This window comes from Mycolicibacterium fluoranthenivorans (genome assembly GCF_011758805.1).
GTDB lineage: Bacteria > Actinomycetota > Actinomycetes > Mycobacteriales > Mycobacteriaceae > Mycobacterium > Mycobacterium fluoranthenivorans.
In genome coordinates this window covers 1-56,869 of the sequence record NZ_JAANOW010000001.1, presented here as the reverse complement: position 1 = coordinate 56,869, position 56,869 = coordinate 1, and the positions used below count along the sequence as shown (strand labels likewise).

Below are 56,869 nucleotides of genomic sequence, written 5' to 3'. Positions count from 1 at the left end.
CCGTTCCAGCGCACTGTCGCGATCCGGTCGGTCCGCGAGCTGTTCGGCGACGCCGAACAGGAACGGATAGGCCACACCGGCGATGGCCGCGCCCACCAGCGGTGCCAGCCAGAACGCCCACAACTGGGCGGGTGCGCCGTCGCCGTTGAAGAACGCCACCGCCGTCGAACGGGCCGGGTTCACCGACGTGTTCGAGATCGGGATGGAGATCAGGTGGATCAGCGTCAGGGTGAGGCCGATGGAAAGGCCGGCAAAGCCTTTCGGCGCCCGATCATCGGTGGAGCCGAGGATCACCAACAGGAAGATCGCCGTCAGGACGACCTCGGTGACCAGCACGGCCACCAGCGAGAACCCGCCCGGTGAGTGCGCCCCGTAACCGTTGGCCGCCATGTTGCCGGTCGCGCGCCAGCCCTGCTGGCCGCTGGCCACGAAGTAGATGACACCGCCGGCCACCAGGCCGCCGAGCACCTGGGCCACCCAATAGAAGGGCAGCGCCGACCATTCCACCCGCCGGGCCAAGGCCGCGCCGAGCGTCACCGCCGGATTGAAATGACCGCCGGAGATGGTGCCGAAGGCGTAGACACCGGTGAGCACGGTGAGGCCGAATGCCAGTGCTACGCCGAGGAATCCGATGCCGAGCGAGGTGCCGTCGCCGGCCACGAACTTGGCGGCGAAGACAGCGCTACCGCAGCCGCCGAGAACGAGCCAGAATGTTCCGATGAATTCGGCGGCCAGCCGATGGCGCATGGTAGGTCTTGACATGACGAGCTCCTTTGCTGGACATGACGTCTGTCGTGAGGGTCGCACAGCAAGCGCCCAGCAAGGGGGAATGTGTCCGAATCTTGGCTGTTTAGAGACGGTTTCTCGATCGCGCTATCGCTGAGGCGGTCCAACCGCTGCACTCGATGGATGTCCACCCGGGGTGCGACCGATCAGAAGATAGGCGATGCCGACGGTGATCATCGTACGACGGAGCGAGGGGGCCGGCACTGATCGGATGCCAGCGACCAAACGCGGCGAGTGTCAGAGGTAAGCGGTGAGTCGCCCGACCAGGGCCAGCCGGCCGTCGGCGTCGAACGCCCGCGCGTCGGCCACGCCACTGCTGCGCCCGCTGTGCAACGCGGTTGCGGTGTAGTGGGATCGCGCACCGGAGATCAGCCGGCGCAGATAGTTCACCCGTAGCGAGGCGGTGTTCAGTGGCGCGTCACCCCGGTCGGCGTTGAGGGCTGCGGCACCCACCAGTTCCAGGCCCGCCGCGGCGACACCGCCGTGTACCGCGCCCAGGGTGTTGTTCACGGCGGGGTGGGAATGCTGCACGAGCACCGGCTCGGCGCCGCCGCCCTCGGCCACCTCGACGGCCATCAGGGCGTCGAGCGCGCCGGGTGCGGGCTCGGAATTGGCGACCGGTTCCTCGGCGGGCGCCGCCGGTGCGGAGACGGCGATGTAGAAGGTCCGGACGGTGCCCACCCCGATCTGGACCCCGCCGTGGCTGAGATCACAGACGGACAGCGACGTGGCGGTCGCGGTGCCCACCGGCCGGCTCTCCGCGAGCACCGGGATGGCCGGGTCGGAGGCGATCACGGCCAGTGCGTCCGGGGTGAACTCCATGGTCAGCTCGCTGGAGACCGTCCAGTGGCCGTCGGGGCGGCGCAGGTGGTTGGCGAAGCCGGCGATGTGATCGACGAGCACGGCCAGCGGAGCGAGGCTCGGCGTGCCGGTGAACGGGTTGCACAGGCCCGATACCGGCATGGTGGCGGCACAGCGTTCGGCATCGGCAGACAGGTTGGTGATCCCGAACCGGCCTGGTGGGGTGTTCAGCGGATACTCCGCCGTCGTTGAATTCGACATCGTGATGAGCTTGACACGGAGGGGCGGCCGCGGCGCGCGCGGTGATTCGCTGTGCGACCGAAGTGTCGGAAGTGACCGGTGGGATCGGTGAATCGACCGGGTGCGACGGTGCCTAAGAATCTGACCAGGCTTTGAGCAAATATGCTATTCAGTATCAGTGCAGTTGATCGAGATAGGTTGATATGGCTAGCAAACATCGATGAGATATTGCCCCCGGTGCGGAATTGTGCCGCGGGTGCGGGAGTGCTCATGAAAACTCAAGAACCGCAAGCGCTTTCATTGCTCGTGCGAATAGCGCACAGTGGCCGCGGGACCGCCTGGTCTCCGGGTTAGTTAGGTTTGACTAAGTTGGCATGTCAGGCGGTGTTTGTCATATCGTTTTTCCCAACTCAAGGCGAGCGGGACTGGCCGTCGTTCAATGCTGCACGAAAGGCACCGTGATCGCCTGGCCGGAAAGCCGGCGGATGCCGCTGGTCACAGCAGGCAGCAACACACCCGGCTTCACGCAAGCTCGGGCAAGATAGTGAAGGTCAGGTGGTATCCGGTGGGACCAGGGCCCAGTGGTCTGTACAACCCCGCATACGAGCACGATGCGTGCGGTGTGGCCATGGTCGCCGATATGCACGGCCGCCGTAGCCGCGACATCGTCGACAAGGCCATCACGGCCCTGCTGAACCTGGAGCACCGCGGTGCCGCCGGCGCCGAACCGAACACCGGCGATGGTGCGGGCATCCTGCTGCAGGTCCCCGACGAGTTCTTGCGTGCCGTGTGCGACTTCGACCTGCCCGAGGAGGGCAGCTACGTCACGGGCATCGCCTTCCTGCCGCAGTCGGCCCGCGACGCCAAGCTGGCCTGCGAGGCCGTGGAGAAGATCATCGAGGCCGAGGGCCTGACCCTGCTGGGCTGGCGGGATGTCCCGACCGACGATTCCTCGCTGGGCGCCTTGGCCCGCGACGCCATGCCGACGTTGCGCCAGGTGTTCATCGGCGGCGCCTCCGGCATGGACCTGGAACGGCGCGCCTTCGTGATCCGCAAGCGCGCCGAGCACGAACTGGGCACCAAGGGCCCCGGGCAGGACGGCCCCGGCCGTGAGACCGTGTACTTCCCAAGTCTTTCCGGCCAGACCCTGGTCTACAAGGGCATGCTCACCACGCCCCAGCTGCGGGCGTTCTACCTGGATCTTCAGGATGAGCGGCTGACCAGCGCGCTGGGTATCGTGCACTCGCGGTTCTCCACCAACACGTTCCCGTCGTGGCCGCTGGCGCATCCGTTCCGCCGCGTGGCGCACAACGGCGAGATCAACACCGTCACGGGCAACGAGAACTGGATGCGGGCGCGGGAAGCGCTGATCCACACCGACGTGTTCGGCTACCACAACGACCTGAACAAGATCTTCCCGGTCTGTACGCCCGGGGCCTCGGACACCGCGCGCTTCGACGAGGTTCTGGAACTGCTGCACCTGGGTGGGCGCAGCATCGCGCACGCCGTGCTGATGATGATCCCCGAGGCGTGGGAGCGCAACGAGGACATGGACCCGGCCCGGCGGGCCTTCTACCGCTACCACGGTTCGCTGATGGAGCCGTGGGACGGCCCGGCCTCGGTCTGCTTCACCGACGGCACCGTCGTCGGCGCTGTGCTGGACCGCAACGGCCTGCGCCCGTCGCGCATCTGGGTGACCGACAACGGTCTGGTGGTGATGGCCTCGGAGGCCGGCGTGCTCGACCTCGACCCGGCCACCGTGGTGCAGAAGCTCCGTCTGCAGCCCGGCCGGATGTTCCTGGTGGACACCGCCCAGGGCCGCATCGTCTCCGATGAGGAGATCAAGGCCGAGCTGGCCGCCGAGCATCCGTACCAGGAATGGCTGGATGCCGGCCAGTTCCACGTCGACGACCTGCCGCCCGGCGATTACGTCAAGATGCCGCACCATCGGGTTGTCCTGCGGCAGCAGGCGTTCGGCTACACCTACGAAGAGCTCAACCTGCTGGTGGCGCCGATGGCGCGCACCGGCGCCGAGGCGCTGGGCTCGATGGGCACCGACACCCCGATCGCGGTGCTCTCGCAACGCCCCCGGATGCTCTACGACTACTTCCAGCAGTTGTTCGCGCAGGTCACCAACCCGCCGCTGGACGCCATCCGCGAAGAGGTGGTCACCAGCCTGGCGGGTGTCATCGGTCCCGAGGGCGACCTGCTGAACCCGGACGAGAACTCGTGCCGCCAGATCGTGCTGTCGCAGCCGATCCTGCGTAACGCTGATCTGTCCAAGCTCATCCACGTCGATCCCGACCATGAGATCCGCGGCCGCAAGCACGGCATGCGGGCCGCCGTGGTGAGCTGCCTGTACCCCGTCGCCGACGGGGGTCCCGGGCTGCGCCGTGCGCTGGAGGAAGTCCGCGCCAAGGTGAGCCAGGCCATCCGCAACGGCGCGCGCATCATCGTGCTCTCCGACCGCGAATCCACCGAGTGGCTGGCACCGATCCCGTCGCTGTTGTCCGTCGCCGCAGTGCACCACCACCTGGTCCGGGAACGCACCCGCACCCAGGTCGGCCTGGTGGTCGAGACCGGTGACGCCCGCGAGGTGCACCACATGGCCATGCTGGTCGGCTTCGGCGCGGCCGCGATCAACCCGTACATGGCCTTCGAGTCCATCGAGGACATGGTCGACCGCGGCATCATCACCGGGCTGACCAGTGATGCGGCCAAGGCCAACTTCGTCAAGGCCGCCGGCAAGGGTGTGCTCAAGGTGATGTCCAAGATGGGCATCTCCACGCTGGCCTCCTACACCGGCGCGCAGCTGTTCCAGGCGGTCGGCATCAGCCAGCGGGTGCTCGACGAGTACTTCACCGGATTGCACTGCCCCACGGGCGGTATCGATCTGGACGATATCGCCGCCGACGTGTCCACCCGGCACCAGCTGGCCTACCTGGACCGGCCCGACGAATGGGCGCACCGGGAGCTCGAGGTCGGTGGCGAGTACCAGTGGCGGCGTGAGGGTGAGTACCACCTGTTCAACCCCGACACGGTGTTCAAGCTGCAGCACTCGACCCGCACCGGGCAGTACTCGGTGTTCAAGGAGTACACCAAGCTGGTCGACGACCAGAGCGAGCGGATGGCCTCGCTTCGTGGCCTATTCAAGTTCAAAGATGGTGTACGGCAGCCGGTTCCGCTCGATGAGGTGGAATCCGCCAGCGAGATCGTCAAGCGCTTCTCCACCGGCGCGATGAGCTACGGCTCGATCTCCGCCGAGGCGCACGAGACGCTGGCCATCGCGATGAACCGGCTCGGCGGCCGGTCGAACTCCGGCGAGGGCGGCGAGGCCGTCGAGCGATTCGAGCCGGACGCCAACGGTGACTGGCGTCGCAGCGCGATCAAGCAGGTCGCCTCGGGCCGCTTCGGTGTCACGAGCCACTACCTGACCAACTGCACCGATATCCAGATCAAGATGGCCCAGGGTGCCAAACCCGGTGAGGGCGGCCAACTTCCGGGGCACAAGGTGTACCCCTGGGTGGCCGAGGTGCGGCATTCGACGCCCGGCGTCGGGCTGATCTCGCCCCCGCCGCACCACGACATCTACTCGATCGAGGATCTGGCGCAGTTGATCCACGACTTGAAGAACGCCAACCCGGCGGCACGGGTGCACGTCAAGCTGGTGTCCGAGAACGGGGTCGGGACGGTGGCCGCGGGCGTGTCGAAGGCCCACGCCGACGTGGTGCTGATCTCCGGCCACGACGGCGGCACCGGTGCGACACCGCTGACCTCGCAGAAGCATGCCGGCGCCCCGTGGGAGCTGGGCCTGGCCGAGACGCAGCAGACCCTGCTGCTCAACGGGTTGCGTGACCGCATCGTCGTGCAGGTCGACGGTCAGCTCAAGACCGGTCGCGATGTCGTGATCGCCGCGCTGCTGGGGGCCGAGGAGTTCGGCTTCGCCACGGCGCCGCTGGTGGTGTCGGGTTGCATCATGATGCGCGTCTGTCATCTCGACACCTGCCCGGTGGGCGTGGCCACGCAGAATCCGGTGCTGCGGCAGCGCTTCAACGGCAAGCCCGAGTTCGTGGAGAACTTCTTCCTGTTCATCGCCGAGGAAGTCCGGGAGCTCATGGCGCAGCTCGGCTTCCGCACCGTGAACGAGATGGTCGGCCAGGTCGGGACGCTGGACACCCAGCGCGCTGCCGACTACTGGAAGGCGCACAAGCTCGACTTGTCGCCGGTGCTGCACGAGCCGGAGTCGGCGTTCATGAACCAGGACCTGTACTGCACGTCGGTTCAGGACCATGGGCTGGACAAGGCGCTGGATCAGCAGTTGATCGCGCAGAGCCGTGAGGCCATCGACAGCGGCACCGCCGTCAGCTTCACCACCAAGATCGCCAACGTGAACCGCACGGTCGGCACCATGCTGGGCCACGAGGTGACCAAAGTCTATGGCGCCGAAGGTCTTCCGGACGGAACCATCGACATCACGTTCGACGGATCGGCCGGTAACAGCTTCGGTGCGTTCGTGCCGCGCGGTATCAGTCTGACGGTCCGCGGGGACGCCAATGACTATGTGGGCAAGGGCCTTTCGGGTGGGCGCATCGTGGTGCGTCCGTCCGCCAGTGCCCCGGCGAACTACGTCGCCGAGGAGAACATCATCGGCGGAAACGTGATTTTGTTCGGCGCCACCAGCGGCCAGGCGTTCCTGCGCGGAGTGGTCGGCGAGCGTTTCGCCGTCCGCAACTCCGGTGCGCACGCCGTCGTCGAGGGTGTGGGCGACCACGGATGTGAGTACATGACCGGTGGCAAGGTCGTCATCCTCGGTCAGACCGGGCGGAACTTCGCCGCCGGTATGTCGGGTGGCGCCGCGTACGTCTACGACCCCGACAAGGTCTTGCCGGGCAACGTGAATGGGGAGATGGTCGATCTTGACGCTCTGGACGATGCCGACCTCGAATGGTTGCACGGCATGATCACCGCGCATGTGGATGCCACGGATTCGGCCGTGGGCCACCGGATCCTGGCCGACTGGCCGGCGCATCAGTCGAAGTTCGTGAAGGTGATGCCACGCGACTACAAGCGCGTGCTGTCGGCGATCGCCGCGGCTGAGGCTGCGGGCAGCGACGTCGACGAGGCGATCATGGCGGCGGCTCGTGGCTGATCCGTTCGGTTTTCTCAAGCACACGGTCCGGGAGACCCCGACCCGTCGCCCCGTGGACCTGCGTCTGAAGGACTGGAAAGAGGTCTACGAGGACTTCTCGAAGGACACCCTGCAGGTCCAGGCGTCACGCTGTATGGACTGCGGTATCCCGTTCTGCCACAACGGTTGCCCGTTGGGGAACCTGATCCCTGAGTGGAACGATCTGGTGTTCCGGGGCCGCTGGCGTGACGGTATCGAGCGACTGCACGCGACCAACAACTTCCCGGAGTTCACCGGTCGGCTGTGCCCGGCGCCGTGTGAGGCGTCTTGTGTGCTGGGCATCAACCAGGATCCGGTGACCATCAAGCAGGTCGAGGTCGAGATCATCGACAACGCCTGGGAGCAGGGCTGGGTCAAGCCGCTGCCGCCCGACGTGCTGACGGGCAAGAAGGTCGCCGTGGTCGGCTCCGGGCCGGCCGGGCTGGCTGCGGCCCAGCAGCTCACGCGTGCCGGTCACGAGGTGACGGTGTTCGAGCGCGCCGACCGCATCGGCGGGCTGCTGCGCTACGGCATCCCCGAGTTCAAGATGGAGAAGCGCCACATCGACCGCCGCCTGGAGCAGATGGCGGCCGAGGGCACCCAGTTCCGCACCGGCGTCAACGTCGGCGTCGACATCACCGTCGAGCAGCTGCAGGACGATTTCGACGCGGTGGTACTGGCCGGCGGTGCGACCGCGTGGCGCGACCTGCCGATCCCGGGCCGGGAGCTGGACGGGATCCACCAGGCCATGGAGTACCTGCCGTGGGCCAACCGCCTGCAGCAGGGCGATGACGTGGCCGGCCCTGACGGCCAGCCGCCGATCACGGCCAAGGGCAAGAAGGTCGTCATCATCGGCGGTGGCGACACCGGCGCGGACTGCCTGGGCACCGCACATCGCCAGGGCGCGGCCAGCGTGCACCAGTTCGAGATCATGCCGCGCCCGCCGGAGACGCGGGCGGATTCGACCCCGTGGCCAACCTACCCGCTGATGTTCCGGGTGGCCTCTGCGCACGAAGAGGGCGGCGAGCGGGTGTTCTCCGTCAACACCGAGCAGTTCGTCGGGACCGACGGCAAGGTGTCCTCGCTGAAGGTGCACGAGGTCAAGATGAATGCCGGGAAGTTCGAGAAGGTGGAGGGGTCGGACTTCGATCTGGACGCCGACATCGTCTTCCTGGCCATGGGCTTCGTGGGCCCGGAGCGCGAGGGTCTGCTGACCGATCTGGGCGTGGAGTTCACCGACCGCGGCAACGTGGCACGCTCCGATGACTTCCAGACGACCGTTCCGGGCGTGTTCGTGGCCGGTGACATGGGGCGTGGGCAGTCGCTGATCGTGTGGGCGATCGCCGAGGGCCGGGCGGCGGCCGCGGGCGTCGACCGGTTCCTGATGGGCGAGTCGGCCTTGCCGGCGCCGATCAAGCCCACCGCCGCGCCGCAGCGATGAGCGCTTGCGCGAAGAGCCGATAGGCGGCTGAGCGCTTGCGCGAAGAGCCGATAGAACAGCGGTAGATCGGGCGTTCACCGATTCGTCGCGAGATTGTTGTGGTTGCCCGCTGTCCTGGCAGAACGTGGCGATGACAACAATTTCGTGGCACGGGTTGGTCTCGGAGTGGTTGCACAACGCAACTCCAGCAACTCCAGTCACAGGAAAAACATCCGATTTTATGTCGGCGCGCCTCGCTGTGTTTGCTCTGTGAGCGTTATCTAATGATCTGGTAGGGGTCGTGCGGTAAAGTGACCCTCCGGTGCAGCTATACGCCCGACCGCAGGAGTTTTCACCGTGTACAACTTCCCGGATTCACGGTCACGAATGAGCCGAATTGCCTGGTCATGGTTCCGCCACCCAGTGAAGAGCCGCGAGTTTCCAGCTAAGCACGAGCGCCTGATCACCGCCGCGGAAATGCTCCGCTTCGGCGTCTGATCCAGTTTCATGACTCGCCCGTCACTGACGGGCGCGCTACTTTGCCGGTTGTGATCGCTTCGTAACCGTCAGCTCGGTAGCGCCGTTCGCCGACCAGATCGGCCGTCGGCACAAAAACTGATCACCACCGAACTGGCGTTTCACCGCGCAGATTCGTCGCGCAATGCACAGGATGTACCCAGAGAGCAGCGGCGCCGTCCCTGTTCTCGGCCGGACCGGCGGTTCCCGCAGGGTGACCTGCCCCCTGCGGGAACCGTCCCGAGCTCAGAGCTTGGCGTCCCGAATGGTCTCGGCCAGTGGCTCCAGCACCGCGGTGTCATAGGGCGGTGGCAGGTAGATGATGGCAAGATCCAGCCCCTCCTCGCCGAGCGCGGCAGCCTCGGCGACGACCCTGGCGTAGTCGCGGTCCTCGCCGAGCCGGACGTGCGCGGACAGCGTGATCTCCTTCGGGTCGCGCCCGATGTCGGCACAGTGCGACGCGAGCACCTCGCGTTTACGTGCGAACTCCTCCGGCGGGCCGCCGACGAAGTTCCAGTGATCGGCGTACTTGGCCGTGATGCGCAGGGTGCGCTTCTCACCGCTGCCGCCGATGCAGAACGGTGGATGCGGCTGTTGGGGACCCTTCGGCTCGTTGCGGGCGTCCTTGAGTTGATAGAACTTGCCGTCGAAGGTGGTGGTCTCCTGGCTGAGCAGGCCCTTGAGGACCTCGCAGGCCTCTTCGAAGCGGTCGAAGCGCTCTTTGATGCTGCCCAGTTCGATGCCGTAGGCGCCCGACTCCTCCTCGTTCCACCCTGCGCCGATGCCGAGTTCGAGCCGGCCGTTGGAAATGATGTCCAGCGCAGCCGCCATATTGGCGAGCACCGCGGGATGGCGGTAATGGATGCCGGTGACCAGCACACCCACCCGCAGCCGCTTGGTGGCCTGGGCCAGTGCGGTCAGCGTGGTCCAGCCCTCCAGGCAGGGGCCGGTGGAGTCGGAGAAGATCGGATAGAAGTGATCGAAGGTCCAGCCCGATTCGAAGACGTCGATGTCATCTGCGGCTTCCCAGATGGCCAGCATGTCGGCCCATGGCGTGTTCTGCGGGGATGTCTTGAATGCGAATCTCACACATCCCGAAACTAGTCCGCGCGAGCGGTTCATTCCGGAGACTTGTTGGCAATTCGGTGTGAATGCCGCGCCCGGAGTCAGCTGGGCGCCACGAGTGACATCAGTTCTCTTCCGTCGTCGGATAATTGGACGAGCGTGGTGTTGATGCGCCACAGTTTGCGAAACGAGCCGACCGGGGACTGCGTTGTCCACAGCGTGTCACAGGTGGTGAGGTCGACGGCCGCGAGCGTCCTGACGGTGTCGGCGTAACCGTGGTAGCCGAGGGCGACCCTGCCGTCACTTGCGAAGTATCCGCTCGGCAGGTCACAGGCTTTCATCTCCGCGCCAGACTTCAGGTCATACTGGTGCTTGTCCTCCCGCTGGTCACCACTGATCAGCAAGAAGTCTCCGATGACGGCCGGCTGCGCATCATCCGGAGCCGCCCGTTGGATGAGTACTTCGCCCCGGGTGTTGAACAGGGCCCATCCTCCGCCGGTCAGGTTCACCAGGGGCAAACCGCCCGATCCGACGAGCGTTCCTGGGGCGCTGTTGCGCCCCGCGCGTCGGCCGGTGTCGTCGAAGAATTGAACATCCGTGGTGCCGCGTGGAACAGCCACCTCGGCCGCGAATCCGCCGAGATAGGTGACGGCCCGCTCTTGCTGCTGGCCGGCAGCGATCTCGGGCCGGACGACAGTGCCGTCTTTCAGTGAGAAGGTGATGGTGCGGTCGGCTCCGCGTCCGGCAGATTGTGTGGCCAGGCTCGGCGGCGCGAACAGGAACGGGTTGCGAACGTCTGTGTCGAGGGTTCCATAGCCGGGTACGAACCAGCTGGTGTTCGCAGTCGGGCCGATGCCGTAGATGCCTTCGTACTGTTTCATCGCCACGGCGTAGATGCCGACCTGCTGCATGATGAATCTCGAGGAGTAGACCGTCAGCGGAGTCGGCCCGCTGTATTCGACTACTCCGCTGTGACTGTTGATAACCCACGCGGTGGTGTCGTTGGCGTCGTCCGTCAAGCACAGGACGGCGTCTGGGCCATTGAGGTAACACCTGGGGCGGGCGTGACTGGCGATGAGCGGAACCGGGCGGAACACTCGGCCGCCATTGCTCACGTCGACGGCAACCAACCACCACTGCGGGGCGGGCGCACCCACGTTGCCCACCATGAAGAAGGCCCGGTCGTCGACGTTACCCAGGTAAGAGTCCGATCTGAACGGAGCGGGATCGTTGGCGAACAGGGGTGGCGTCGAAGGCGCGGCATCCGTCACGCCGAGATCGGTTGTCGTAGTGCGCCATCCGGGCACCGGCCGCACCTGCATCGGTGACGAGAGAAGGGCTTGAGTCGGAGGCTGCCACTCGCCGCGTGTGAAGGTGACGTTGTCGGTCGTCTTCGTCAGGGCGCGCTGCCCGACGAGAGTGACGATCGTGATGACAAGTGCTGGGACGGCCAAGAGCACGACGAGGATGATCAGCCAGATTCGTCTGTAGGGCTGTGGAACCGACCTCATTGACGCCGCCACTCCTCTTTCGCCGCATATCGATGGGCGAAGAGCTGTGCGCGCTCGGCCACCACGACATCAGGGGGCGGCAGGCGTAGTTCGCGCTCCAGGAAGCTACGGGTGTTGACCGAGTCATGACCACGACGTTGCATGAGCGCGGCGATCACAAGGTGTTGTCCCGCAAGCGCTTGCCGGGTGGCGAGCCTGGCGATGGCGACGATTTCCTGTGCGAGTTCGATCTCGGTCATGGACGACACCTTGGGGTCCAGATCGACGCGTAGCACCCTGCCGTCCAGGAGCGCGGTCACCGAGACCGTGCCTTGCGGGTTGGTTGCGGTGAAGACGACGGTGAGGAGATCGTCGTCAGTGTTCGAGCCAAGCTCGTCGAGAATTCCTGCCGTGTCAGCGTCATCGGATACGTAGACCGCGAAGGCTTCAAACACCGATGTCTCGTCAGCGTGCCTCTGATCGTCGTCATCGTCGTCCCACGATCCCCCGGCCGAATCGCTCACATGCGCCCGGCTTGGCTGATGCGCTTTCCTGCTCGATAGTCGGCATTGTCGTAATGGTCCGCCGCGGTGGTGAGCTTCTCGGAGAGGTCATTCGACGCCGTGTGCAACGCCGAACCCGCGGCATTACGCGCCCCATCGGCGGCCGCCAGAGCGTTGGTCGTCAGAAAACAGACGAGCCCATGGGTACTCGATACGCGGTCGGCGACACCGGCGATGGCCCGGTTCGCCCCGGTGATTTGGTCTGCGGCAGAGCGCTGCTTACTCGACAGCTTCCTGACTTGTTCGGTCAAGACATGAAGGTTGTCGGCTTCTACCGTCACTGGTCACCCTCCTGCTGCCGTCGCGGAACCGTAGGGGATTCCGGGACTGTTCGGTGGTTCATCGGGACGCGGAACGTCGAACGAACGGTCGTTGTTGAGTCGCCCCGGCGCAGTGCCATCTGCGATGTCTGCAGCCTGGGACACGAACGGCTCGCCCTCGCCCGGCTGCTCTGTCTGCGGCAGATCCGGTCTTGCAGGAAGGTCCGCTGCGGCAACGTAACTGTCGATCTGGGCGCGAACACGGAGCGCATTCTGCGCGGCGTCGGCGACGAGAACTGCCATCGTGGTGTTCGTGGTCAGCAGTGCGGCCGAGGCCGCAGCGATGTCGGCCACCGCCTTCGCCTGTGCCAGGCCTGGAACGAAGTTCATCCATGCGGTGGCTGCCCCGTAGTCCGAAAGATATTGGTTCGTCTCGTCGAGTGTTCTACGGGTCCGACTCACCTGGGTTGCTTCGGCGCCGAGGATGTTCGCGATCTCCTGGTCGGCGCCTTGGACGGCGGAGGCGTGCTTGCGGTGAGCGCTGTTGGTGGCGGTGTAGGTCTCGGCCGCTCTGCCGTTCCACCGATCGTCTCGCGGATCCGCGTCCGACAGGGTCTGCACCACCTCCTGCATCCGGACCGCCGAATCGTGGTAGCCGTTGCCGTCCTCGGGATCACCGGAGCCAGTGGTGGCCTTCTCGGCCTCGATCGCCAACTGCGCGGCGGACAGAATCTTGGAATCGGCCAGCTTGCCCAGCGCGGACCCGGCGTACTTCTCCGCGATCTGCCTGGGCACCTCGGTCAGCCCCATGCCCAGCCCACCCAGGCCGTTCAGGACATCGCCCACATCGCCGATGACCTTGCGGCCGTCGGTCAACGCTCCGTGGGCGTCGAGGGTCACGACGTCCTGGAAGAGTTTCGGGACGTCCTGGATGCCGCTGCGGATTCCGTTACCGAGGTCGAACAGGTCCTTGAGAAGATCGCTACCGCCGTCACCCACGCACCATCACCCCCATCCGGCAGCTTAACAAGGCCCCACGGTGTGCCGGAGCACGTTTTCGCGGCACACTGAATCGATGGACCCGGTTGCCGCGCTGCGCGAGATCGCCTATTTCAAGGACCGGGCGCGCGAGGAATCCCGGCGAGTGATGGCCTACCGCAAGGCCGCCGACGTGGTCGAGGCGCTGACCGACGAGCAGCGGGCCAAGCTGGGGCGCACCAACGGCTGGCAGGCGCTGCCCGGCGTCGGGCCCAAGACCGCCAAGGTCATTGCACAGGCCTGGGCGGGCCGCGAGCCCGATACCCTCGCCGAATTGCGGAAGAACGCAACAGATCTCGGTGGCGGCGACATCCGCGGCGCGCTCAAGGGCGATCTGCATCTGCACTCGAACTGGTCGGACGGATCGGCGCCGATCGCCGAGATGATGGCGACCGCGCAGCGGCTCGGTCACGAATACTGCGCGCTGACCGATCATTCCCCGCGGCTCACCATCGCCAACGGGCTCTCGCCGGAGCGGCTACGACACCAGCTCGACGTGATCGACGAACTGCGCGAAGAGTTCTCGAGCACCAAGCCGATGCGCATCCTGACCGGTATCGAGGTGGACATCCTCGACGACGGAAGTCTCGACCAGGAACCCGCCCTGCTGGAGCGCTTGGACGTCGTCGTGGCCAGTGTGCACTCCAAACTCGCCATGGATGCCGATGCCATGACCAGGCGGATGGTCCGCGCGGTGGAGGGCGGCCACGCCGATGTGCTCGGCCACTGCACGGGCCGGCTGGTGGAGGGCAGCCGCGGTACCAGGCCCGAGTCGAAGTTCGATGCGGAGCGGGTGTTCACCGCCTGCCGCGACAACGGCGTTGCCGTCGAGATCAATTCGCGCCCGGAACGCTGCGATCCGCCGGACCGCCTGCTGAGCCTGGCGATCGAGATCGGTTGCGTGTTCAGTATCGACACCGACGCGCACGCACCCGGTCAGCTGGACTTCCTCGGCTACGGGGCGCAGCGGGCGCTGGACGCCGGGGTCCCGCAGGACCGCATCGTCAACACCTGGACGGCCGAGCGACTCCTGGCGTGGACGGCTTCCTAGACTCGGCGCGATGAGCACGCATCTTGGCATCGACACCGTCGTCACCCTGCTGGCGACCGGGCTGATCTTCCTGGTGGCGCTCATCCTCGGCGCCTGGAAGTACCGGCAGATGGCGACCAGCCCGGACCATCTGGCCCACCCCTACGTCGACATCGCGCACCGCGCGGCGCTGTTGTACTCCTTCGCCACCTTGCTGATCGCGGTGTTCGTCGAGCTCAGCGCCTGGCCGACGTGGCTGAACCTCACGGCCGCAATGGTTGTGGTGTTCTTCTTCGTGGCGGCCATCGGGGCTTATGTCCAGCACGGTCTGCGGCGCGACACCACCAATCAGTTCGAGCGGCCCGTCCCGGGGCTGCACGCCGCAATGGTGGCACTCATGGCCGGTGAGATCGGCGGGTTCCTGGTGCTGTTCAGCGGCTTTGTCGCCGCGCAATGCGGCTAGTCCGGCAGCATGGGCATCTCCAATCCCTGGTCGCGTCCGAGTAGCACGCCTCGGGTCAGCATCGCGTTCCCGAATCGCTGCCGGACCCGGTCCACGGCGGTGTCGATGGCCACGGGATCGGCGGCGCCGCCGAACGGCAGCTCCAGTTGAGTGGCTCCGTCCCGGTCGATATTGGATACCGCGAAGCCGACCAGGGTCAGGCCGCGTTCACCGATGATCGGTGCCGCACCGGCCATCAGCTCGCGGGCGGCGGCCAGCACCGCCTCGGTGGACGCGGTGGCCCGGGCGAGAGTATGCGACCGGGTGGCCCGGCCGAAATCGTCGAACCGCAGCCGGAGCACCACCGTGCGTCCGGTGCGCCCCGACGCCCGCATGCGTCTGGTGATCCGGTCGACGAGGTTGACGACCACCACATCGATCTCTTTGTCGGACATGGTGTTTCCGGCTCGCCCAAGTGCCCGCTGGGCACCCACCGAGCGCCGGCGCACGCCGGTGACCACTCGCCGGCGATCGATATTGCGGGACAGGCAGAACAGTTGGTGCCCCATGGCGCCGCCGACCATCGCGCCCAGCGAGCTCTCGCTCAGTTCGGCGACATCGGCGACGGTGCGGATGCCGTGCGCGTGCAGCTTCTCGGCGGTCTTGGCGCCCACACCCCACAGGCTGCGCACCGGCAGCGGGTGCAGGAACGCCAGCTCGCGATCGGGTGGCACCAGGAGGAGCCCGTCCGGTTTCGCCTGCTGGCTGGCGACCTTGGCGAGGAATTTGGTGCGGGCGATGCCCACCGTGATGGGCAGCCCGGCCCGGTCGCGGACGTGTTCGCGCAATGCCGCCCCGATCTGCACCGGGGTGCCCGACACCCGGGCCAGGCCGGAGACGTCGAGGAAGGCCTCGTCCACCGAGAGCGGTTCGACCAGCGGGGTGGTGTCATGGAAGACGTCGAAGACGACGCGGCTGGCCTGCGAGTAGGCCGACATGCGGGGCGGGACCACGATGGCGTGTGGGCACAGCCGCCGGGCTTGATGGCCGCCCATGGCGGTGCGCACGCCGTAGGCCTTCGCCTCGTAGCTGGCCGCCAGCACCACCCCGCCGCCCACGATCACCGGGCGGCCGCGCAGCGCCGGGTCATCCCGCTGCTCTACCGAGGCGTAGAACGAGTCGAGATCAGCGTGCAGGATGTGCGCTGAAGGCACGGGCCGAGACACGAACATATGTTCGCATCGGGTGCCGACAGGTCAGGGCGTGCTGCCGTAGATGCTGGTCAACCAGATGTGGGTGAGCGTGTCGACGACGCGGGCATGCTCCACTGCCAGCTGATCACCGGCCAGGGTGGCCATCATCATCCGCTCGTTCATCAGGTTCAGCGAGGTCGCTAGATCCGAGGCCGCGATGGTCTCGGCGGCGGCGCCGCGCTCACGTTCGACCTTGATGAGCGCCGCGGTCATGGCGATCCACTTCTGCATCAAGCCCTGCCAGACCGCCCGGAACTCCGGGCTGACCGACACCGCCTCGACGCCGGCCCGCGCGGTGGCGGGGTGGGAGCCGAACGAGCTGAAGAAGATCTCGATGCCCCGGCGGATCGCGCGCTTCGGATCGGCGGGCATGTCCTCCAGTGCACTGTCGAATCCGGTGTCGGCAAGTTTGATCAGCGGATCCAGAAGCGTCAGCAGGACCGCTTCCTTCGAGGCGAAGTAGAAGTAGAACGTCGGCCGGGAGATACCGGCTCCCTTGGCCAGGTCGTCGACGGAGATGTCGGCGAAGGCGCGCTCCTCGAGCAGGCGCTGCGCAGTCGCCAGGATGGCCGCTTCGCGATCGTCGCCGGAGGGGCGGGTCGCGCGGCGGCCGCGGGCGGTCTTCGCCGGGCTCTGCCTCACATCGGGCTGCGTCATCACCAGGCACTTTACGCCATGTCGAAAATTTCAACACACCGTTGACCGACTCGACACTGTGTTGATACCGTCGGTCCCATGAACGAACACTTCGATGTCGTCATCGTCGGTGCCGGCATCTCCGGTGTCAGCACCGCATGGCACCTGCAGGAACGCTGCCCGTCCAAGAGCTACGTCATCCTGGAGCGTCGCGAGAACATCGGCGGCACCTGGGACCTGTTCAAGTACCCGGGCATCCGCTCCGACTCGGACATGTTCACCCTCGGCTTCCGGTTCAAGCCGTGGACCTCGGCCCGCTCGATTGCCGACGGCCCCGCGATCTGGAACTACATCAACGAGGCCGCCCAGGAAAACGGTATCGACAAGCACATCCGCACCGGTCAGAAGGTGATTGCCGCCGACTGGTCCGATGCCGACAACAGGTGGACCGTCACCGTCGAGACCGACGGCGAAGAGAAGCAGATCACCGCGTCGTTCCTGTCGGTCTGCAGTGGCTACTACAACTACGACGAGGGCTACACCCCGACCTTCACCGGTTCGGAGGACTTCAAGGGCCAGATCATCCATCCGCAGCATTGGCCGGAGGATCTGGACTATGCCGGCAAGAAGATCGTCGTGATCGGCTCCGGGGCCACCGCCGTCACCCTGATCCCGTCGCTGGTCAACGGCGGCGCGGGCCATGTCACCATGCTGCAGCGCTCGCCCACCTACATCGGCTCACTGCCGCTGGAGGATCCGGTGGCCAAGCAGGCCAACAAGTATCTGCCGAAGAACGCGGCGCACTGGGTCAACCGGTGGAAGGCCATCGCCTACGCCACCGCGCAGTACCAGCTGGCCCGTAAGTTCCCGGCCGTGTTCAAGAAGGCACTACGCGAGATGGCGACCCGCCGACTGCCCGCGGACTTCGACTACGAGAAGCACTTCAGCCCGCGCTACAACCCCTGGGATGAGCGAGTCTGCTTGGCACCCAACGGCGATCTGTTCAAGGCCATCCGGTCCGGTAAGGCCGGCGTGGTCACCGACACCATCGACCGGTTCACCGAGACCGGTATCAAGCTGACCTCCGGTGAAGAGCTGGCGGCCGACATCATCATCACCGCAACAGGTTTGAACATGCAGCTGTTCGGCGGCGCGAAGGCGCTGCGCAACGGCCAGCCCATCGACCTCACCAAGTCGATGACCTACAAGGGCCTGATGCTCTCCGGTGTGCCGAACATGGCGATCACCTTCGGGTACACCAACGCGTCCTGGACGCTGAAGGCCGACCTGGTGTCGGAATTCATCTGCCGCGTACTGAACTTCATGGACGACAACGGATTCGACCGTGTCGAACCGCAGCATCCCGGTGCGGCCGTCGATGAGGAGCCGTTCATGGACTTCACCCCGGGCTACTTCCGGCGGGCCATGGACAGCCTGCCCAAGTCGGGTTCGGAAGCGCCGTGGCGGCTCAAGCAGAACTACTTCTTCGACCTTCGGACCATCCGGTACGGCAAGGTCGACGAGGAGTCGCTGCACTTCACCAAGCACCGTGCGGCCGTGACGGTGTAACCGCGACAAGACGCGAATACCCCCGGAATCCACGGATTCCGGGGGTATTCGCGTTCGGCCGTCCTAGGGGGCGACGACGACGATTCCGTCCTCGTCGCTGTAGGCGATCTCGCCGGGGAGGAAGTTGACGCCGCCGAAGGTGACCGCGACATCACGTTCCCCGGCACCGGTTTTGGTGCCCTTACGCGGATTGGTGCCCAGTGCCTTGATGCCGACATCGATGGTGCGCAGCGTCGCGGCGTCGCGCACCGCCCCGTGCACGATGACACCGGCCCACCCGTTGTCGCGCGCCAGGCCGGCGATGATGTCGCCGACCAGCGCGGTGTGCAGGGAACCGTCGCCGTCGACGACGAGTACCCCGCCTTCGCCGGGTGTGGACAGAATCGACTTCAGCAGCGCGTTGTCCTCGAAACACCGCACGGTGGTGATCCGGCCGGCGAAGCTGGTGCGCGCGCCGTAGTTCTGTAGCTGCAGATCGCAGCTGCGGACGTCGGGATAGATCTCATCGACCAGGTCGGCGGTGGCGCGGGGTTCGATACTCACGCCATCGATGCTAGCGAGGTGGCTCAGTCCTGTTCGTCGGACCCGCGGCGGGCCAGGTACACCACGAGCACCGCGAGCACGGCGGCCGCCAGGGCCGCGGCCAACGGCCAGCGGGATTGCTCCGGACCGGGCGACGGTACCGCGACGAGTTGCGCGGGCGCCGTGGCCACAGTCGACTTAGCCTGGGCGGCAACTTCTTTGGCCGGTGACAGCGGCTCGGCCGGGACGGGCTTCGGAGCCGCGGGCGGCGGGGGCACTTTCTTGGCCGGGGTGGCCTTCTTGGCGGGCGCGACCTTCTTGACCGGGGCTGCCTTCTTGGCCGGGGTGGCCTTCTTCACAGGAGCCTTCTTCGCCGGGGCTTTCTTGACCGGTGCCTTCTTCGCAGGCGGAACCGGTGGCTGCTCACTCGGTGTCTCGTCGGGCCGGTCCGGCTCGTCGGCCATGTGGGGCGCTCCTTCGCTGTGGCACAGACAGTGGTTCCATCATGCCAGTCGGGTAATCGCTAGCCGGTGACCGCCAGCGCGGCAGCAAGCGTCAGGGCCACGGTCATGAGAGCCAACTCGGTGTAGGACCGCCGGCTGGAGGTGGCCGCCGTCACCCGATGTCCCCGAGCCGACGGCAGCCAATCGGTCCGGTTGTGCCAGGCCAGGCCCAGGAGCGCGGCGGTGAACAGCACCTTGGCCAAGACCAGCCGCCCGTAGCCGGTGCTCCACAACTGAGTGGGCGCGTCGAGTGTCACCACGGCACTGCCGATCCCGCCCACCAGCAGCACCACCACACTCCACAGGGACAGCGCCGAGAACCGTGGCAGCACGCGAGCCCACTGGCCGCGATGACCGACGGTGAGCACCAGTGCCGCCAGCAGGCCGCACCAGACGGCCGCGGCAAGGGCGTGCAGGGTGACCGCGATCCCGCCGAACGCGTTCTCGGAGAGATGGCCGGCCAGCGTGCGCGAGGTGGTGCCGATCGCGGCGATTCCGGCGACCGCGACCCCGACGGTGGGTGTCCGCCACCAGATGGTCAGGGCGCCCACCAGCGCCGCGGCCAACACGCTGATCAGGTCGGCCCGGCCGGCCACCGTCGATATCGCGTATTCGACGGTGGTCCGGACCCCGAGGGTGCTCAGCGGCACGGCCGCGGTGGCTGCGGCGGCGGTGCACAGCCGGGCCACCTCCGCGACCAGCCACAACGCCGCGGCGACCGTCAACGCCGCGGCGCTGCGCGTGGCCAGTTCGTCGCGGTAGCGCGGGACGTCCAGCATCGGCACCAACGCCAAGCCGAGCACCACCACCGCGGCCACGTCGGCCGCGGCCCGGGTCACGGTGACGCCGACCGCCACCTGCGGGTAGGTCAACGCCCAGGCCAGGAGGAGTCCGACCACCAGCGCCGCCAGGCCCCCGAGCATTCGCCTCACGTCTGCCGGCGCCGGCTCCACCACACGCCCGCGCCCACGATCGCCACGGCGAGGACGGCGAAGGGCCAGACGGGGATCTCCCCATCCGCGGCTGCCGGTGCGGCGACGGGTGGGCCCGGGGTGCCGGCACCCGCCACGGAGAGCCGGAACGACCATGAGCCGTTCACCACGTGCCCGTCGGCGGAGGTCACCCGGTAGTTGGCGGTGTAGATGCCGGCCGGGCCGAGCGGTCGCAGATCGACCTGAACCGCCGGGCCCTGCACCCTGGCCTCGCCCGTCGACCACAGATTGCCGTCCGGTCCGACCAGCGTCATCGAGGCGAACGCCGTCTGGAGCTGCTCGTTGAACGTGGCGGTGATCCGGGCCGGTCCTTCGGTGAGCACGGCATCGGGGGCCGGGTCGCTGGATACCCGCACCGCGTGCGCCGAGGCCACGCCGGCTCCGGCCAGCGCGGCCATCGCGAGGACAGCGCCGAGCGCGGCCAGCAGGCGCAGTCTCATGCCCGTCGTCGCCCGATGAGCGCGGTGGCCACGGCGACCGCGGCCAAGGCCAAGGCGCCGCCGGCCAGCCAGCGTGCGCCGTTGTCGGCCCGGCTGACCGGTTGCGCGTCCACCGCGGGCGCCGCCGCCACCGTGGGGGGCGCCGGCGTGTGGGCGGGCTCGGGCTCGCCCGTCAGGAACAACTCCGGCGCGGGGTACTCGGGTTCCCCGCCGCCGGGCAGCGGGGCCTGATCCCAGTGCACGACGGTCCCGTCGGAATAGGTCTGGGTGGCGGGGAAGCTGACCGTGTCCTGTTTGGGCAGGGTCACCGAGATCTTGAACAATCCGAACTGATCGGGTGCGATGCCGACCGTGGGTGCGGCCGTCCAGGTGACCGACCGGACCGTGCCTGCCGCGGTGTCGCGGTCCAGGCGTGCGGTCCAGCCGGGCATCAATTCGGTGCGGGCCGAGGCGACGTTCGGCAGGGTCACGCTGAATTCCGTTGTCAGGGCGCCTTTTTCGGACTCGCCGGGCACCCGGAAAGTGAGTACGGCGGAGTCGCCCGGATGGGCGTCGTCGGCGTCGACGTGGACGTGCGCGGATGCCGGTGCGGCGGTGATGAGCGCTGCGCCGGCCGCGGCCAGCGTGAGGAGGGCGCGCGCGGGCGCCCGGTGGGTGAATCGCATTCTGTTGTCGGCTTTCTGGGGTGCGGGTCGGGGGTCGGCGGTCAAGCCGGGACCGGCGGACCTCGATGCGATATCGATGACCGCAACAACGAAACCGAGTGCAGCGGTTGGCCCTCGGCGCGATAGGTCAAGGTGGTAGGCGCCACGGGTAGCGATACCGGGCCTGCGATGGCCGCGACGGCGCGCGACAGTGCGGCGCACAGCCGTTCACCCGCCCCGATCAGAAGTGCCCCCGCCAGCACCGCGGCGAGGTGAGCGGCCAGCATCGTCAGGGGGTGCGCCCAGGCGTGCGGGTGATCCCCGACGCCGAGCAGGTGATGGCCGAGCGCCTGACCGGCCGCCAGCACCGTCAGCAGGGGCCAGAAGCCCCTGCGGGCGGTGGACGCCACCGCTCCCACCGCACCGGCCAGGACCAGGAGCTGGGCGGTTGCCGCGCCCGCGGGGAACATGCCGGACGCGGCTCCGTGCGCGGCCAGGGCCAAGGCCGCCGTCAGCGCCCCGACGGCACCACCGCGCAGAAGCGCAGGGCGACGGGGTGATGCGGCGGTCATGGGTGTCTCAGCCGAGTCCGAGGCGCGCCAGAAGGTCGGCGTCGACACCGTCGAGTTGGGCGGCGATGGCGGCGTGTGCCGCGCGGCGGCGCTCCGAAGGCATGTTCTCGGCGGCGGTGACCGCGGCGGACAGGTCGGTCAGCCGGTCGGTGATCGCCGTGACGAACTGTTTGGTCTCGGCGTCCTTGGGCTTCTTGGCGGCCACCTGCCGCAGCGTCTGCTCGGCACCGGCGATCCGCGCTGACAGGGCCGCACCGTGCCCGGAGAACTGGCCGAGCTGGCTCAGCGGAACGCCAAGGCGATCGGCGCGGCGCTGGTCGATCAAGCCCCGTGCGGTCACCGCGACGCGATAGGCCAGCGGCACGAGAATCGGCGCGAGCAGGCGTGACACCGTCAATGTCCGGCGAATCCTGCTGGGTGAGAGCAACTTGCCCTCACGGGCGGCCTTGAGCTGCGTTTCAGCAACTTTGAGTGCTGTGCGATCGCTGTCTCGTTGGGCCTTGATCTGGGACTTGAGCGCCCGGGACTGCTCCTTGCGATCGGCTTTGACGCGGCGGGCGTCGTTCTTGGCCGCGAGTTTGGCCTCCAGCTTGGCCTTTGTCTTGATGGAGCGCTTGATGGCGCGGGCCTCAGCCCGGCGGATCGCCCGGCTCTTGCGTCGCGTGAACAGGCCCATCGGCGTTGCCTCCCAATATCTCATCGACTACCGCGGTCGCAGGACGGCAGTGTGGCCAACACTATCGCCCGTAACATGCATCGGCCGCCGGTGTCCTCTGGTGGTAGCACATTTGGTCTCTCAGCAAACAATTTGACCCCGGTGTGCGACAATCGGGTAAATTTCTGCCGCCACACAGTGCGGTGCCGTGAGGGGTGGTGACGACGTGGTGTCGCGGGTGCGAGTCGCGGCGGCAGCCTGTCTGATGGTTTCCGGCCTGTTCGTCGGTGGTGCCGGCGGCGCACTGGCGTTTGCCAACCCGGACGAAACCGATGGTGCAGGCGGTGCGGGGACGACCGGCGGCACCATCGGCGACGCCCCCTCGGACGCGGCGGGGCCGACTGCCGTCGACGGCACGGGGAGCAGTCGTCCCGACCGGCCCGGGCGGCACCCGCAGCCCCCCCGGGTGGTCATCGGGAACGGCCGGGACGCGGCGCCCTCGGATGCTGGGGAAAGCACCAGAGGCGGCACTTCCAGCAAACAATCCGAGACCGTCGATCGCGGCCCGGGCGGCGCGTCTTCGGGAGCCGCCGGCGAACGAAACACCGGAGCGGGTGCGTCGCCTCCGGCGCTCCCGCCGGTCACCGCCCAGCCGCCCCTGGGCTCCACCTTGCCGTCGACGGTCGCGGATCCGCCGGACCCTGGGCTGGATCCCGAGAACCCGGACGATCCCGAGGACCCGGACGATCCGGACGATTGCGATGAGAACGGCCACCACTGCCTGCCCTGGTGGTGGCCCAAACCGGTCGTGGTCTCCCCGGGTAACGGGAACGGCGGGGTCGGCAGCGGGGCCCCGAAACCGCCGTCCGGACGTCCGTCGCGGCCCCCGGTGATGCGACTGCCCGCACCGGCCCCCCAGTGGACCCCCAACGGTGAAGTTCCGGTGGTGCCCGCCCTTCCCGATGTGGTCGATATCTTGCCTGGGTTGGCCGCCGGCGTGCCGCTGCCACCGGTGTCGGTGCCACAGATCGTCGTGCCACCGGCGGCGGGCGGTGGCGGCGGCGGAGCGGCGGCCGGGGGATCCGGAGCCCCGCCCCCTGCCGCGCCGCGGGCCCCGAGCGCTCCGCGCTCTCCCTCAGAACCACCGCGGTCACCGATTCAGGCCGTCGACAATCCTGTGGTGCCGGCCTCCTACCGGGTGGGATACGGCGAATACCTGCGCACAGCCGGCACCTCGCAGGTGGTTGCGGTTGCCGCTCCCGGTTTCGCGGGGATCATGTTGCTGACGGGAGCGGGTGGGATCATTGGGTACCGCCAGGCCCGGTCGGCGCTCGCCTCGCGATCGGCCCGGTCGGCGCGGTTCACGAGTTGACCGGAAGTGCTCGCCTACGCGGCGCTGCACCGCCATAGTGGAAAGTACCGGAAGGAGGTCGAAATGCCTGCTAGTCGCAGTGTGACCAGGGCTGTCAGTGCCGTACTGGATCTTGCCCCGCGGAAGGGAGAGGTGTCCCTGCCACGGTTGGTCGAGGCAGTCAGTGCCGACCGCGGCCGCCCGATCGAACTGAAGATGGCGGATCTGCCGGCCGGTGTCTGTGGACAATGGCGTCAGTACGCTGACCACGACGTGTTTCTGATCCAAAAAGGGTTGCCTGCCTGGGACCGCACCCTGGCCCACGAGCTCGGCCACCTCGTGCTGGGGCATGACGGCATCTCCGTGGTGGAGGCGGCCCGCGGAACCATGGAACTGGCCGGATCTGACCTCATCGGCTACATGCTCAACCAGCGGACCGGTTGCATGGGACCTGCCGGCGAGGACGCCGAGCAGGAGGCGGAGGATTTCGCCGCACTGCTGATCTACCGTCTCGGCCGGCTGCCGTCCGATCGATCGTCGATTGTGCAGGTGCGGCTCGGAGAGGCATTTGGTTGATCGTCTGGGTGATCGCCGGTCTCCTCGGACTGGCGACCGGCTTGCGTATCGGATGGGCTCTGGTCAACAAGCAATCCCTGGTCAGCAGCGCCATGATCCTGGCGCTGGGCAGTCTGGGCACCGTCGCGGCCCTGAACTGGCAGCCGCTGACCCTGCTGATCGACACGGCGTTGCACTGGCCCAATATCGCCGTCGCGCTCAGCCAGGTGGCGCTGATCTCCTGTGCGGCGGGCAGCTGCGTCATGATCACCACGGTGGCCTCGGACCGTAAGCCGGTGACGATCCGGCGGATTGCCATCGCGCAGTACCTGGTGGCGCTCGCCATCGCGGTGGGCACGATGGTCGGGTTCTTCGTCTCGGGGCAGGAGCCGGAGATGGCGCCGCAGGAGTACCTGCGCCGCAACCTGGGCTCGGCGGGCGGCTGGTCGGCGTGGCTGCTGCCGATGCTCTACGTGTTGTTGGCGCTGACGCTGGTGGCATGGGCGGGTGTACGGCACTCCAACCGCACCCGGCGCGGGCGCGCGCTGTTCGTGTTCAGCATCGGAATCGTGCTGATCATCCTGGCCAGTGCCTTCTTCCTGCTCCGGGCCCTCGGTAACACCGACCTGCTCGGGGTCGGATCTGCGGCGACGCTGCTCGGGTGCGCCATGCTGGTGGTCGCAGGCGGATCCCTGTTGCCGAGTATCGAGGACTGGTTCGGAGCCCGACGTGAACTGCGCACGGTTTCGCCACTGCTGGCCGAGCTCAGTGCCCGGCACCCGGATGTGGGTATCGGTGTGCGCCCGCGGGGGCCCCTGCTGTTCCGGGTGGCCGAACAGATGTCCCTGATCTCCGACTCGCTGTATCTGGAAGCCACCGCGGCCGAGACCGTCCGCCGGCGCGTCCAGGCCCACGGATCGGCGGCGCGGCAGCTGGCTGACGACCACGACGACGATCCCGACGAATTCGTGGACATCGCCGAGCTGGAGGGTCCGCCGGTGCCGGCCACCGAACAAGCCAGGGGCATCGCGCAGTGGATCTACGACGGGCGCGGTGCAGACCGTGACGCCGCCAACCGGGAGTTTCCCGGGCTCAACTGGCTGCGTCAGCCTCCGACGTTCTCGGATCGGGAGTGGATTCTGGCGATCGCCGAGCAGTACTGCGACCTCGAACGCACACACGGTGCCACCGCGCGTTAGACGCGCGATGACACCGTGTGGTGACGTTCTCGTGGACCGGGCCGCAGCCGGGTCAGCTGTCGAGGTTCTCCTTGCGGCGCAGCTCGTCGGCCTTGAGGGCGAGATCCTGCTGCGACTCGGGGGAGAGCCCGACGGTGCGGGCGGCGATGCGGCGCACACCTTCGTCGCGCATGTTGGCCAGCCAGCTCAGCTCTTTGTCGAGCTTCTCGTAGTACTCGTCATCGGTGAAGTACGCCGGCTTGATCCGGAAGAAGTTGGCCAGCGCGGCCATCGTCGTGACCGAGGGATTCGTGCGGTTGCCCGAACGAAGCTGCGACAGGTAAGGAGCCGACATCGTGACGCCTTCAGCCTTCAACGCGCCGATGACCTCAGCAGATGTGTGCGGACCGCGCCCTGGCGGGTAAACCGTCTCGAACAACCGGTTTAGCCGGGCGGCGAACGTCTTGCTCATCTACTTTCCTCCACATAACTCACGAGCGGTGCACGTTAGTCTCGTATTTGCTGATCATCGTAGCGAGACTTATCGCCACAACCAAGTGCAAACCACTGAAAAGTCTCAACCCACTCGCGCAGCATACTCCGCGGGGCCCCCCAGCAGCATCTCAGGGAGTTTTGAAAACCCAGGACCGCCGGTCCGGCGAACGAAAAAATGACGTATGCGTTGTTTTGCCCGTATCGGCACACCGGGACGGATTGTCACAGCTTGCCCATGGTGTGCGCCCAGCCGGGAGTGCTACCCGCAGCAAAGCGGGAACTCGGATTTGCTGTGCGCGCTGGCGAAATATGGTTAGCCCCCTGCGTAGGTCGGCTTATGGCCACGTGAATATGCGGGCGCCACGGCCGATCTCGGAGGCGATCGGGGCGAGGGGCAGTAGCCAGTAGTCGTTCAGTGGCGTTCGGGCGACGAATCCAGTGGCGCGGAGCCGCTTTCGGCAGCGGAAACCACGCGTGTGCGCCGGTAGCGCACCGCCGCGGTACCGATGGCCGTGACCGCCACGGTGCCGGTGACCGCGACCGCCAGCCAGCGCAGGCCGAGCGCGTTGTCGAACAGCAGCCAGAAGCCGAACAGGGCGAAGATCACCGCAGCCATGCCGTGCAGGAAGCGCTCGGGCAGCCGTCGGTGCAGCAGTGCGCCCGCCGCGATCGCGACACCGTCGGCGGCCACCATCCCGATGGTGGCCCCGATCCACACGCCGGCCCAGTTGTGGTCGCTGGCCAGCGCCACCGTCGCCAGCATCGTCTTGTCGCCGAGTTCGGCGAGCACGAAGGAGGAGACGACGGCGAACACGATGAACCGCGGCTCGGCGACCCGGACTTCCTGGGTGTCGTCGTCTTTGGCACGGCTGTCGCGCCAGGTCCACGCGGCGAACAGGAGGAAGGCGATGGCTGCCGCGAACGCGATAGGCCGTTGCGGCAGGGTCAGGCCCAGGAAGTGGCCGATGGTGACGGAGAGACCGTGCACCAGGAAGGCGGCGATGCCGACGCCGGAGAGCACCACCCACCAGCGGTGCCGCAACGCGTAGGTCATGGTGATCAATTGGGACTTGTCACCCAGTTCGGCGACGAACACCACCCCGAGACTGACGAGTGCGGCACTGAGCACGACGACGACCTTTCGACACGGCGCCGGCGGGCTGCGTGCAGCTGCACCGGACATTCGGTCGAAGGTCTCGCCCACCACCCCTGCAAGCTCAGGTGCGGTTCGCCGGCCGGGCTTTCGCCAGTATGTCGACACGGCGATTGGGGGCTACTCCCCTTCGCTGATGCCACCGACGATAACCGCCCGCGGGTGACCGCGCCAGCTCGGCAGCCGAGTTCGGGTGCCCGCACTTTATTCCGACGGCGTGCGAAAAGCCTTATGCGGCAAGCAGCATCGCCAGGATCGCAGTATCCGGATGGCTGATCGGGTCGACTCCCACGCGGCTGATCATCGACGTGATGGTCCCGTCGGACTCCGCTTCCACCCAGGCGGCCCGGTGCTCCAGGCCGAGGTGTGGCAGACCCGGCAGCAGCACGCAACCCGAAGCCGCACCGGTGCATTCGGGCAGTGATGGAGTGGTTTCCGACGGCGGGTGCAGCATCAACAGGGCCGGCGGCTGACGGGAGGCGAAAAAGCCAGGGGGAACGGCAGATTCACCGACCACTGGCCCCTCGGCGAGTACCAGGCCGACCGTACCCGGTGCGGGCTCGTCCGGAAGCTCCTCGCGGACACCGAAAATTGTTGTAGTGGAGAGTAATCCGGGCAACGATGCAACCCGGACGGCAACCATCAGCAGCTGCGCCCACTCTTTGGTCGAGTCGGGCCAACGGCCGGACACCACGAATCCTTTGAGGGAACCACCGGTGTGGAACGGGGCAATCTCCACCGCTTGTTGGGGTCCGGTATCCATCTGGCCTCCCGACAGTGCTGGAACGCTGGCGACACTGCTGTGGGTCGATCCGGACAGAATGAGGCAGGAAGTGGCTAGCACGCAAGAGGACACGAGTGCCAGAGGCGAACCGGTACGCAACGCAAGGGACCCCGCACGCTCGTCGCGTGCGGGGTCCCGTGGGGGGTGCGGGGCAGCTCAGCCGAAGATGAGGCCGCCGGTCTTGGTGGTCGCCTTGGCGAACCGGTCCTGCACGTCGGCCCAGTTGACGACGTTCCAGAACGCGGTCACATAGTCGGCCTTCACGTTCTTGTACTGCAGGTAGTACGCGTGCTCCCACATGTCGACCTGGAGCAGCGGGATGATGCCCAGCGGCACGTTGGCCTGCTGGTCGTACAGCTGGAAGGTCAGCAGGCGGTCGCCCAGGCTGTCGTAGCCCAGCACGGCCCAGCCCGAGCCCTGCAGGCCGTTGGCCGCCGCGGTGAACTGCGCGCGGAACTTGTCGAACGAACCGAACTGGTCGTCGATCGCCTGCGCGAGCTCGCCGGTGGGCTTGTCGCCACCGTTGGGGGAGAGGTTCTTCCACCAGATGCTGTGGTTGACGTGACCGCCGAGGTGGAACGCCAGGTTCTTCTCGTTCAGGAAGATGGCCGACTGATCGTCCTTGGCGCGGGCTTCCTCGAGCTTGGACAGCGCGTCGTTCAGACCTTTGACGTAGGTCGCATGGTGCTTGCTGTGGTGGATCTCGTTGATCTGTCCGGAAATGTGGGGTTCCAGGGCGCTGTAGTCGTAGTCAAGCTCTGGGAGGGTGTATTCAGCCACTGGCTTCCTTCCTAGTCATGTGATCCGTCTGGATCGGCGGTGGAGTTCGGCATCGGATATGGCAGGCGTATCGCGACAACAAGCTCAGAGTCCATCCTTGCCTCATGACGGCTGGCACCGCAAGGACGTGTGCCGTCAGCGCACACGGGGAATAAGAGCGGCCGCGGTCAGGTCAATACGATGAGTGCGAGGACTGCGAGAAGGACCAGCGCGATCACGCCGGCGCGCAGACAGGCCATGGCCTGGTTGCCGTACATCCGTGCCGGGCCCTGCCAGTCGGACGGGGGCACGGCTGCCCCGTGGCCCAGTGGGTGCGCTGCCATCACAAGCTCCTGACCTGCACGATCGAAATATCCCCCAGTGAGATCTGTCACACAGCTGTTGTGACCGTGATCATAAGCCTTGTTCCGCCACGGGCGAAATCGGCACCCGTGTTTGAGATTGTGCCCCGAGGGGAATGATCACGCTGATCTGAACCCGGCCTAATTGACCGGACGTGAAAGTTAGCTCAGCGATCTTTTTCGCTCAGCTCACGCCCGCCCTTGTTGATCGCGGCGTGTTTCGGGCTCAGGTTATCCACAGCCGATCGGCGGATTCGCACGCATTCGGGGGTTCTGTGGCACCCAGTGCCTGTGGATGAACCTGTGGAAACTGTGGATAGCCCGTTCATTGCTGGCTCGAGGCAGCCACATGTCGGCATGGAACCGTATGACCCACTGCCAGGCACGCCCCGACGGACCGGCGAGAATGTGTGCTCATGTCTGACATCGACGTGGCGCATGCCGACGTGACCGACGTTCCGCTGACGTTCGACGATTCTGTGGTCCTGCTCGATGTCCGCGAGGACGACGAGTGGCAGCGCGGACATGTCGCCGGCGCGCAGCACATCCCGATGGGCGACGTCCCGGCCCGGATCGACGAGATCGACCGGGACGCGACGCTCTACGTGATGTGCCATGCCGGCGGCCGCTCGCTGCGCGTTGCCCAGTATCTGGCCCGCAACGGATTCGAACCCATCAACGTGACCGGCGGGATGCTGGCGTGGGCACAGGCCGGCCGGCCGGTGACGGCGCCGGAGGGGCCGGACGGCGGTTCCGTCGGCACGGTCTGAGCACGCCGTAGGCTGGTCGGCGTGATTCAGGTCTGCGCTCAGTGCGGGACGCGGTGGAACGTCCGTGACCGCCAGCGGGTCTGGTGCCCGCGATGCCGAGGCACCCTGCTGGCGCCCGGTGCGCTGCCGTCGGCGCCGCCGCCGCAAGGTCCTCCGGATCGGCGGTGGGGCGCCCCGGCAGCTGCCTCAAACCGGCCGCAGCCCGGTCCACTCCCACAGGGTTTCAAATGGATCGCGGTGCGCCCCGGTGCGGCGCCGCCACCCCGGCAGCCCCGCCGGCCCCTGGGGCCCACTCCGCGTTACGCGAGCATTCCGCGCTGGAGCCTGTACGACCCGGCCGGCGAGCACACCGTCGACACCACGACCGGTGCCGGGGCCCGCAGTGGGCCGTCGGCCACGATGGTCCGCGCCACCCTCATCACCGCCATGGCCCTCCTGGGCTTCGCGGTGCTGATGCACATCGCGCGATACGCCCTGCTGTTGATCAACCGCACGGTGCTGCTGAACCCCCTACTCGCGGCGGTGGTGACCTGGGGCGGGGTGGTGGCCAGCGTGCTGGCGGCATTCGCGATGGTGGTGACGGCGGTGGTGCTCACCAATTGGCTCATCGCCCGCCGGGCCGCGGTGTTCGCGCACCACGGCCGCGACGATCCGCGGTCGAAGTGGCAGCTGTGGGCGGGATGTCTGATCCCGCTGGTCAACCTGATCTGGGCGCCGGTCTACCTCATCGAACTCGCCCGCGCCGAGGGCCGTACCGGCCTGCGGATCACCGCATGGTGGATTGCGTGGGTGCTCAGCACGGTGGTGTCGGTGTTCTCGATCGCCACCAGTTTCGCCAGCGACGCCCAGGGCATCGCGAACAACACGGTCACCACCACGATCGCCTATCTACTGGCGCTCGCGACGGTGGTGCTGGTGCTGGAGGTCTTCCAGGGCTTCGAGCGCAGGCCCGTCGATCGCCCGGTCAAGCGCTGGGTGATGGTCGCGACGGTGCCCGGCGCGGGCCGATCCGAAGAGGAACCCGAAGAGGAATCCGCCGAATCCGCGCCAGCGGTTGAGGCCGAAGACCAAAACCCGGCAGCATAGCCGTATGACCGCGGGCGACGCCGGCGCCACTGGGCCGGCCGGATCGGAACCGATATCGGCCTCCCCGGCCGTGCGCGACCCCTTCGTCGTCGCGCACCGGGGTGCCTCCGCCGAACGTCCGGAGCACACCATCGCCGCGTATCAGCTGGCATTGCAAGAAGGTGCCGATGGCGTCGAGTGCGATGTCCGGCTGACCAGGGACGGGCACCTGGTGTGCGTGCATGACCGCCGGGTCGACCGCACCTCCGACGGAACCGGTCTGGTCAGCGAGATGACGCTGGCCCAGTTGCGGGAGCTGGACTACGGTTCCTGGCACGCCGGCTGGCGTGCGAGCGGTGCGTCCGGCGATACCGGGTTGCTGACGCTGGACGCCTTGCTCACGCTGGTGCTGGACTGGAAGCGGCCGGTGAAGATCTTCATCGAGACCAAACACCCGGTGCGCTACGGCGCCCTTGTCGAGAGCAAGGTGCTGGCGCTGCTGCACCGGTACGGGATCGCCGCGCCGCCGTCAGCGGATCTGGCCCGCGCCGTGGTCATGTCGTTCTCGGCGGCGGCGGTGTGGCGGATCCGTCGTGCGGCGCCGATGCTGCCCACCGTGCTGTTGGGCGAGACGTCGCGCTATCTGGGCGGCAGTGCGGCCACCACGGTGGGTGCCACGGCGGTGGGGCCGTCCATCGCCACTCTGCGGGACCACCCCGAACTGGTGGACCGCGCGGCCGCGCAGGGCCGCGCGCTGTACTGCTGGACCGTCGACCATTACGAGGATGTCCGGTACTGCCGTGACGTCGGGGTCGGCTGGGTTGCCACCAACCACCCCGGCCGCACCAAGGACTGGCTGCAAAACGGGTTGACCGGGGTGGGGCGGGACTAGATCAGAGACTTCCGCCGGCGGCCTTGGGGGCGCTCGGGTCGGTGCCGCCGCGGGTGAGTTCGCGGGCGACGAAGTCCTCCAGGTGGAACAGGTTGGCGCCGGCGCGTTCGGCGATGCGGACCAGCGACGAGACGGTGGCGACCTCCTCGATCTGCTCCTTCAGGAACCACTGCATGAACTGTTCGCCGAGGTAATCGCCCTCTTCGCGGGCGACGCTGGCCAGTCGGGTGATCTGCTCGGTGACCGTGCGCTCCTGCTCGAGGGCCAACCGCAGCGCCTGGGCCGGGGTGTCGAAGGAGTTCTGCACCGCGTCGACGCCCGGGATCTCGACGTCCAGGTCGCGGTCGAGCAGGTACTGCACCAGCATCATCGCGTGGTTGCGCTCTTCCACGGACTGGGCATAGAAGTGCGCGGCGAGCTGAGGCAGGTCGGATCCGTCGCAGTACACGGCAACGGCGATGTATTGCTGCGACGCGGTGAATTCGCTGCGGATCTGCTCCCGCAGGAGGGTGTTGAATTTGGTGTCGAGTGGGGTCGCGTCGTTCATGGGAACGACAATAGTGCAGGTCAGAGGGCTTGTCAGCAAAGGTGACCCTTATTCAGGTTAGCGTTTCCTAACTGGAGTGACTCCAGTTAGGGGGGTCGATCGATAACCGAAAAAGTTTGCTGAGGCCGTCTGGGGCGTTCACTCAACCGTGTTGAGAACGTCCGCGGGGACCGGGGTGTCGGCGGCGAGTGCGGCGAACAGCCGGCCGGCCGCCTCGTGGTCCCAGATCACCACCGAGCCCGAGTCGCTGTTGGTGAAGTCGCCGATGGGCACCGTCGTGGTCACGGTATCCCCGTGCAGCGCCCAGCCCAGCCGGGCGAGATCCCAGACATGGCCGCCCTGATCCACGGTGAGTGCCCCGCCGACGGCGTGCCCCATCGGGTACCAGCGCAGTGGGTTGAGCAATACCGCCGGGCTGGCCGCCCGATGCAGCAGGGCCGACATGAAGGCGCGCTGGTGCAGCATCCGGTCCAGGTCGGCGCGGGGCGTGGCCCGGGTACGGACGAAGCCGAGCGCGCTGCGGCCGTCGAGCTCCTGGCAGCCCGCGGGGAGATCGATACCGGCCAGTGGGTCGCTGATCGGCTCGGTCGGGCACATGGTCACCCCGCCGACGGCGTCGACGAGTTCGGCGAATCCGTCGAAGCCCACCTCGGCGTAGTGATCCAGGTGCAGCCCGGTGGCCTGTTCCACGGTCTGGGTCAACAGCGGTGCGCCGCCGATCGCGAATGCGGCGTTGATCTTGTCCTGGCCGTGGCCGGGGATGTCGACATAGGAGTCGCGAGGTAGCGACACCATGGTGGTGGGCACGCCGGACGCCCACCCGCCGATGTGGACCAGCAGGATCGTGTCGGTTCTGCCGTTGCCGATATCGCCGCCCGTCGCGAGCTCGGCCTGTTGCTCCGGGGACAGATTCTGGCGGCTGTCGGAACCCACCAGCAGCCAGGTGACGCCCTTGCCGGCGCTCGGCCGGTCCGGGTAATCCGTCAGTGCGGGAATCCGGTGCAGCGTGGTGTCGAACCAGGCCGCACCGCCGACGCCGGCGGCCAGCACGGTCAGTATCAGCGCCATGAGAAGTGCGGCGGCCCGCCGGAACCGGCCGCGGCGGCGTGGCCGGGCCGGCGGCGGCGGCGGTGCGGTCTGCCTCTTGGCTGAGGGCGGTGGCGGTGGCGCCGGACGACGGACCGGCGGCGGTGGGGGTGTCGGCCGCCGGGGTGCCGGTGGTGGCGGTGTCGGCGGAGCGGGAGGCCAGGCGGGCGGCGGCCGATGGCCGGGGTCGCGGCGGATGACCTGAGACGGCTCGCGCCGGGGTGGCCGCGGCCTCGGCGGCAGCGGTTCCGGTCCGGGCGGCCGGTCGTCGTTCACCACTGCGAATGTACGGGTCGCGGCCGCATATTCAGCCCAGCCAGCTCAAGTGGCCGGCGGCCAGTGAGTAGCCGACGAACGCCACCGTGTCGATCAAGCCGTGCGCGACGATCAGCGGCCACAGCCTGCCGGTGCGCATCCAGACGTAACCGAACACGAGCCCCATCACCACATTGCCCAGCCCGGCGCTGTAGCCCTGGTACAGGTGATACGTCCCGCGTAGGACGGCGGAGACGGCCAGCGCCGCCATGGGGTTGACCTGAAGCTGACGCAACCTGGTGATCAGGAAGGCGACCACGATGATCTCTTCGGCCCAGCCGTTGGCGAATGCGAGCGCCAGCAGTACGGGGATGCGCCACCACGTGTCGTAGAGCTGGGCGGGTTCGACGGCGGCGCTCAGGCCCAGCGCCCGTGCGGCGACATACAACCCGAGCCCCGGCAGCCCGATGAGCGCGGCCAGGGCCAGGCCGCCGGTCACGTCGGGATGCCAGCGGATCCGGCCGAGCCCGATGCTTCTCGGCCCGAAGCCGCTGCGCCACAGCAGGTACAGGCCCAGCGCGCCCCAGGCGAGCAGCTGGAAGACACCGGCCATGTTGAGGCCGAAGTCGATCAGGTCGAAGGGGGACCGGCGCTGGTTCAGCGCGACATGGCGGCCGGACAGGCCGAGCAGGACCGCTTCGATGAGATCGAGCAGCGCGGTGTAGGCGCTCAGGCCGAAGGTGACCGCAAGGACGACGAGGACCTCGATGCGCAGCGTGCGCCGGGGAAGTTCGGCCGCTGGGTCCAGTCCTGAGGTCACCGCAGACACGGTAACCGTCGCGGCGGTGTGCTCAGATTCGGCGCGCGCGTAGCCCGTTGAGGAACGGGCAGCCCATCAGCACGCGGATGGCCTGGCTCAGCCCGGTGACGTCGTCGACCGGTTTGGCGAACGGCAGCCGCACATCGTGGTCACCGGACTCGTCCTCGACGCGCAGCTGGACGCCGTAGCGGTCCAGGCCCAGGGGCCGGACCCGGCCGCTGCGCAGGGTCATCGGCAGGCGCGCCGACAGGCGTTCCACGACATCGCGGTGCGCCGACTCCAGGTGGCGCAGCCAGCCCGACTCCAGGCCGCAGAACGGGTCGGGCAGTGCCTCCAGCAAGGCGCCCACACCCACCGACTCGGCGCCGGTCGAGTCGGCGACCACCACGGATTCGATCTCCAGGCGAACCAGCGCGTACGCGGTCTCGTATCCCGCGGAGCCTTCGGTGTTCACCTGCAGCAGAGCGGGATTGGGGTGTTCGGTGGCGACTAGATCGAGCACGCCCGGGATCTCGCCGGCGGGCACGGTGAACAACCGGCCGCGGATCCACACCAGCGAGCGCACCGGTTCGCGGAGCGGCAGCGGCGCGTAATCGGTCATTTCCAGCACGGCCTGCAGGCCGCCCGCGCCGGCGGACACCAGCGAGCCGGCCAGCGGGCCATCGGTGGGGATGGTGACCGCGAACGAGCCGTCGGCGAGCAAGTGGTGCACGGGAGTGGCGACCGGTTCGAGCCCGTCGACCGCCAGCATCGCGCCGCCGGCCCGGGCGCAGGCGCTGCGGATCCGCTCTGCCGTTGTCGGTGCCGCCACCACAGTCGTCATCTGACCGCCTTCCGATTAGTGAGGTAAGCCTTACTTAACTATACGACTGAGGGCGGCGCAAGGTTTTCCTCTCGGCGTACCTGAGCCGCCGCGGTGAGCCACTAGGGTTGGAGCCGTGCCGCGCATCGCCTATCTCGGACCGGAGGGAACGTTCACCGAGGCGGCATTGCTGCAGATGGCGGCCGGTGCGCTGGTCCCCGGCGGTGGTGGCGATTTCACGCCGGTGCCGTGTGACAGCCCGCCCGCAGCGCTGGAAGCCGTCCGCGCCGGCGCGGCGTCCTATGCCTGCGTGCCCATCGAGAACTCCATCGAAGGGTCGGTGCTGCCCTCCCTCGACGCCCTCGCCACCGGATCGGCGCTGCAGATCTACGCCGAGCACACCCTCGACGTCGCGTTCAGCATCGTGGCCCGGGCGGGTGTGGCCGCCCCTGATGTCGCCACCATCGCGGCCTTCCCGGTCGCGGCCGCCCAGGTTCGGCGGTGGCTGGCCGCCGAACTGCCGCAGGCGGTGGTGGTTCCCACCCAATCCAATGCCGCGGCCGCCGCGGATGTCGCCGACGGCCGCGCGGACGCCGGGGTCAGCACGGCGCTGGCCGCGCAGCGTTACGGGCTGTCGGTGCTCGCCGCCGGTGTGGTCGACGAGCCGAACGCCCGGACCCGGTTCGTGCTGGCCGGCCCGCCCGGGCCGCCGCCCGCCCGCACCGGCGCCGATCGCACCTCGGTGGTGCTGAGCCTGGACAACGAACCCGGCGCGCTGGTGGCCGCCATGACCGAGTTCGCGATTCGCGGGATCGACCTCACCCGCATCGAATCACGGCCCACCCGAACGGAATTGGGTACCTACAAGTTCTTCCTCGATTGTGTCGGGCATATCGCCGATGACGCCGTCGCCGAGGCGCTCAAGGCGCTGTATCGGCGCTGCGTCGATGTCCGGTATCTGGGTTCCTGGCCGACCGGCGCCGCGGTCGGGGCGAACCCGCCGGGATCGGAGAAGGCACGCGAGGCGACCCGGTGGTTGACGGCACTTCGACGGGGGGAGCGATCGTGAGCGGGCGGCTGGTTCTGGTGCGGCACGGGCAGTCGTTCGGCAATGTCGAAAGACGCCTCGACACCCGCCCACCCGGTGCCGCGCTCACCGAACTCGGCCACGAACAGGCGCAGACGTTCACCCGCGACTGGAGCCACCCCGTCGGCCTGGTCGGCCATTCGGTGGCCACCCGGGCCAGGGAGACGGCCGGACACATCGGGGCCGGCCTGACCCTGACACCACACGAGTTCGACGATATCTACGAGGTCCAGGTCGGCGACCTGGAAGACCGCAACGACGAGGCCGCCGTCGCGCAGTTCGACGCGATCTACGAACGCTGGCAGCTGGGCGATATCGACGCGGCCATGCCCGGCGGGGAGAGTGGCAGACAGGTTCTTCAGCGCGTCGTCCCCGTGCTCACCAGGCTGCGGATGCGGCACCTCGACGACCACGACTGGCAGCACGACATCGTGGTGGTCAGCCACGGCGCGGCGATCCGGTTGGTGGCTGCGGTGCTGGCCGGTGTCGACGGGAAGTTCGCCCTCGATCACCATCTGGCCAACACCGAGAGCGTGGTGCTCAGCCCGATCACCGACGGCCGGTGGAGTTGCGTCCAGTGGGGCGCGCTCAGCCCGCCGTTCTACGCGGAGCGCACCCGCGAGGACCCGGTGCCCGACCCGATGGGCTGATCCGCGGCGCAACCGCACCCGAGGACTGCGCAGTCGATGGTCAGGGTGTGCGCGATCTCCGGGACGCCGCAGTCGTCGGTGCATTCGGCCCGCTGACCGATGTGCAGGATCACCGTGCCGTGGCAGTGTGCGAGACCGCCCGCGCACTCCCGGCATTCAGCACTCGTGCGCGATTCCGCCTTCGGCTCCTCGCTGATGCTCATGACCCGTTCTTAGCACTGCACACCGACATCGGTGGGTTCCCACGCGGGATGATCGCCCGTCGTTTCGTCGTCAGGCCCAGCCCAATTCGTGCAGCCGGTCGTCGTCGATACCGAAGTGGTGGGCCAACTCGTGGACCAGGGTGATCGCCACCTCTTCCACCACCTCCTGCTCGGACTCGCACATCTGCAGCAGGGCGTCGCGGTAGATGGTGATGGTGTCCGGCAGATAGCCGCCGTAGGACGAGTCGCGTTCGGTCAGTGCGACACCCTCGTAGAGGCCCAGCAGATCGGGCTCCTCGGGATGGTGACCCTCCACCAGGAAGACCACGTTGTCGGCGGCGGCGGCCAGCTCCGGCGGGATGAGGTCCAGTGCATCCGACACCAGTTCGTCGAACCGTTTCCGGTTCATCTGTACCGGCATCGCGCGATTACTGCACCGGTGCGGGCGGCAGCACCGGCTCTGCCGGGCCGGGAGCCGGACCCGCCGGGGCGGGTGCGGCGGGCGCGTCCGCGGGGGGCGGCGGACCGTCCAGTGGCGGACCAGCCGGTACCGGCTGGTCACCGACCTGGTCGGGAGGCGGCGGACCGTTGAGGAAGGTGTTCCCCGGCGGCACCGGCGCGGCCGTCGACGGCTGAGTGCTCTGGGTGGCGGGCGTCTGGCTCGCCTGGCCGGGCAGGTGCTGGTTGGACTGGGTCTGCTGGGTCGACTGCGTCTGCTGCGAGGACTGGCTGGAGTCAGACGATCCCGAGTACTGGTTCTGGGACAGGTCGATCGGCGGCAGCGGGATGGCCGGCATGTTCAGCCGCTCGTCGGGGATGTCCGGCGGCGGGACCGGGGGCCGGCCGTTGATCATCAGGGCGCCCTTGGCGCTGTTGAGCAGCGTGGACCAGCCGCCGTTGCCCAGCGTGGTGCCGATACTGCAGGACACCTGGTGGCTGCCCGCCAGCCAGCTGGGCAGCGAGATGGTGCTGTAGACCAGGGTCAGCGTGGTGGTGCGCAGTTTCAGCGGCGCCAGGTAGTCATCGGTGACCTTGGCGCAGGTGTCCTTGACGTAGGAGTCCTGTTCCTGGTCGGGCGGGACGCCGGCGGGGTACTTCTCGGCGAGGTTCACCGCGCCGGTGACCTCGAGGGCGTGTGGGCTCGCGCAGTCGACCGGTACATCGGTCGGCTGGTTGGTGGCGGGGTCGATGCCCAGGCAGGTTCCGGCCGGCCACACCTTGGACTGGTCCACCGCGGCGACCTTGCCCTGGAAGGCCTGCTGCTGATTGTCGGCGCCGGGCAACTGCAGGCCGCACAGCATCCGGCGTTCGCCGTTCTGCCGCCATGCCTTCTCCCCGGACCAGAGCAGGCTGACCGCGAACCGGCCGTTCGGGTCGTACTTGTCGCCCAGGTAGCGCTGGACGGCGCTCTGGCACTGTTCCTGGCTGATCTGCTGGATACGGGCCGGCGACGGCGGCGCGGCGTTGGGGCCGTACTCGGTGCCGGGGAAGGCCTTCAGGTCGACTGCCTCGGCGACCTCGAACCGGTGCTCGGTGGTGCAGTCGACGATCTTGGCGGCATCGGGTACCCGGTCGGGCCAGTTCAGGCAGGCGCCGCTGGAGGCGTGGTCGAATGTGCTGTTGACGCGGGACAGTCCACCGGCGCCCGAGCTCAGGCCGGCCAGCCGGCCACCGGCCGCGGTGTCGGGCAGGACGGTGATGACACCGGCGATCATGAGTCCGCCGAGGGCGGTCAGGAGCAGGGCGCGCCGCGTCGGGGTGAGCTGCGCATCCCGCAACCAACCCAGGCGTCGCTGCGGCTGGGTCGGCTCAGCCGTCCCGTCGGGCAGGAACGGCTCCGGGTGTTCGGGTGCGTCCAACATCGGCTCTATTGTGACAGGCGTGTCACGGGCTGTGACAAGTGATGCAGTTGTAAAGTTATGTGGTTGTGGCATGCTGCCCCGGCCGGCGCCGTGCGGCACAGTAGGGTTGCTGCCGTGATCGACCTCAAGCTGCTGCGTGACGAACCCGACCGGGTACGCGCGTCACAACGAGCCCGTGGCGAGGATCCGGGCCTGGTGGACGCCCTGCTGGAAGCGGATACCGCCCGCCGTTCCGCCATCTCTGCCGCGGACAACCTGCGCGCCGAACAGAAGGCGGCGAGCAAGTCGGTGGGCCAGGCCTCCCCGGAGGAACGCCCCGCTCTGCTGGCGCGGGCGAAGGAACTCGCCGAGGCCGTCAAGTCCGCCGAAGCCGCCCAGGCCGACGCCGAGGCCGTCTTCACCGCCGCCCATCTGGCCGTCGCCAACGTCATCGTCGACGGCGTGCCCGCCGGCGGTGAGGACAATTTCGTCGTGCTGGACGTGGTGGGTGAGCCGGGTTCCCTGTCGGATCCCAAGGATCATCTGGAACTCGGTGAGGCGCTGGGTCTGATCGACATGGAGCGCGGCGCCAAGGTGTCGGGATCGCGCTTCTACTTCCTGACCGGTCAGGGTGCACTGCTGCAGCTCGGCCTGCTGCAGCTCGCCGTCAAGCTGGCGACCGCCAACGGTTTCACCCTGATGATCCCGCCGGTGCTGGTGCGTCCGGAGGTGATGGCAGGCACCGGATTCCTCGGTTCCCATGCCGACGAGATCTACCGGCTCGAGGAAGACGACCTGTACCTGGTGGGCACCTCCGAGGTGCCGCTGGCGGGCTATCACGCCGACGAGATCCTGGACCTGTCCGACGGCCCGAAGCGTTATGCCGGGTGGTCGTCGTGCTTCCGCCGCGAGGCGGGGAGTTACGGCAAGGACACCCGGGGCATCATCCGCGTGCACCAGTTCGACAAGGTCGAGGCATTCGTCTACTGCAAGCCGCAGGACGCCGAGGCCGAACACCAGCGGCTGCTGGGCTGGCAGCGCGAGATGCTGGCCGCCATCGAGGTGCCCTACCGTGTGATCGACGTCGCCGCAGGCGATCTCGGCTCATCGGCTGCGCGCAAGTACGACTGCGAGGCCTGGGTGCCCACTCAGGGGACCTACCGCGAACTCACCTCCACCTCGAACTGCTCGACGTTCCAGGCCCGCCGGTTGTCCACCCGCTACCGCGACGACGACGGCAAGCCGCAGATCGCCGCGACACTCAACGGCACCCTGGCGACCACCCGCTGGCTGGTCGCCATCCTGGAGAACCATCAGCAGCCCGACGGCAGTGTGCGGGTGCCCGCCGCGCTGGTGCCCTATCTCGGTACGGAGGTCCTGACACCATGATCGAACTCGACGACGCGGAGCTGCGGAACTGGTTCGGCTTCGGAGTGGCGGGCAATTTCGCCGGACACCTCGAACAAGCCGGGGAGGCAGCGGATTTCGTCAACGTCAAGTCCGAGGGCCCAGCCCCCAAGGGCATCTTTCCCTGGTACGCACCGGGATACGACGGCTTCCTGGGCGAGTTCCCGCTGTCGCACGACACGATCGTGTTGCCGGCCAGTGAGACCCCGCTGAACCTCCAGATCGAACCCGAGGTCGGACTGGCGTGTGAGGTGCGCTGGCAGGGTGACACCGTCACCTCGCTCGTGCCGTTCGCGCTCGGCGCGTTCAACGACTGCTCGATCCGGCGGCCCAACGCGCCGAAGATCAGCCACAAGAAGAACTGGGGCCCGGCGTCCAAAGGCGTGGCGCGCGAGTTCTTCGATATCAGCGACCTCACCCCGGACGGCCCGACCGCGACGTTGCGGTTGGTGTGCTACCTCAATACCGCCGACGGACAAGAACATGAGTACGGGGTGGACAGCCCGCTGCTGGGCTATTCCTACTACGGCGAAGTGCTGCTGGACTGGATCACCGAACGGCTGGCCAACCAGAAGGGTTCGCCGGACACCCCACTGGAGGACGTCGGCGCCCTGATGGTCGCGTCGGGTCACCCCGACCGGGTGCTCATCGGGATCGGTGCGACGCGCTACACCGCGCTGGGTGAGTCGACCTTCCTCAAGCCCGGCGACGAGGCGGTGGTCCGGGTGTATGACACCACTTCGGATGAGTTCTCCGAACTGCGGCAAAAGGTTTCGGGCAGCAGCTAGTCGCGGCCGAGCAGTTCGTCCAGCACCGCCAGGAACTCCTTGGCCCGCAACGGCGTGAACGCGGGGCTCGGCCGGGTGCCGGGCACGTCGAGCACCACCAGGGTGGACTTGATGGGCCGCCACACGTCCAGGGGGAGCCAGCGGCGCGGGTCGTCCGACGGCCCCCAGATTCGGAACCGGTCGAACGCCAGCCCCATGGTCTCGGCTTTGTAACCCCGGATCGACTGCAGCGGAATGATCTTCGATGTACCCGACGGGAAGTGATAGCGGCGCAGCGTCAGAGCCTGGCGATCCAGCTGGATCAGCCCGTCGTCATACGACACCGCCGTCGTCATGACCGTCTCGCACTCCTGAGCTGGTGGCCCTTGGCCGTCAGGCAGCGGCCGTTCTCCAGGTTCCACTGCCAGCCGTGCAGGTTGCAGGTCAGCGTGGAGCCTTCCACCACGCCGAATTTCGACAGGTCGGCCTTGAGGTGCGGACACCGGCGCTGGATCTCCCAGCCGTCCAGCGTGGTCGAGGCGCTGTCGTCGTGGGCTTCGGCGAACCAGCCGTCTGCATAGGCGATCCGCTCATCGGTGAGGCACTTGAAGAACGTGTAGAGGTACTCGTTGTATCCGCCGACCCGCCAGGCTTTGAACCGGGTGGACAGGAAGATGGTGTTCACCCAGTCGGGTTCGTGATCGCGGACCACGGTACGCACCAACTGGGCCGGTATCTCGAAACCGTAGCGGAACTTCTCGTCCGGAACAGGCTCGCGCACAGCGCGTTTGGGGAAGTCGAGAACGATGGTCTCCGGCCCCAGGCGCAGTTCGACGGGGTATCCGATACCGTCGCAGATCTGATCGGACTGGATCATGATCGGTTCGAACAGCGCACGCAGCGGCTCCAGCAGCGACTCGCCCTCGGCCGGTGCCCACCCCGCCTTCTCGGCGGCCAGCACGGGCGCCATCCGTTGCGCGTAGTCCTCGATATAGGCGGCCTTACCGGTGGTGAAGATGCTCTCCGGATCGTCCACCGGATGCGTCAGCGAATCCAGTTGGGAGCCGGTGAAATCCGCTACGGAACCGGGGATCATCAGCAGTCCGCCGTCGTGTCCGTGGCTGCGCATCTGGTCCAGGAACACGATCTGATCCGGGAAGATGTTGGCCGGGTCGCCGTGATCGTCGTTGAGATCCCGCAATTCCGGATCCAGGAAACAGGGTGGCCCTGCCGAGGGCACCACCCAGGTCGCCCCGACCTGGGCGATGTACTGGCGGCAACGGTCCATCTGGCGCTGCCGCTTCTGGATGCCGAACGCCTCCTTGGCCCGGGCCGGCATGTCGTAGACCATCGGGTACCAGATGGCGCCGGAGTACTGCAGCATGTGCACGTCGATATGACCGAACTGGGCCAGGACGTCCAACTCCACCGGCCGGGCGTCGTTCATGTTGAAAACCGTCGTGACGCCGTCCGACACCACCAGGCCCGAGTCCCCGATCGGGCCGTCGGCGGGGGCCCGCAGCGCGATGATCATCACGTCCAGGTCACCCTTGGGGCCGGTCACGGTGTGCTTCACCGAATCGGTGGTCTCGACGAAGGTGTGGAAACCGAGGGCCTCCAGTTCGCGGCGCAGATCCGGCACCGGGAAGTCGGGCAACAGCACCACCGCGTCCTTGTTGACGTGGTCGCGCAGGTTGACCGGGTCGAAATGGTCTTTGTGCAGGTGGCTGACGTAGAGGTAGTCGCAGTCCCCGAGCGCGTCCCAGTCCAGGGCGCTGTTGTCGGGGAACGGGAACCAGGAGGCGAAGTACGCCGGATTGACCCAGGGGTCGCACAAGATGCTGCCTGCTGCCGTGTCAAGCCGGAAGCCCGCGTGCCCCACGTTTGTGACCTGCACAAATACCCTTTCGCATGGTTGCCGTCGTGCCATATCAGGGTAACCGGCGCAGCGCGGCCCGCGCGCCAGAGACCACGGCGCATGAACGCCGGTGGCGACCGGCACTAGGCTGTCCAGTGTGGAGCCGGTATACGGAACTGTCATCCAAGCCGCCCGCCTCATCTGGCGGTTGCAGGGCCTGAAGTTCACCGTGACCGGGGTCGAACACCTCCCGGTGACCGGCGGCGCGGTCATCGCGATCAACCACACCAGCTATTTCGATTTCACCTTCGCCGGGTTGCCCGCCTACCTGCAGCACCGCGGCCGCAAGGTCCGGTTCATGGCCAAGAAGGAAGTCTTCGACTCCAAGGTCAGCGGCCCGATCATGCGCAGCCTGCGCCATATCGAGGTGGACCGGGACAGCGGTGCCGACTCGTTCACCGCCGCCTGCCAGGCCCTCAAGGCCGGCGAACTGGTCGGGGTGTATCCCGAGGCCACCATCAGCCGCAGTTTCGAGATCAAGGACTTCAAGTCGGGCGCCGCCCGGATGGCCATCGCGGCGGACGTGCCGATCATCCCGCATATCGTCTGGGGTGCTCAGCGCATCTGGACCAAGGGGCACCCGAAGAAGATGTGGCGGCCCAAGGTGCCCATCACCGTGGCTGTCGGTGAACCCATCTACCCGACATTGCCGGCCGCCGAGCTGACCGCTCTGCTGCACTCCCGGATGCAGCATCTGCTGGAGCGGGTGCAGGACTCCTACGGAGAGCATCCGGCCGGAGAGTTCTGGGTGCCGCACCGTCTCGGTGGCGGCGCGCCGACGCTGGCCGAGGCCAACCGGATGGATGCCGAAGAGGCAGCGGAGAAGGCGGCCCGACGGGCCCAGCGCGCCGGCGAGGCGCCGGAGTAGCGCCTATGGAGCCGGTCTTTCGTTCCCTCGAAATCGCCGGGAAGACGGCGATGCGCGTCACCGGGACCCGGCTGGACTTCCAGGGGCTTGAGCACCTTCCCGGCACGGGTGGCGCGGTCGTCGCGATCAACCACACCAGCTATGTCGATTTCCTGCCGGCAGCCCTGGCCGCGACGGCCCGCAGGCGGCGGATGCGGTTCATGATCAAGGCCGAGATGCAGAACGTGCGGGGCGTCAACTTCCTGATCAAGCACGCGGGCACCATCCCGGTGGACCGCAGTGCCGGCGGTGAGGCTTACCCGGTGGCCGTCGCGCGGCTGCGCGCCGGTGAGCTCGTCGGGGTGTATCCCGAGGCCACCATCAGCCGTAGCTTCGAGCTGAAGGACTTCAAGACCGGGGCGGCGCGGATGGCCCTCGATGCCCAGGTGCCGATCGTCCCGCTGGTCGTGTGGGGCGTGCATCGGATGTGGACGAAGGATCATCCGAAGGCATTGGGTCGCAACAAGATCCCGGTGACGGTGGCGCTCGGCCCGGCGCTGCCCGCCGAGGGTGGCGTGGACCGGCTGATGGCCGAGCTGCGCCAGGCGATGGGAGCACTGCTCTACAAGGTGCAGGACGCCTATCCGCAGCCCGCCGGGGCATACTGGGTGCCCCGTCGCCTCGGCGGCGGGGCGCCGACACCTGAGGAGGCCAAGCGCCTCGACGAGGCCGAGCTCGCCGAGCGCGGCCGTAAACAGCTGGGGAACCACTGAATGCTGCCTACCCTGATCGCCACGGATGTCGACGGCACGCTGCTCGACGGAGACGAACACGTCACCGCCCGGACGCGGGCCGCGGTACGCGCCGCGGTCGACGCCGGAACCCATTTCGTGCTGGCCACCGGCCGTCCACCGCGGTGGGTGCCCCCGGTCGTGGAGGAACTGGGCTTCGCGCCGATGGCCGTCTGCGCCAACGGTGCGGTGATCTACGACTCCGCCACCGACCGGATCGTGTCGGCGCGCACCCTGTCCGCGGAACTGCTCACGACACTGGCCGATATCGCCACCCGGGTCATTCCGGGTGCCGGGCTGGCCGTGGAGCGGGTGGGGCGCAGCGCGCATGACGCGGCGACCCCGCAGTTCGTCAGCTCCCCCGGATACGAGCATGCGTGGCTGAATCCGGACAACACGGAGGTGTCCCTCGAGGACCTGCTCAGCGCACCCGCGGTGAAGCTGCTGATTCGCAAGGCCGGGGCGCGCAGTGCGGATATGGCCGCGGCGCTGGCCCCGCACATCGGGATCGAGGGCGATCTGACCTACTCCACCAACAACGGCCTGATCGAGGTGATGCCGATAGGCATCAGCAAGGCCTCGGGTATCGAAGAGGTGGCCCGGCCCCTGGGGATCGCCGCCGAGGACGCGGTGACCTTCGGCGATATGCCCAACGATGTGCCGATGCTGCGCTGGGCGGGGCTCGGTGTGGCCATGGGCAACGCGCATCCGGATGCGCTGGCCGCCGCCAACGAGGTCACCACCACGAATGCCGATGACGGGGTGGCGCGGGTGCTCGAACGCTGGTGGATGTAGCCGGGGCGAGCGAAGCGACGGGAAATGTAGCCGGGGCGAGCGAAGCGACGGGAAATCTGGCCGGGGCGAGCGAGCGTCAGCGCGGGTCGATCGGAGTGAACCGCTCCATCTGAATCGGTGAGTGGTTCGGTGTGGGCAGCTTCAGCGGAACGCCGTCGGTGACCCGGGTGACGGCACCGGTCTCACGGTCGAAGTTCAACGTCCCGTGCTGGAAGTTCTGCACGATCCACTGTGGTTCGTTGATCTCCCCGCTGGTGGGCAGTCCGAGCGCGCCGCGCTCGAAACCCAGTGCGCCCCAGGCGTCGTAGATGGCCCCGGTCACCGGCTGGGCGCCGCTGACCGGTGACCAGTACATGGCTCCCCGGTCGAAGGTCACATAGCGGGCGTCACCGTTGCCGGCGGCTTCCGGTGAGGTGGGCATGCCGAGCGGCCCCTTGTCCGCGCCCATCGCCTGCCATTTGGCGAAGATCGCCCCGCCGCGCAGGGTGTCGATCAGGTCGGCGGGTCCGGCGGGCCGGTTGAACCGCGCGGCGATATCGCGCAGCACGGGCATCAGGGCGTACGCGGCGTTACCCGGGCAGTCGGTGTTACCGACATCGCGATGCGTGAAGATCGTGGGCAGGTTCTCCACGGCGCCCGCCGCGAACTTGGTGAAGTCGCCGCCGGCCGAGGTCAACGTCACGGTGCCGAGCGGGTCGACGTGATCGAGCCCGAGCCGCCAGCCCAGCAGGCGGCCCACGGTCCGCAACTGAATCGGGGTGGGCGGGACGACGTCGAAGTCGCCGAGCATCGCCACCCCCCAGGTGTCGGTGTTGAAGCCGCCGGTGTGTGCGCCCTGGACGGGCCGGTCCATTCCGCCTGCGCGGCCCTCGAACACCTGCCCGTACTTGTCGACCAACGCGTTGTAGGCGATATCGCACCAGCCCAGCGTGCGGGCGTGGTACTCGTAGATGGACCGGACGATGGCCGCGGAATCCTCGGGCAGATAGTCGTTGCTGCCGGCGGTGTGATGCACGACGCCGGCGCGCACGCCCTGGTCGTAGATGGGGGCGCCGCACTTCATCGATTCGTCGGCACCCCACTGCGCGCGGCTGATGATGTTCGGCGGCTGGCCGGGGATGGTCGCGGCCGCGGCCGGCGGGTTGAACTGCACGTCGATGGGCGCCTTGGGCGGGCTGATCAGGACCGCGTTGACGTTCTGGGGCAGCGGTTTCTCGATATTGACCGGGATGTAGCCGAGGCCGGCGTGAGTGGCGGGCGGGGCGGCCGGCTGCCGGCGCACCGCGATCTGCACGGTGGTGGTGCGGCCGACGAACACCGGCTCGGTGCCGTGGGTCGTCTTGTCCTGCGGCCCGACGCCGTCCAGGGCCTCGGCGTCGTACCAGGGACCCCAAGAGCCGTCCGGTTGTCTGGCCCGCACGCGCGCGGTGGTGTCGTCCAGGTCGTCGGCGGTGATGGCGACCATGGAGAACGGGGTGTCCTGGTGTACCTCCCGGATGGTCTCACCGGCCGGGTCGCCATTGCCCAGCCCGCCCAGTGGCTGCTGGCTGATGACGACGGGGGGTGGACCCGGATTCTCGGGGACGCCGTTGACCGCCCACGGCAGGATGACCACCGTGCCCACGACTGCCGATAACAGCAGCGAAGGTGCAGGACGACGACGCGACACGTTCCGAATGTTACGTATGAGTCCAGTGTTACCAGAGTTTCGACACGATACGAATTCCGCTCACCACACAACGGCACCGCAGAGCCGGGAAGGCTTCTGCGGTGCCGTTCGGTGACAGGCTTGTACGGGTCAGGCGCCGGCGACCTGGGCAATGGCTGCCGGAGCCGCGGTCAGGGCCGGGGCTGCAGCTGCGGCGGGAGCGGCTGCCGCGGCGGCCGGGGCCGCCTGCTTGATGGCCGACTGGATGGCCGGCATCACCATGCCCTTGAGCAGGTCGATGGCCTGGCCGGCGCCGAGCTGATTCGCCGCGCTGCTGAGGTCGCCGATCAGCCCGCCGCTTCCGCTGGTTGCGGCCGGGGCGCCGAGGCCGAGGCCCGGATCGCCGCCCAGGATCGGGTAGGTGCCCGCCGCCGGGTCCAATCCGATCGGCGCCGAGATCGGCACCTCACCCGGAACCCCGAGGCCGGTGGTGCCCAGCCCGGTGGTTCCGAGCCCGGTGGTGCCCAGGCCGGTGGTGCCGAGACCCGCGGGGCTGGCCAGGCTCGGCGACGTGAGGCCCGGGGTCGCGCCGGTCAGGGCCGGGTTCGTGTTGAGCGGATCGGTGAGCGAGGTGGGGCTCAGCGACGGGGTGGTCGCGTTGATCGGCGGCACGCTGAGCCCGGGAGCCAGCGGTGAGGTCGACCCTGCCGCGGGCACACCCAGGCCGGTGGCTCCCGCGGGTGACGTGAGACCGGGGGTGCTCAGGCCGGCGGTGCCAAGCCCGGGTGACAACGGGGAGGTCAGGCCGGTGGCGCCGAGGCCGGGCGAGGTCAGCGTCGGGCTCGCTGCCGGCGAGCCGGTCAGCATGCCCGTCGGCATCGGCGGCAGGTTGATCCCGAACTGCGACAGGCCCTGGGACAGGGCTGACATCAGCTCGCCCGGGAGGTCGGTGACCAGGGCGGCCTGCACGAACTGCCGATGCTGGGGCTGGTCGTTCTTGGCGGGTAGTTCTGAGAGTGCAGCTATGGCAACTGGACTTGCGACGGCCAGGGCGGCGACTGCGCTCATGGCTGTCGAGAGCTTGCGTCGACGTCGGTTCGGCACGGAAGTCTCCTCAATACATGGACTACGTGTGAGCGGTGTGTGTTCGGTGCAGCGTCGGCGACGTTCACTTTCTGAAGGTCCTGTGCCTTGCCATCAGCTCCGAAAACGTCGTCTTCCAACGTGATCGATGGTACTGGTGTGACTACTGCGTCTAGAGTGACGATATTGAATTGTGAGCGAATTGCGACCTGCCGCGAATGTGGGTGGGACCGCCCCACAGGGCCTCCCCGGGCCCCGCGCCGTCACACGTTTCGGGCGGCCGAGGGCCGGTCGGATACCCTTGCTGCCGATGACCGATCAATCTGCCCGGGTCGATGCACGCCCTTCCACCGGTCGTTACGACCTCCTCGTTGTGGGTTCGGGCTTCTTCGGCCTCACCATCGCCGAACGCGCCGCGACACAACTGGACAAACGGGTCCTGGTGGTCGAACGACGGTCCCATCTCGGCGGCAACGCGTACTCGGAGCCCGAACCGGAGACCGGTATCGAGATCCACAAGTACGGTGCCCACCTCTTCCACACCAGCAACAAGAGGGTGTGGGACTACGTACGACAGTTCACCGAATTCACGGGTTACCAGCATCGCGTGTTCGCGCTGCACAAGGGCCAGGCCTACCAGTTCCCGTTGGGGCTGGGGCTGGTGTCGCAGTTCTTCGGCCGGTACTTCTCCCCGGACGAGGCCCGCGCCCTGATCGCCGAGCAGGCCGCCGAGATCAAGACCGAGGACGCGCAGAACCTCGAAGAGAAGGCGATCTCGTTGATCGGCCGACCGCTCTACGAGGCATTCGTCAAGGGCTATACCGCCAAGCAGTGGCAGACCGATCCCGCCGAGCTGCCCGCCGCGGTGATCAACCGGTTGCCCATGCGCTACACCTTCGACAACCGCTACTTCAACGACACCTACGAGGGCCTGCCCGCCGACGGTTACACGGCCTGGCTGAAGAACATGGCCGCCGACGACCGGATCGAGGTGCGGCTGGACACCGACTGGTTCGACGTCCGTGAAGAACTCCGGGCCGCGTCCCCGCAGGCGCCGGTGGTGTACACCGGCCCCCTGGACCGCTACTTCGACTATGCCGACGGCCGGCTCGGCTGGCGCACGCTCGATTTCGAGACCGAGGTGCTGCCGACCGGAGATTTCCAGGGCACGCCCGTCATGAACTACAACGACCTCGACGTGCCGTTCACCCGCATCCATGAGTTCCGGCACTTCCATCCCGAGCGCGACTACCCGACCGACAAGACGGTCGTCATGCGGGAGTACTCCCGCTTCGCCGAGAACGACGACGAACCGTACTACCCGATCAACACCGAAGCCGACCGGACGTTGTTGGCCGGCTATCGCGACCGGGCCCGGGCCGAAACCGCGAACGCCGCGGTGCTCTTCGGTGGTCGCCTGGGTACCTATCAGTACCTCGACATGCACATGGCCATCGCCAGTGCGCTGAACATGTACGACAACACCCTGGCTCCGCACCTGCGCGACGGCGCGCCGCTGCCGGCCTCAGACGAAAGCAGTACAGCATGAGCGACATCCCCTCCGGTGCACTCGACGGCGCCGAGTCGCGGGCGGTCAGCCTGCTCTCGCGGGTGATCCTGCCGCGGCCCGGTGAACCTCTCGATGTGCGCAAGCTCTACATCGAGGAGTCGACCACCAACGCGCGCCGGGCACACGCCCCGACCCGCACCACGCTGGAGATCGGCGCCGAATCGGAGGTGTCGTTCGCCACCTACTTCAACGCCTTCCCGGCCAGCTACTGGCGGCGCTGGTCGAGGCTGGAGTCGGTGGTGCTGCGGGTCGAGATCACCGGCAGCGCTCGCGTCGACCTGTACCGGTCCAAGGCGACCGGTGCGCGAATCACGGTGGGCGGCACGGAGATATCCGACAGTGGTGGTCTGACCCCGGCGGTGGCCGAATTCGAGATCGAACTGGATCCGTTCGAGGACGGCGGCTGGATCTGGTTCGACATCACCACCGACACCGCGGTGACGGTGCGCAGTGCGGGTTGGTACGCCCCGCTGCCGGCACCCGGGAAAGCCGATATCGCCCTGGGGATCCCGACCTTCAACCGGCCGTCGGACTGTGTCAACGCCTTGGCGGCGCTGACCTCGGATCCGTTGGTGGATCAGGTGATCAGCGCGGTCATCGTCACCGACCAGGGCACCAAGAAGGCGGTGGACCATCCCGGATTCGCCGCGGCCGCTGCGCCGCTGGGGGACCGGCTCTCGATCTTCAACCAGCCCAACCTGGGCGGGTCCGGTGGCTACAGCCGGGTGATGTACGAGGCGCTGCACCACACCGACTGCGAACAGATCCTGTTCATGGACGACGACATCCGGATCGAACCGGACTCGATCCTGCGGGCGCTGGCGCTGAGCCGGTTCGCCAAGGTGCCCACCCTGGTCGGCGGGCAGATGCTCAACTTGCAGGAGCCCTCGCACCTGCACGTGATGGGCGAGATGGTGGACGCGGCGAATTTCATGTGGACCGGCGCGGTCAACACCGAATACGACCACAACTTCGCCAAGTACCCGCTCAACGACGAAGAGCAGTACCGCAGCCGGCTGCTGCACCGCCGTATCGATGTCGACTACAACGGCTGGTGGATGTGCATGATCCCGCGGTCGGTGGCCGAGGAGCTCGGCCAGCCGCTGCCGCTGTTCATCAAGTGGGACGACGCCGACTACGGCCTGCGCGCCGGTGAGCACGGCTACCCGACCGTCACGCTGCCGGGTGCGGCCATCTGGCACATGGCCTGGAGCGACAAGGACGACGCCATCGACTGGCAGGCCTACTTCCACCTGCGCAACCGGCTGGTGGTGGCGGCGCTGCACTGGGACGGCGATATCAAGGGCCTGCTCGCCAGCCATCTCAAGGCGACATTCAAGCACCTTCTCTGCCTTGAATATTCGACCGTAGCCATCCAGAACAAGGCCATGGACGACTTCCTGGCCGGGCCCGACCACATCTTCTCCATCCTGGAGTCCGCGCTGCCCGACGTGCGGGCGATGCGCACCCAATTCCCGGATGCGGTGGTGTTGCCCAGTGCCACCACGCTGCCCACCCCGTCGGACAAGAAGTGGCGCAAGAAGGTGGCGATCCCCACCAGCCCGCTGTCGATCTCGTGGCGGCTGGCCCGCGGGGTGGTGCACCAGCTCAAGGCGCACGACCCGGCGCATCACGTCCGTCCGCAGGTCAACGTCGCCACCCAGGATGCCCGCTGGTTCTCGCTGTGCAATGTCGACGGTGTCACGGTCACCACCGCCGACGGCCGCGGTGTGGTGTACCGGCAGCGGGACCGCGAGAAGATGTTCGAGCTGCTGCGCGAGTCGGTGAAGCGCCAGGCGCTGCTGGCCCGCAAGTTCAACCGGATGCGCAAGGTGTACCGCGCCGCGCTGCCGGAACTGACCAGCACCCAGCGGTGGGAGAGCGCGCTGCTGGACTCCGCACCGGATCCCGCTCCGTCCTTGGAAAAGGCCTGATGTGGCAGGCGATCTGACGCGCGAGGAGACCGCGCTGGTGGTGGTCCAGGCCGCACTGGCCGGGCGGCCGGGGGTGCCCGGCACCGCGCGCGCCCTCTCGCATTTCGGTGAGCACAGCGCGGGCTGGGTGGGCGTCGCCGCGCTGGGTGCGGTACTGCAACCGCAACGCAGGCGGGCCTGGCTGACCGTCGGCGTCGGCGCCTTCGTCGCCCATGCGGCCGCAGTGGTGATCAAGCGTGTGGTGAAGCGCGAACGTCCGCATCACCCCGCGATCGCCGTGAACGTCGCCACGCCGAGCAGGCTGAGCTTCCCGTCGGCGCATGCCACCTCGACCACCGCGGCCGCCATCCTGATCGGCCGGGCGACCGGTTCGCGGCTGCCCTGGCTGCTGATCCCGCCGATGGCGTTGTCGCGCTTGGTTCTCGGGGTGCACTACCCGACGGACGTTCTCACCGGAGCGGTGGTCGGTGCGGTGACCGCGAAGACGGTCGGGGCGATCTCAGACAACTGGGGCGAAGGAGTCGTGCAGTGAGTGAAGAAGCGCCGGCATCGACCCTGGGCCCGCCGAAGAACCTCTTCGCCGGGGTGATCAAGGCGATCCGTCCGCGGCAATGGGTGAAGAACGTACTCGTGCTGGTGGCGCCACTGGCTGCGCTCGGCACCGATGTGCACTACGACTACCGCTTCTTGGCCGCCCGGGTGGCGGTGGCGTTTGTGGTGTTCTCGATGGCGGCCTCTTGCATCTACCTGATCAATGACGCCCGCGATATCGAGGCCGACCGCCAACACCCGACCAAACGATTCCGCCCGATCGCGGCCGGAGTGGTGCCGGTTCCGTTGGCCTATGGCCTGGCCGTCGTGCTGGGCGTGGCCGCCCTCACGATCTCCTATCTGGTCAGCCACAATCTCGCGGTTGTCATCGCGGTGTACATCGGTATCCAGCTGGCGTATTGCTTCGGCTTGAAACATCAAGCGGTACTGGATATCTGCATCGTCTCATCGGCCTATCTGATCCGAGCGATCGCGGGCGGCGCAGCCACCAATATCCAACTGTCCCAGTGGTTCCTGCTGGTGTTCGCCTTCGGGTCGTTGTTCATGGCCGCGGGTAAGCGGTACGCAGAGCTTCAGCTTGCCGAACGCACCGGCGCCAAGATCCGGAAATCACTGGAGAGCTATACCAGTTCGTATCTGCGGTTCGTTTGGACGCTCTCGGCGACCGCCGTGGTGTTGTGTTACGGCCTGTTCGCCTTCGAACGCGATGGAGGTTCGGCGTCGTGGTGGGCCGTGTCGATCATCCCGTTCACCATCGCGATCCTGCGCTACGCCGTCGACATCGACGGCGGCGACGCGGGTGAACCCGAGGACATCGCGCTGGGCGACCGCGTGCTGCAACTGCTCGCGTTGGCGTTGATCGGAACAGTCGGTGCCGCTGTCTACTTCGGCTGACCGCGTCGGCCGTGCCATCGCGACCAGCCTGTCGGGCTGGCCGTCCTTCCGGTACAGCGCGTCGGTGCGGATCAGCCTGTGGCTGTCGGTGGCGGTGGTCGCCGCGCTCTTCGGCTGGGGCGCGTGGCAACGACGCTGGATCGCCGACGACGGCCTGATCGTGTTGCGTACCGTGCGGAACCTCTTGGCGGGCAACGGGCCCGTCTTCAATGCCGGGGAACGGGTGGAGTCCAACACCTCCACCCTGTGGACGTACCTGATCTACGGCGTCAGCTGGATCAGTGGGCCGGTGCGACTGGAGTACGTCGCACTGACGCTGGCCCTGGTGTTCTCGGTCGCCGGGGTGGTGATGCTGATGCTGGGCACCGGCCGGCTGTACGCACCCGGACTGGTGGGCCGGCACGCCGTGTTGTTGCCGGCCGGTGCGCTCATCTACATCGCGATCCCGCCGGCCCGTGACTTCGCCACCTCGGGCCTGGAAAACGGTCTGGTGTTGGCTTATATCGGCCTGCTGTGGTGGTTGATGGTGTGCTGGTCGCAGGCGGCGCGACTGCCCGCGCCGCGGCGCCAAGGCGCGGTGTTCCTCGGCGCACTCGCCTTCGTCGCGGGGCTGTCCGTGCTGGTGCGCCCGGAACTCGCCCTGCTCGGCGGCGCCGCGCTGGTGATGTTGATGGTGGCCGAACGCGGCTGGCGGCGCAGGATTCTGATCGTCGCGGCCGGTGGCGCACTTCCGGTGGGCTATCAGATCTTTCGCATGGGCTACTACGCTCTTGCGGTTCCGCAGACCGCCATCGCCAAGGACGCGACGGGCTCGAAGTGGGCGCAGGGTTTTCAGTATCTGGCCAATTTCAACAGTCCCTACCTGCTCTGGGTTCCCCTGGTCCTGGCGGTACTGCTCGCCGTGGTGCTGCTGCGCGGTAGGTCGCACCCCTGGAAGATCCAGCCGTTCGAGTCCCTGCCGTCGGCCGCCGGACCGGGCCGGCTGGCGCGCGTCGTCCAGAGTCCGGCAGCGGTGGTCGTGTTCATCGTGGTGAGCGGTCTGCTGCAGGCCGTGTACTGGATACGCCAGGGCGGCGATTTCATGCACGGGCGGGTGCTTCTGACGGCACTGTTCTGTGTGCTCGCCCCGATCTCGGTGATCCCGGTCCGGGTGCCCGATGAGGCCCGGGTCAGCCGGCAGACCGGCTACCTGCTGGCCGGCGCGACCAGCGTGCTGTGGCTGTCGATTGCGGGATGGTCACTGTGGGCGGCGAATTCGCCCGGGATGGGCGCAGACGCCACCAGGGTCACCTACTCCGGCATCGTCGACGAGCGGCGGTTCTATGCGCAGGCCACCGGCCACGCGCACCCCCTGACCGCGGCCGACTACCTGGACTATCCACGGATGCGCGCGGTGCTGACCGCCATCAACAACACCCCCGACGGCGCCCTGTTGCTGCCGTCCGGCGACTACGACCGGTGGGATGTGGTGCCCGCCATCCCGCCGCCGGCGGACAAGCCGTACCGAAATGGTGAAACAGGCCCGCACACAGTCTTTTTCACCAATATGGGCATGCTGGGAATGAACGTCGGCCTCGATGTCCGGGTGATCGACCAGATCGGCCTGGTCAACACCTTGGCCGCGCACACCGCCCGCCTCGAGGACGCGCGCATCGGCCACGACAAGAACCTGTTCCCGGACTGGGCGGTCGCGGAAGGCCCGTTCCTCAAGGAGCGCCCCTACATCCCGGCCTACCTGGACGAGGATTGGATCGCCCAGGCCGAGGTGGCGCTGACGTGTCCGGAGACCCACGTGATCCTGAACTCCGTGCGCGGAAATCTGACGCCGCGGTTGTTCTTGTCCAACCTCACACATGCGCTGCAGTTCGGCAGCTATCGAATTGACCGTGTTCCGCTCTATGAGCTGTACCGATGCGGTCTGGCGACGCCGCCGCCGAAGGCGCCGCCGTACACCGGAATGCCTGCCGCGGGGCCCTAGGGTTTTGCGGGTCGCGTAACGCCCCGGCTATGTTGTGGCGATAGACGAAGCGTGGTGGCATCCGGCCTGTGCTGGCGCCCCCGCACCGAGATCCCGACCTTGAAATGCGAAGCATCGCATTGCCTGTGAAGCGGAATGGATGAACGACGCATGCGTAGGACCACTTGTGTGAGGCTTATCACAGCACCGCTGCGCGCGGTTGCTGTGATGGTGGTCACTGTGATCGCCGCGCTGGCGCTGCCCCTGCCCGCTGCCCAGGCGTTCTCCCGTGAGGGTCTGCCGGTCGAGTACCTGGACGTGTTCTCCACGGCGATGAACCGGAACATCCGAGTCGAGTTCCAGGGCACGGGCGCCCCGGGCAGCCGTGCCGTCTATCTCCTCGACGGCCTGCGCGCCCAGGACGACTACAACGGCTGGGATATCAACACCGCCGCGTTCGAATGGTTCTACGGCTCCGGCGTCTCGGTCGTGATGCCGGTCGGCGGGCAGTCCAGCTTCTACAGCGACTGGTACTCGCCGTCGACCTTCAACAGCCAGGGCTACACCTACAAGTGGGAGACCTTCCTGACCCAGGAGCTGCCGCAGTTCCTGGCAGCCAACAAGCAGGTCGCCACCTCCCGCAACGGCGTCGTCGGACTGTCGATGGCGGGCGGGGCCGCACTGATCCTGGCCGCCTACCACCCGCAGCAGTTCAGCTATGCCGCTTCGCTGTCCGGGTTCCTCAACCCGTCGACGGTGTTCATGAAGCAGGCCATCCGGGTCGCCATGCTCGACGCCGGTGGGTACAACGTCGACAACATGTGGGGCCCGCCCTGGGATCCCGCGTGGAAGCGCAACGATCCGGTCCAGCAGGTCGGCAGGCTCGTGGCCAACGGCACGCGGCTGTGGATCTACTGCGCCCCGGGTGGGTCGACCCCGCTCGACGAGAACGCCGACCCGGGCCAGAAGCTCAACGCCGACAGCCTGGAAGGTCTGGCGATCGGCAGCAACAAGCGGTTCCAGGACCGCTACACCGCTGCCGGCGGTCGCAATGCGACCTTCCAGTTCCCGCCGTCCGGGAACCATTCGTGGGCCTACTGGGGTGCCCAATTACAGGCTCTCAAACCCGATCTGATTGCGACCCTGAACGGCTGATGGGGCGACCGGACAGGACTTTCGAGGAAGAGAGAGACACCCAGACTTGTGGTTGACTACATGGGCAATGCGGCCCGGACAGGCGCACACCGACCGGGTGCGGCACACGACAGAATGGATAGGTAAGCAGTGATGAGTTTCGTTGGGAAGATTCGCGGCGCCACGCGCCGAGTGGTGGTCGCGGCAGCTGCTGCCGCGGTACTGCCCGGTTTGGTCGGCGTTGTCGGAGGCTCGGCGACTGCTGGTGCCTTCTCGCGGCCGGGTCTGCCGGTCGAGTACCTGGATGTTCCGT

56 protein-coding genes and 1 pseudogene (1 of these 57 cut by a window edge) are annotated in these 56,869 nt (G+C 67.6%); 25 read left to right on the top strand and 32 right to left on the bottom strand.

Translation table 11 applies throughout. The features are described from left to right. A protein-coding gene (gene aqpZ, locus FHU31_RS00290; RefSeq protein WP_167154477.1) for an aquaporin Z crosses the window boundary here: on the bottom strand, positions 1 to 762 show its 5' portion. The gene continues 9 nt to the left of window position 1, outside the view; 762 of the gene's 771 nt are visible here — the first part of the coding sequence; its start codon is at positions 760 to 762; its stop codon lies beyond the left edge, outside the window. Positions 763 to 1,023: 261 nt separating this feature from the next. Beyond that, the gene (locus FHU31_RS00285) at positions 1,024 to 1,848 is read right to left on the bottom strand and encodes a PaaI family thioesterase (protein ID WP_167154474.1); all 825 of its coding nucleotides are present in this window, start codon (positions 1,846 to 1,848) and stop codon (positions 1,024 to 1,026) included. A 544-nt stretch (positions 1,849 to 2,392) separates the two neighbouring features. Between FHU31_RS00285 and gltB the strand changes: the two genes are divergently transcribed. After that, positions 2,393 to 6,976 (top strand): glutamate synthase large subunit, encoded by a 4,584-nt coding sequence (gene gltB, locus FHU31_RS00280; RefSeq protein WP_167154472.1) that lies wholly within the window; start codon positions 2,393 to 2,395, stop codon positions 6,974 to 6,976. Further along, complete coding sequence (locus FHU31_RS00275) at positions 6,969 to 8,435, top strand: glutamate synthase subunit beta (protein ID WP_167154470.1); 1,467 nt, start codon at positions 6,969 to 6,971, stop codon at positions 8,433 to 8,435. Before gltB ends, FHU31_RS00275 begins: the two co-directional genes overlap by 8 nt. A gap of 741 nt (positions 8,436 to 9,176) precedes the next feature. Here the strand turns inward: FHU31_RS00275 and FHU31_RS00270 are convergent. From FHU31_RS00270 to FHU31_RS31335, 5 genes are all read right to left on the bottom strand, one after another. Further along, positions 9,177 to 10,019, bottom strand: coding sequence for an LLM class F420-dependent oxidoreductase (locus FHU31_RS00270; RefSeq protein WP_167154467.1), 843 nt, complete (start codon positions 10,017 to 10,019; stop codon positions 9,177 to 9,179). Between the two features lie 77 nt (positions 10,020 to 10,096). Beyond that, positions 10,097 to 11,518 (bottom strand): 9-bladed beta-propeller domain-containing protein, encoded by a 1,422-nt coding sequence (locus FHU31_RS00265; protein ID WP_167154465.1) that lies wholly within the window; start codon positions 11,516 to 11,518, stop codon positions 10,097 to 10,099. After that, positions 11,503 to 12,009 (bottom strand): YbaB/EbfC family nucleoid-associated protein, encoded by a 507-nt coding sequence (locus tag FHU31_RS00260; protein WP_167154463.1) that lies wholly within the window; start codon positions 12,007 to 12,009, stop codon positions 11,503 to 11,505. The genes FHU31_RS00265 and FHU31_RS00260 overlap by 16 nt, the downstream gene beginning before the upstream one ends. Beyond that, positions 12,006 to 12,329: an ESX-1 secretion-associated protein gene (locus tag FHU31_RS00255; protein WP_167154460.1), complete on the bottom strand. Its 324-nt coding sequence runs from the start codon at positions 12,327 to 12,329 to the stop codon at positions 12,006 to 12,008. The genes FHU31_RS00260 and FHU31_RS00255 overlap by 4 nt, the downstream gene beginning before the upstream one ends. A gap of 3 nt (positions 12,330 to 12,332) precedes the next feature. After that, a complete protein-coding gene (locus FHU31_RS31335) occupies positions 12,333 to 13,307 on the bottom strand; it encodes an EspA/EspE family type VII secretion system effector (protein ID WP_167154458.1) in 975 nt (324 codons plus the stop codon). A gap of 76 nt (positions 13,308 to 13,383) precedes the next feature. On the opposite strand from FHU31_RS31335, the gene FHU31_RS00245 reads away from it, so the two are divergent. Together FHU31_RS00245 and FHU31_RS00240 are read left to right on the top strand one after the other, a co-directional pair. Continuing rightward, complete coding sequence (locus FHU31_RS00245) at positions 13,384 to 14,397, top strand: PHP domain-containing protein (protein ID WP_167154456.1); 1,014 nt, start codon at positions 13,384 to 13,386, stop codon at positions 14,395 to 14,397. A 10-nt stretch (positions 14,398 to 14,407) separates the two neighbouring features. Next, positions 14,408 to 14,839, top strand: a complete 432-nt coding sequence (locus FHU31_RS00240; protein WP_167154453.1) for a hypothetical protein — start codon at positions 14,408 to 14,410, stop codon at positions 14,837 to 14,839. On the opposite strand, the gene dinB is transcribed toward FHU31_RS00240, so the two are convergent. Together dinB and FHU31_RS00230 are read right to left on the bottom strand one after the other, a co-directional pair. Further along, entirely contained in the window at positions 14,836 to 16,050 is a 1,215-nt protein-coding gene (gene dinB / locus FHU31_RS00235; protein WP_167154449.1) for a DNA polymerase IV, read from the bottom strand. The two genes, FHU31_RS00240 and dinB, sit on opposite strands and share 4 nt — an antisense overlap. 24 nt (positions 16,051 to 16,074) lie before the next feature. Continuing rightward, a complete protein-coding gene (locus FHU31_RS00230) occupies positions 16,075 to 16,728 on the bottom strand; it encodes a TetR/AcrR family transcriptional regulator (RefSeq protein WP_167154431.1) in 654 nt (217 codons plus the stop codon). Between the two features lie 78 nt (positions 16,729 to 16,806). Here FHU31_RS00230 and FHU31_RS00225 point away from each other — a divergent pair, with 78 nt between their 5' ends. Then, positions 16,807 to 18,276 (top strand): flavin-containing monooxygenase, encoded by a 1,470-nt coding sequence (locus tag FHU31_RS00225; protein WP_167154429.1) that lies wholly within the window; start codon positions 16,807 to 16,809, stop codon positions 18,274 to 18,276. A 63-nt stretch (positions 18,277 to 18,339) separates the two neighbouring features. On the opposite strand, the gene rraA is transcribed toward FHU31_RS00225, so the two are convergent. Genes rraA through FHU31_RS00190 form a run of 7 tightly spaced genes read right to left on the bottom strand, consistent with a single transcriptional unit; the run spans position 18,340 to position 22,625 of the window. After that, complete coding sequence (gene rraA, locus FHU31_RS00220; protein ID WP_167154426.1) at positions 18,340 to 18,819, bottom strand: ribonuclease E activity regulator RraA; 480 nt, start codon at positions 18,817 to 18,819, stop codon at positions 18,340 to 18,342. A gap of 23 nt (positions 18,820 to 18,842) precedes the next feature. Then, positions 18,843 to 19,262: a hypothetical protein gene (locus tag FHU31_RS00215; RefSeq protein ID WP_167154423.1), complete on the bottom strand. Its 420-nt coding sequence runs from the start codon at positions 19,260 to 19,262 to the stop codon at positions 18,843 to 18,845. A 59-nt stretch (positions 19,263 to 19,321) separates the two neighbouring features. Further along, positions 19,322 to 20,224: a CopD family protein gene (locus FHU31_RS00210; RefSeq protein WP_167154420.1), complete on the bottom strand. Its 903-nt coding sequence runs from the start codon at positions 20,222 to 20,224 to the stop codon at positions 19,322 to 19,324. A gap of 5 nt (positions 20,225 to 20,229) precedes the next feature. Next, positions 20,230 to 20,733 (bottom strand): copper resistance CopC family protein, encoded by a 504-nt coding sequence (locus tag FHU31_RS00205; protein WP_167154416.1) that lies wholly within the window; start codon positions 20,731 to 20,733, stop codon positions 20,230 to 20,232. Continuing rightward, entirely contained in the window at positions 20,730 to 21,398 is a 669-nt protein-coding gene (locus tag FHU31_RS00200; protein ID WP_167154413.1) for a YcnI family copper-binding membrane protein, read from the bottom strand. The genes FHU31_RS00205 and FHU31_RS00200 overlap by 4 nt, the downstream gene beginning before the upstream one ends. A gap of 41 nt (positions 21,399 to 21,439) precedes the next feature. Beyond that, entirely contained in the window at positions 21,440 to 21,949 is a 510-nt protein-coding gene (locus FHU31_RS00195; RefSeq protein ID WP_167154410.1) for a hypothetical protein, read from the bottom strand. A 7-nt stretch (positions 21,950 to 21,956) separates the two neighbouring features. Continuing rightward, positions 21,957 to 22,625 (bottom strand): DUF6474 family protein, encoded by a 669-nt coding sequence (locus FHU31_RS00190; RefSeq protein ID WP_167154407.1) that lies wholly within the window; start codon positions 22,623 to 22,625, stop codon positions 21,957 to 21,959. A gap of 187 nt (positions 22,626 to 22,812) precedes the next feature. Between FHU31_RS00190 and FHU31_RS00185 the strand changes: the two genes are divergently transcribed. From FHU31_RS00185 to FHU31_RS00175, 3 genes are all read left to right on the top strand, one after another. Next, positions 22,813 to 23,976, top strand: coding sequence for a hypothetical protein (locus FHU31_RS00185; RefSeq protein WP_167154404.1), 1,164 nt, complete (start codon positions 22,813 to 22,815; stop codon positions 23,974 to 23,976). A gap of 63 nt (positions 23,977 to 24,039) precedes the next feature. Continuing rightward, positions 24,040 to 24,531, top strand: coding sequence for an ImmA/IrrE family metallo-endopeptidase (locus FHU31_RS00180; RefSeq protein WP_090362230.1), 492 nt, complete (start codon positions 24,040 to 24,042; stop codon positions 24,529 to 24,531). Continuing rightward, positions 24,528 to 25,709, top strand: coding sequence for a hypothetical protein (locus tag FHU31_RS00175; RefSeq protein WP_167154400.1), 1,182 nt, complete (start codon positions 24,528 to 24,530; stop codon positions 25,707 to 25,709). Before FHU31_RS00180 ends, FHU31_RS00175 begins: the two co-directional genes overlap by 4 nt. Positions 25,710 to 25,761: 52 nt before the next feature. Here FHU31_RS00175 and FHU31_RS00170 read toward each other — a convergent pair whose 3' ends face one another. From FHU31_RS00170 to FHU31_RS00150, 5 genes are all read right to left on the bottom strand, one after another. Continuing rightward, positions 25,762 to 26,160, bottom strand: coding sequence for a helix-turn-helix domain-containing protein (locus FHU31_RS00170; protein ID WP_090362012.1), 399 nt, complete (start codon positions 26,158 to 26,160; stop codon positions 25,762 to 25,764). Between the two features lie 435 nt (positions 26,161 to 26,595). Further along, on the bottom strand, positions 26,596 to 27,312 hold the full coding sequence (locus FHU31_RS00165) for a TMEM165/GDT1 family protein (protein WP_167154397.1): 717 nt from the start codon (positions 27,310 to 27,312) through the stop codon (positions 26,596 to 26,598). A 253-nt stretch (positions 27,313 to 27,565) separates the two neighbouring features. After that, entirely contained in the window at positions 27,566 to 28,099 is a 534-nt protein-coding gene (locus FHU31_RS00160) for a peptidase (RefSeq protein WP_167154394.1), read from the bottom strand. Positions 28,100 to 28,276: 177 nt separating this feature from the next. Then, complete coding sequence (locus tag FHU31_RS00155) at positions 28,277 to 28,900, bottom strand: superoxide dismutase (RefSeq protein ID WP_090362005.1); 624 nt, start codon at positions 28,898 to 28,900, stop codon at positions 28,277 to 28,279. A 167-nt stretch (positions 28,901 to 29,067) separates the two neighbouring features. After that, a complete protein-coding gene (locus tag FHU31_RS00150) occupies positions 29,068 to 29,223 on the bottom strand; it encodes a hypothetical protein (RefSeq protein WP_167154391.1) in 156 nt (51 codons plus the stop codon). Between the two features lie 434 nt (positions 29,224 to 29,657). On the opposite strand from FHU31_RS00150, the gene FHU31_RS00145 reads away from it, so the two are divergent. The 3 genes from FHU31_RS00145 to FHU31_RS00135 are packed head-to-tail and all read left to right on the top strand — an operon-like array spanning position 29,658 to position 31,968. Further along, positions 29,658 to 30,011 carry a rhodanese-like domain-containing protein gene (locus FHU31_RS00145; RefSeq protein ID WP_167154388.1) on the top strand — a complete coding sequence of 118 codons (354 nt, stop codon included), beginning with the start codon at positions 29,658 to 29,660 and terminating at the stop codon, positions 30,009 to 30,011. A gap of 21 nt (positions 30,012 to 30,032) precedes the next feature. Continuing rightward, positions 30,033 to 31,097, top strand: a complete 1,065-nt coding sequence (locus FHU31_RS00140) for a DUF4328 domain-containing protein (protein ID WP_167154385.1) — start codon at positions 30,033 to 30,035, stop codon at positions 31,095 to 31,097. 4 nt (positions 31,098 to 31,101) lie between these two features. Continuing rightward, a complete protein-coding gene (locus FHU31_RS00135) occupies positions 31,102 to 31,968 on the top strand; it encodes a glycerophosphodiester phosphodiesterase (RefSeq protein ID WP_208410096.1) in 867 nt (288 codons plus the stop codon). Between the two features lies 1 nt (position 31,969). On the opposite strand, the gene FHU31_RS00130 is transcribed toward FHU31_RS00135, so the two are convergent. The 4 genes from FHU31_RS00130 to FHU31_RS00110 form a co-directional block, all read right to left on the bottom strand. Continuing rightward, positions 31,970 to 32,515, bottom strand: coding sequence for a ferritin (locus FHU31_RS00130; RefSeq protein ID WP_167154382.1), 546 nt, complete (start codon positions 32,513 to 32,515; stop codon positions 31,970 to 31,972). A gap of 138 nt (positions 32,516 to 32,653) precedes the next feature. Beyond that, positions 32,654 to 33,877, bottom strand: a complete 1,224-nt coding sequence (locus tag FHU31_RS00125) for an LCP family protein (protein WP_409371193.1) — start codon at positions 33,875 to 33,877, stop codon at positions 32,654 to 32,656. Between the two features lie 31 nt (positions 33,878 to 33,908). After that, a complete protein-coding gene (locus FHU31_RS00115; RefSeq protein WP_167154373.1) occupies positions 33,909 to 34,676 on the bottom strand; it encodes a CPBP family intramembrane glutamic endopeptidase in 768 nt (255 codons plus the stop codon). Between the two features lie 31 nt (positions 34,677 to 34,707). Continuing rightward, positions 34,708 to 35,499 (bottom strand): DUF2470 domain-containing protein, encoded by a 792-nt coding sequence (locus FHU31_RS00110; protein ID WP_167154369.1) that lies wholly within the window; start codon positions 35,497 to 35,499, stop codon positions 34,708 to 34,710. A gap of 115 nt (positions 35,500 to 35,614) precedes the next feature. Here FHU31_RS00110 and pheA point away from each other — a divergent pair, with 115 nt between their 5' ends. After that, positions 35,615 to 36,547 (top strand): prephenate dehydratase, encoded by a 933-nt coding sequence (gene pheA, locus FHU31_RS00105; RefSeq protein ID WP_167154366.1) that lies wholly within the window; start codon positions 35,615 to 35,617, stop codon positions 36,545 to 36,547. Continuing rightward, the gene (locus tag FHU31_RS00100) at positions 36,544 to 37,215 is read left to right on the top strand and encodes a histidine phosphatase family protein (RefSeq protein WP_167154364.1); all 672 of its coding nucleotides are present in this window, start codon (positions 36,544 to 36,546) and stop codon (positions 37,213 to 37,215) included. The genes pheA and FHU31_RS00100 overlap by 4 nt, the downstream gene beginning before the upstream one ends. On the opposite strand, the gene FHU31_RS00095 is transcribed toward FHU31_RS00100, so the two are convergent. The 3 genes from FHU31_RS00095 to FHU31_RS00085 all read right to left on the bottom strand — a co-directional run bounded on the left by FHU31_RS00095 (position 37,167) and on the right by FHU31_RS00085 (position 39,289). Beyond that, on the bottom strand, positions 37,167 to 37,418 hold the full coding sequence (locus FHU31_RS00095; protein ID WP_167154361.1) for a hypothetical protein: 252 nt from the start codon (positions 37,416 to 37,418) through the stop codon (positions 37,167 to 37,169). The two genes, FHU31_RS00100 and FHU31_RS00095, sit on opposite strands and share 49 nt — an antisense overlap. A 70-nt stretch (positions 37,419 to 37,488) precedes the next feature. Continuing rightward, positions 37,489 to 37,839 (bottom strand): metallopeptidase family protein, encoded by a 351-nt coding sequence (locus FHU31_RS00090; protein WP_167154358.1) that lies wholly within the window; start codon positions 37,837 to 37,839, stop codon positions 37,489 to 37,491. 7 nt (positions 37,840 to 37,846) lie between these two features. After that, entirely contained in the window at positions 37,847 to 39,289 is a 1,443-nt protein-coding gene (locus tag FHU31_RS00085; RefSeq protein ID WP_409371201.1) for a septum formation family protein, read from the bottom strand. 105 nt (positions 39,290 to 39,394) lie between these two features. Between FHU31_RS00085 and serS the strand changes: the two genes are divergently transcribed. After that, on the top strand, positions 39,395 to 40,648 hold the full coding sequence (gene serS / locus FHU31_RS00080) for a serine--tRNA ligase (RefSeq protein ID WP_167154353.1): 1,254 nt from the start codon (positions 39,395 to 39,397) through the stop codon (positions 40,646 to 40,648). Beyond that, a complete protein-coding gene (locus tag FHU31_RS00075; RefSeq protein ID WP_167154350.1) occupies positions 40,645 to 41,454 on the top strand; it encodes a DUF5718 family protein in 810 nt (269 codons plus the stop codon). The genes serS and FHU31_RS00075 overlap by 4 nt, the downstream gene beginning before the upstream one ends. Here the strand turns inward: FHU31_RS00075 and FHU31_RS00070 are convergent. Both FHU31_RS00070 and FHU31_RS00065 read right to left on the bottom strand, forming a co-directional pair. Further along, positions 41,451 to 41,789: a hypothetical protein gene (locus FHU31_RS00070; protein WP_167154347.1), complete on the bottom strand. Its 339-nt coding sequence runs from the start codon at positions 41,787 to 41,789 to the stop codon at positions 41,451 to 41,453. The two genes, FHU31_RS00075 and FHU31_RS00070, sit on opposite strands and share 4 nt — an antisense overlap. After that, positions 41,786 to 43,330, bottom strand: coding sequence for an MBL fold metallo-hydrolase (locus FHU31_RS00065; RefSeq protein WP_167154343.1), 1,545 nt, complete (start codon positions 43,328 to 43,330; stop codon positions 41,786 to 41,788). Before FHU31_RS00065 ends, FHU31_RS00070 begins: the two co-directional genes overlap by 4 nt. A gap of 118 nt (positions 43,331 to 43,448) precedes the next feature. Here FHU31_RS00065 and FHU31_RS00060 point away from each other — a divergent pair, with 118 nt between their 5' ends. From FHU31_RS00060 to FHU31_RS00050, 3 genes are read left to right on the top strand one after another with little or no spacing between them, the layout of a single operon-like run. Continuing rightward, positions 43,449 to 44,219 (top strand): lysophospholipid acyltransferase family protein, encoded by a 771-nt coding sequence (locus FHU31_RS00060; protein WP_090361967.1) that lies wholly within the window; start codon positions 43,449 to 43,451, stop codon positions 44,217 to 44,219. A 5-nt stretch (positions 44,220 to 44,224) separates the two neighbouring features. Beyond that, positions 44,225 to 44,971: a lysophospholipid acyltransferase family protein gene (locus FHU31_RS00055; protein ID WP_167154340.1), complete on the top strand. Its 747-nt coding sequence runs from the start codon at positions 44,225 to 44,227 to the stop codon at positions 44,969 to 44,971. Further along, the gene (locus FHU31_RS00050) at positions 44,972 to 45,784 is read left to right on the top strand and encodes an HAD family hydrolase (protein ID WP_167154337.1); all 813 of its coding nucleotides are present in this window, start codon (positions 44,972 to 44,974) and stop codon (positions 45,782 to 45,784) included. It abuts the gene before it with no gap. A 76-nt stretch (positions 45,785 to 45,860) separates the two neighbouring features. On the opposite strand, the gene FHU31_RS00045 is transcribed toward FHU31_RS00050, so the two are convergent. Both FHU31_RS00045 and FHU31_RS00040 read right to left on the bottom strand, forming a co-directional pair. Continuing rightward, positions 45,861 to 47,453, bottom strand: a complete 1,593-nt coding sequence (locus FHU31_RS00045; RefSeq protein ID WP_167154334.1) for an N-acetylmuramoyl-L-alanine amidase — start codon at positions 47,451 to 47,453, stop codon at positions 45,861 to 45,863. Positions 47,454 to 47,582: 129 nt separating this feature from the next. After that, positions 47,583 to 48,536, bottom strand: coding sequence for a hypothetical protein (locus FHU31_RS00040; protein ID WP_167154331.1), 954 nt, complete (start codon positions 48,534 to 48,536; stop codon positions 47,583 to 47,585). 289 nt (positions 48,537 to 48,825) lie between these two features. Here FHU31_RS00040 and glf point away from each other — a divergent pair, with 289 nt between their 5' ends. The 7 genes and pseudogenes from glf to FHU31_RS31330 form a co-directional block, all read left to right on the top strand. Then, positions 48,826 to 50,064 carry a UDP-galactopyranose mutase gene (gene glf / locus FHU31_RS00035; protein ID WP_167154328.1) on the top strand — a complete coding sequence of 413 codons (1,239 nt, stop codon included), beginning with the start codon at positions 48,826 to 48,828 and terminating at the stop codon, positions 50,062 to 50,064. Continuing rightward, positions 50,061 to 52,019, top strand: coding sequence for a glycosyltransferase (locus FHU31_RS00030; RefSeq protein WP_167154325.1), 1,959 nt, complete (start codon positions 50,061 to 50,063; stop codon positions 52,017 to 52,019). The genes glf and FHU31_RS00030 overlap by 4 nt, the downstream gene beginning before the upstream one ends. A gap of 1 nt (position 52,020) precedes the next feature. Next, positions 52,021 to 52,551: a phosphatase PAP2 family protein gene (locus FHU31_RS00025; protein WP_167154321.1), complete on the top strand. Its 531-nt coding sequence runs from the start codon at positions 52,021 to 52,023 to the stop codon at positions 52,549 to 52,551. After that, complete coding sequence (locus tag FHU31_RS00020; protein WP_167154318.1) at positions 52,548 to 53,465, top strand: decaprenyl-phosphate phosphoribosyltransferase; 918 nt, start codon at positions 52,548 to 52,550, stop codon at positions 53,463 to 53,465. The genes FHU31_RS00025 and FHU31_RS00020 overlap by 4 nt, the downstream gene beginning before the upstream one ends. Continuing rightward, complete coding sequence (gene aftB / locus FHU31_RS00015; protein WP_409371192.1) at positions 53,443 to 55,443, top strand: terminal beta-(1->2)-arabinofuranosyltransferase; 2,001 nt, start codon at positions 53,443 to 53,445, stop codon at positions 55,441 to 55,443. Before FHU31_RS00020 ends, aftB begins: the two co-directional genes overlap by 23 nt. Positions 55,444 to 55,593: 150 nt before the next feature. Continuing rightward, positions 55,594 to 56,577: an esterase family protein gene (locus tag FHU31_RS00010; protein ID WP_167154316.1), complete on the top strand. Its 984-nt coding sequence runs from the start codon at positions 55,594 to 55,596 to the stop codon at positions 56,575 to 56,577. Between the two features lie 132 nt (positions 56,578 to 56,709). Beyond that, positions 56,710 to 56,869 (top strand): annotated as a pseudogene (locus tag FHU31_RS31330) (diacylglycerol acyltransferase/mycolyltransferase Ag85A); the annotation flags it as partial.

What these genes read in the sequence shown, in the direction of transcription:
- FHU31_RS00285 (WP_167154474.1), bottom strand. Translation starts at nt 1,848, where the DNA reads ATGTCGAATTCAACGACGGCGGAGTATCCGCTGAACACCCCACCAGGC.
- FHU31_RS00245 (WP_167154456.1), top strand. Translation starts at nt 13,384, where the DNA reads ATGGACCCGGTTGCCGCGCTGCGCGAGATCGCCTATTTCAAGGACCGG.
- FHU31_RS00240 (WP_167154453.1), top strand. Translation starts at nt 14,408, where the DNA reads ATGAGCACGCATCTTGGCATCGACACCGTCGTCACCCTGCTGGCGACC.
- dinB (WP_167154449.1), bottom strand. Translation starts at nt 16,050, where the DNA reads ATGTTCGTGTCTCGGCCCGTGCCTTCAGCGCACATCCTGCACGCTGAT.
- FHU31_RS00230 (WP_167154431.1), bottom strand. Translation starts at nt 16,728, where the DNA reads ATGACGCAGCCCGATGTGAGGCAGAGCCCGGCGAAGACCGCCCGCGGC.
- FHU31_RS00225 (WP_167154429.1), top strand. Translation starts at nt 16,807, where the DNA reads ATGAACGAACACTTCGATGTCGTCATCGTCGGTGCCGGCATCTCCGGT.
- FHU31_RS00215 (WP_167154423.1), bottom strand. Translation starts at nt 19,262, where the DNA reads ATGGCCGACGAGCCGGACCGGCCCGACGAGACACCGAGTGAGCAGCCA.
- FHU31_RS00210 (WP_167154420.1), bottom strand. Translation starts at nt 20,224, where the DNA reads ATGCTCGGGGGCCTGGCGGCGCTGGTGGTCGGACTCCTCCTGGCCTGG.
- FHU31_RS00205 (WP_167154416.1), bottom strand. Translation starts at nt 20,733, where the DNA reads ATGAGACTGCGCCTGCTGGCCGCGCTCGGCGCTGTCCTCGCGATGGCC.
- FHU31_RS00200 (WP_167154413.1), bottom strand. Translation starts at nt 21,398, where the DNA reads ATGCGATTCACCCACCGGGCGCCCGCGCGCGCCCTCCTCACGCTGGCC.
- FHU31_RS00195 (WP_167154410.1), bottom strand. Translation starts at nt 21,949, where the DNA reads ATGACCGCCGCATCACCCCGTCGCCCTGCGCTTCTGCGCGGTGGTGCC.
- FHU31_RS00190 (WP_167154407.1), bottom strand. Translation starts at nt 22,625, where the DNA reads ATGGGCCTGTTCACGCGACGCAAGAGCCGGGCGATCCGCCGGGCTGAG.
- FHU31_RS00180 (WP_090362230.1), top strand. Translation starts at nt 24,040, where the DNA reads ATGCCTGCTAGTCGCAGTGTGACCAGGGCTGTCAGTGCCGTACTGGAT.
- FHU31_RS00170 (WP_090362012.1), bottom strand. Translation starts at nt 26,160, where the DNA reads ATGAGCAAGACGTTCGCCGCCCGGCTAAACCGGTTGTTCGAGACGGTT.
- FHU31_RS00160 (WP_167154394.1), bottom strand. Translation starts at nt 28,099, where the DNA reads ATGGATACCGGACCCCAACAAGCGGTGGAGATTGCCCCGTTCCACACC.
- FHU31_RS00150 (WP_167154391.1), bottom strand. Translation starts at nt 29,223, where the DNA reads ATGGCAGCGCACCCACTGGGCCACGGGGCAGCCGTGCCCCCGTCCGAC.
- FHU31_RS00145 (WP_167154388.1), top strand. Translation starts at nt 29,658, where the DNA reads ATGTCTGACATCGACGTGGCGCATGCCGACGTGACCGACGTTCCGCTG.
- FHU31_RS00135 (WP_208410096.1), top strand. Translation starts at nt 31,102, where the DNA reads ATGACCGCGGGCGACGCCGGCGCCACTGGGCCGGCCGGATCGGAACCG.
- FHU31_RS00130 (WP_167154382.1), bottom strand. Translation starts at nt 32,515, where the DNA reads ATGAACGACGCGACCCCACTCGACACCAAATTCAACACCCTCCTGCGG.
- FHU31_RS00110 (WP_167154369.1), bottom strand. Translation starts at nt 35,499, where the DNA reads ATGACGACTGTGGTGGCGGCACCGACAACGGCAGAGCGGATCCGCAGC.
- FHU31_RS00095 (WP_167154361.1), bottom strand. Translation starts at nt 37,418, where the DNA reads ATGAGCATCAGCGAGGAGCCGAAGGCGGAATCGCGCACGAGTGCTGAA.
- FHU31_RS00090 (WP_167154358.1), bottom strand. Translation starts at nt 37,839, where the DNA reads ATGCCGGTACAGATGAACCGGAAACGGTTCGACGAACTGGTGTCGGAT.
- FHU31_RS00075 (WP_167154350.1), top strand. Translation starts at nt 40,645, where the DNA reads ATGATCGAACTCGACGACGCGGAGCTGCGGAACTGGTTCGGCTTCGGA.
- FHU31_RS00070 (WP_167154347.1), bottom strand. Translation starts at nt 41,789, where the DNA reads ATGACGACGGCGGTGTCGTATGACGACGGGCTGATCCAGCTGGATCGC.
- FHU31_RS00055 (WP_167154340.1), top strand. Translation starts at nt 44,225, where the DNA reads ATGGAGCCGGTCTTTCGTTCCCTCGAAATCGCCGGGAAGACGGCGATG.
- FHU31_RS00050 (WP_167154337.1), top strand. Translation starts at nt 44,972, where the DNA reads ATGCTGCCTACCCTGATCGCCACGGATGTCGACGGCACGCTGCTCGAC.
- glf (WP_167154328.1), top strand. Translation starts at nt 48,826, where the DNA reads ATGACCGATCAATCTGCCCGGGTCGATGCACGCCCTTCCACCGGTCGT.
- FHU31_RS00030 (WP_167154325.1), top strand. Translation starts at nt 50,061, where the DNA reads ATGAGCGACATCCCCTCCGGTGCACTCGACGGCGCCGAGTCGCGGGCG.
- FHU31_RS00010 (WP_167154316.1), top strand. Translation starts at nt 55,594, where the DNA reads ATGCGTAGGACCACTTGTGTGAGGCTTATCACAGCACCGCTGCGCGCG.